Source organism: Burkholderia sp. Nafp2/4-1b (assembly GCF_003635165.1).
In the GTDB taxonomy this organism is placed as follows: Bacteria; Pseudomonadota; Gammaproteobacteria; order Burkholderiales; family Burkholderiaceae; genus Burkholderia.
Genome location: NZ_ML058605.1, coordinates 113,911 through 169,841 on the forward strand (window position 1 = coordinate 113,911; position 55,931 = coordinate 169,841).

Sequence of the window (55,931 nt, forward strand, 5' to 3'; positions counted from 1 at the left end):
GCGCGTGAGCGGACGTTTCACCAGCGTGTTGCTGCCGATGTGCTGCGACAGCAGCAGGCCGACGTCGAAGCCTTCCGACACGAGGTCGACGTGGCGGTCGACGATCGTGACTTCCGGCACGATGGCCGGATGCAGCGCCTTGAACGCATCGATCGCGGGGGCCAGCACGTGCATGCCGAACATCACCGGCGCGGCGATCTTCAGCGATCCGATCGGTTCGTGATGCATCGACGCGATCGTCTCCTCGACGCGGTCGATTTCCTCGATCACGTGACGGATCTGCGCGAGATACAGATGACCGGCGTCGGTCAGCGACAGGCTGCGCGTCGTGCGGTTCAGCAGGCGTGCGCCGAGCCGGTCCTCGATGCCCATCACGAGGCGCGTGGCCGACGAGTTGGAAATGTTCAGTTCGGTCGCCGCGCGTGCGAAGCTGCGCAGTTCGGCCACCTTCACGAATAACCGCATGGGTAGGAGTTCGTCCATTTTTTTATCGATAACAGAAAGGGTTGATTAAATTCTATCTATCGATTTATTGAATTTGAACGACTCGTTTCGGCGAATGATTATTATGAAATGGCGTGTTGATCGATGCCGTAGGCAGTTTCAGAATAATGGGTCCCGCGGCGAATCGAGCGCCGGCTCTCCGATCGGCTTGGCTTTGGTGAGAATTATATATATTTAGTAATTGTACGAAAGTATTGGGTAATTTCAGGATAAAAGTATTGGCGATTATCGATCCGATTCGAATCGAATAAGACAAATCTCTATCGCCACGGCGGCTTCGCGGGATCGCGCCGTCGCACGGCCTCGACGCAGCGGATCGGCCGCGCGGTGATATCCTCGCGAAACGCCCGCGACCGACGGGTGGATACCGACTGCCCGCGCACGGCCCGACGCCGTGCTGCGCGGCGTTTCCGAGGGAGAGCCGAAACATGAGCCGCAAATTCATTCTGAAGGGCGACACGACCGACCACGGCGGCATCGTGCTCGACGGGATCGCCAATTCGTCGTTCGACGGGCGCGAGCTCGCCTATCTCGGCGCGCCGGTGTTCTGCGCCGCGTGCAAGACCCAGGGCGTGATCGTGTCCGACGGCGGCGAGCGGACGATGACCGTGATGGGCAAGGTCGTCGCGCTCGAACACGACCTGTGCCAGTGCCTGTGCACGCCGCAGCCGAAGCTGATCCCGTCGCAGGGCACCGGCACCATCTCGGGCTGACGCGGGGCGAATCCGTGCGCCGCGCTACCGGTGCTCAGGCGCTGCCTTCACGCTCGATCACGAGGATGCGCGCTTCGCCGAACGGGTGGGCGACATGTTCGGTGCCGACCGTCGCATGGAATATGTCTCCGGTTTCGAGCACCGTCGCGTGCTCGATGCCCGCTTCGCGGTAGCGCATCTCGACCCGGCCGTCGAGCACCGCGAAGACTTCCTCGCCGTCGTTCACGTGCCACCGGTACGGCTGATCGGTCCAGTGCAGGCGGACCGTGATGCCGTCCAGGTTCGCGATGTCGAGCGCGCCCCATGCGCGCTGCGCGGCGAATGCAGTGCTGCGGATGATGTTCATCGATCGATCCAGGAAGACGAATGGTGCGCGGGCCGGGCAGGCTGCGCGGCCGTGCCGCGTGCCCGCCACCCGGTTGTTCGTGGGCGCGTGATCAGCGCGACGCCGCGCGCAATGCCGCGTCGACGATCTGCCTGCGCTTCTCCAGCCCGGCTGCCGAACGCTCGGTCACGCGCTTCAGCACCGCCGCCGGCGCGGTATCCGGCGAGCCTGAATCGAACGGCGGCGCGGGTGCGTATTCGAGCTGGAGTTGAATCGCCTGCGCCTCTTCGTCGCCGGCGAGCTCCGCGGCGATCGTCAATGCGAAATCGATGCCGGCCGTCACGCCGCCGCCGGTGATCAGGTTGCCGTCGCGCACCACGCGCTCGCGCACGGGCACCGCACCGAGCGGCGCGAGCAGCGAATGAAATGCCCAGTGCGTCGTCGCGCGGCGCCCGCGCAGCAGGCCGGCCACGCCGAGCAGCAACGCGCCCGTGCAGGCCGACGTCACATAGCGCGCGGTGGCCGCGCGCTGCTGCACGAACGCGATCGTTTCGGCGTCGAGCAGCAGGTCGTTGATCCCGATGCCGCCCGGCACGCAGATCACGTCGAGCGGCGGGCAATCGTCGAACGTGCAGGTCGGTGAGAGCGCGAGGCCGCTGCTCGATGCGACAGTGTCGCGCGATTTCCAGACCAGATGAACCGCCGCGTCGGGCAGCGACGCGAGCACGTCGTGCGGGCCGGTGAGATCGAGTTGCTGGACGCCCGGAAACACGAGCAGGCCGATATGCAGGGTCATGCGAACACTCCGAAGGGAAGGGGAGGCGCCGCGGTCGGCGCACGATGGACAGATCGATTCTAGGCGCGTAGTGTTTGGCGAAATCGCCATATCGCCCACGTTTTCAGCCAATCGCCATGTCCGCCGCCCCGCGCTCGATCCTGATCCTTGCGTTCCCCCGTGCGCAGTTGCTCGACGTGACCGGGCCGCTGCAGGTGTTCGCGTCCGTCAACGAACTCGCGCAGGAGCGCGGGCAACCCGCGCCGTATGCGCCGCGCGTCGTCGCGGCCGAAGCCGGGCCGGTCGAGACGTCGTCCGGTCTCGTCGTGATGGCCGATTCGCTGCGCTCGGCCGGGCGGCCGGATACGGTCATCGTCGCCGGCGGCAAGGGCGTGCAGGCCGCGTCGCAGGATGCGCGGATGGTGCGCTGGGTGCGGCAGCAGGCGCAGCGCGCGCGACGGGTCGCGTCGGTCTGCACCGGCGCGTTCCTGCTCGCCGAGGCCGGCCTGCTCGACGGGCGGCGCGCCGTCACGCACTGGGCGCGCTGCGACGAATTCGCCGCGCGCTATCCGAACGTGCGCGTCGAGCCCGATCCGATCTTCATCCGCGAAGGTCCGTTGTGGACCTCGGCCGGCGTGACGGCCGGCATCGATCTCGCGCTGGCGCTCGTCGAGGAGGATCTCGGGCGTGCGATCGCGCTCGACGCCGCGCGCGAACTCGTCGTGTTCCTGAAGCGGCCGGGCGGCCAGGCGCAGTTCAGCGCCATGCTGTCGATGCAGCGCACCGACGACCGCTTCGGCGAACTGCATGCGTGGATCGCCGAGCACCTGGGCGCCGATCTGTCGGTGCCCGCGCTCGCCGAACGCGTCAGCATGAGCGAGCGCAGCTTCGTGCGGCACTATCGCGCGGGCACGGGCCGCACGCCGGCGCGCGCGGTCGAACAGATTCGGGTGGAGGCCGCGCAGCGCTTGCTCGGCGAAACCGCGTGGTCCGTCAAGCGGATCGCCACGCGGTGCGGCTTCGGTTCGGAAGAGACGCTGCGGCGCAGCTTCGTGCGGGTGCTCGGCGTGTCGCCGCAGGGCTATCGCGAGCGGTTCGTGCGGTAACGCGCGGGTGTGAGGTTTGCGGTGAGCGGGGAGGGCACCGTCGTCGCTTCGAACTGCGCGAAAGCCGATCACTTTCGAGTCCGAAACGCTGCAACTATTCAGAAGCGGAGAACAATAGGCGGGGGCTTGTGCCGGGGCCGCCGCGCGCTCTATTCTGTTCCGTTGGCGATTCGAAGGGGGCGCAGTATGGACCGCATTCAGGCAATGGAAGTTTTCACCCGCGTGGTCGACGCGAACAGCTTCACGCGCGCGGCCGACACGCTGTCGATGCCGCGCGCGTCGGTGACGACCATCATCCAGAATCTCGAGGCGCTGCTCGGCGTGCGCCTGATGCATCGGACGACGCGCCGGCTGTCGCTGACGCCCGAAGGCGCCGCGTACTACGAGCATTGCATGAAGATCATTTCGGAGATCGCGGAAGCCGACGCGAGTTTCCAGTCCGGCAACCGCAAGCCGAGCGGCGTGCTGCGCGTTCACATGCCCAATTCGCTCGGGCGGCGCGTCGTGTTGCCGGCGCTGTCGGCCTTCCGGCAGCGCTTTCCGGACATCATGCTCGATCTCGGCTTGTCGGACCGCTACGTCGATCCGGTCGAGGAAGGCATCGACTGCATGATCCGGGTCGGGCCGCTCGAGGATTCGTCGATGGTCGCGCGGCGGATCGGGATGCTCAAGCGCGTGACGTGCGCGTCGCCGGACTACCTGGCACGTCACGGCGAGCCGCAGGAGATCGCCGACCTGGCCGATCATCACGCGGTGAATTTCCGTGCGAGCCACGGCGCGCGGACGATTCCGTGGGTATTCATGATCGACGGCAAGCCGGTCGAGGTGCGGATGAGCGGCAGCGTGACCGTCAACGAGTCGGATGCGTACGTGACCTGCGGGCTCGAAGGGTTCGGAATGATCCAGCCGACGCTGTTCATGGTGCTGTCGAACCTGCGCGACGGCTCGCTGGTCGAGGTGCTGCCCGACTGCAATCCGAAGCCCAAGCCGATCTCGATCGTGTATCCGCACAACCGGCATCTGTCGCAGAAGGTGCGCGTGTTCGCGGACTGGATCGCGGAGCTGTTCGAAGCAACGCCGGCGCTGGAGGGCGGCGAGAACTGGCGCGGGAAGGTGCGGGCGGAGGTGGTGGAGGAGCGGGGCTCGGTGGTGGCGTAGCGAGCGGGGCGTGCGTGCCTGCGGGGCAGGCGCCGCGCGAATCCGTACGTCGCGCCGGATGAAGCAATGAAAAAAGCCGCTGATCCTTGCGGAACAGCGGCTTTTCGCATTTGGTGGCGAATCAGGGATTCGAACCCCGGACCTGCGGATTATGATTCCGTCGCTCTAACCGACTGAGCTAATTCGCCGAAGAATTGAATTATGCCGACACCCCGTTCGGCTGTCAACACCTTTTTCCATCTTCCCTGAAAAAAGTTGCCGACGGCCCCGTTCGGAGGACCCGGCTAGCGAGCAGGGTGCTGCCCGCTAGCCGACCTGAACGACCTCAATCCTGCGCGTAGATATCGGAGTTCTTCGTCTCCTTGACGAACAGCAGACCGATCACGAAGGTTGCCAGCGCGATCACGATCGGATACCAGAGCCCCGAATAGATGTTGCCCTTCGCCGCGACGATCGCGAACGCGGTCGCCGGCAGGAAGCCGCCGAACCAGCCGTTGCCGATGTGATACGGCAGCGACATCGACGTATAGCGGATCCGCGTCGGGAACATCTCGACCAGCATCGCGGCGATCGGGCCGTACACCATCGTCACGTAGATCACGAGGATCGTCAGGATCACGATCGTCATCGGCCAGTTGAGCTGCGCCGGGTCGGCCTTGGCGGGATAGCCTGCCGCCTTCAGCGTCGACGCGAGCGTCTTGTCGAACGCCGCGCCCCGCACCTTCGCATCGGCCGCCTTGCCGTCATAGGCCGGGATCACCGCGTCGCCCACCTTGATCTCGGCGTTCGAGCCGGCCGGTGCCGCGACGTTCTCGTAGTTCAGGCCGGCCTTGGCCAGCGCGCTCTTCACGATGTCGCACGAGCTCGTGAACTTCGACGTGCCCACCGGGTTGAACTGGAACGAGCAGGTGGCCGGATCGGCGATGACCGAGATCGGGGCCTTCTGCGTCGCGAGTTCGAGCTGCGGGTTCGCGTAGTGCGTGAGCGCCTTGAACAGCGGGAAGTAGGTGAGCGCCGCGATCAGGCAGCCGGCGAGAATGATCGGCTTGCGGCCGATGCGGTCCGACAGCGAGCCGAAGAACAGGAAGAACGGCGTGCCGATCAGCAGCGCGATCGCGATCAGGATGTTCGCGCTGGCACCGTCGACCTTCAGCGTCTGCGTGAGGAAGAACAGCGCGTAGAACTGGCCCGTGTACCACACGACGGCCTGGCCGGCGGTCAGGCCGACGAGCGCGAGGATCACGATCTTCAGGTTCTTCCACTGGCCGAACGCTTCGGTCAGCGGCGCCTTCGACGTCTTGCCTTCCGCCTTGATGCGCAGGAACACCGGCGATTCGTTCAGCTGCAGCCGGATCCACACCGACACCGCGAGCAGCAGGATCGACGCGACGAACGGCACGCGCCAGCCCCAGCTGCCGAACGCTTCCTCGCCGATGAACGTGCGCACGCCGAGGATCACCAGCAGCGACAGGAACAGCCCGAGCGTCGCGGTCGTCTGGATCCACGCGGTGTAGAAGCCGCGCCGGTTCGCCGGCGCATGCTCGGCGACGTAGGTTGCCGCGCCGCCGTACTCGCCGCCGAGCGCGAGGCCCTGCAGCAGCCGCATCGCGATGAAGATCACCGGCGCGGCGATGCCGATCGACGCGTAGCCGGGCAGGAAGCCGACCACGAAGGTCGAGAGGCCCATGATCACGATCGTGATGAGGAAGGTGTGCTTGCGGCCGACGAGGTCGCCGAGCCGGCCGAACACGATCGCGCCGAACGGACGCACGGCGAACCCGGCCGCGAAGCCGAGCAGCGTGAAGATGAACGCGGCGGTCGGATTGACCCCGGAGAAGAAGCTCTTGCTGATGTAGGCCGCGAGTGAGCCGGCCAGGTAAAAGTCGTACCACTCGAACACGGTGCCGAGCGACGACGCGAAGATCACCTTCTTTTCTTCGCCCGTCATCGGCGAGTGCGAAATTTGCCCGCCTAACGTTGCCATGAATCGTCTCCAAGTCCCTTGATATAGATATGCGGCCGCCGTGGGTGGGTGGGCGGGCCTGTCGTCGATTATTGGCACGGAAACTTACGGTGCACTGACTCGCGCACACAAAACGACTGCGCGTTAACCCGCGAAGAATCGGCTGCTTCGCGCGCCGATCGTGTCGCAAACGGCCGATAAAACGCCGCTTTCGACGCGATCGCGGTGCGCGTGTCAGGCCGGATCCGGGGTGGTTTCCGACAGCGGCAGGCTGATGCGCACGAGCGTGCCGGCGAGGCGCGGCGTGTGCTGATAGACGTGATCGTCGAGCGTCAGCGTGCCGCCGTGCTGCGCGGCGATCTCGCGCACGATCGCGAGCCCGAGGCCGCTGCCGTCGCCCTCGCGGCCGAGGATCCGGTAGAAGCGCTCGACCACGCGCTCGCGTTCGGCGGCCGGGATGCCGGGTCCGGTGTCCTCGACTTCCAGATGCACGCGCCGCGCCGCGGGCTCGGCCCGTACGCGCACGGTGATGCGGCCGCCTTCGGGCGTGTAGCGGATCGCGTTGTCGACCAGGTTGCCGAGCATCTCGCGCAGCATCACCGGATTGCCGTCGACGTCGAGCGGCGCGTCGTCTTCCGGGCCTTCGTAGCCGAGGTCCATCCGCTTCGCGAGCGCGGCCTGCACCCAGTCGCGCACCGTGCGGCGCGCGAGCGAACCGATCTCGACCGGCTCGAACGTCAACCCGCTCGCGCGGTTCTCGGCGCGCGCGAGCGCGAGCAGTTGCGTGACGAGCCGCGCGGCCTGCTCGGAGCTCGTCGCGATCTGCTCGAGCGAGCGCTGCACGTCGGGCGGCACCGGGTGGCGCAGCGCGAATTCGGCCTGCGTGCGCAGCCCGGCAAGCGGCGTCTTCATCTGGTGCGCGGCGTCGGCGATGAAGCGCTTCTGCAGCGCCATGTTCTGTTCGAGGCGCCCGAGCAGGTCGTTGAACGACGTGACGAGCGGCTCGATCTCGGGCGGCGCGCGCTGGGCCTCGACGGGCGACAGGTCGTCGGGCCGCCGCGCGCGGATGTGCGCCTGCAGCGCGTTGAGTGGCGCGAGCCCGCGCGACAGCCCGAACCACACGAGCAGGATCGCGAGCGGCAGGATCACGAACTGCGGCAGGATCACGCCCTTGATGATGTCGTTCGCGAGCGCGTTGCGCTTGTCGAGCGTCTCGCCGACCTGCACGAGCACGGGCTGCGCGCCGCTCGACTGCGGCAGCTCGACGGTTGTGTACGCAACGCGCACGTCGTTGCCGCGCAACAGGTCGTCGCGGAACACGACGACGCCCGGCGGCGGGCGATCCTCGTCGCGCGGCAGCGGCATGTCGGCCTCGCCGGCAACCAGCTCGCCGCGCGTGCCGAGCACCTGGAAATAAACACTGTCGACGTTGTCCGCGCGCAGGAAGTCGCGCGTCTGCTGCGGCAGCGTCAGCTCGGCGACGCCGTTGACCGGATGGATCTGCCGCGCGAGCACGTATGCGTTGGTCTCGAGCGCGCGGTCGAACGGGCCGTTCGCGATCGTCTTCGCGACGAGATAGGTGACGGCGATGCTCATCGGCCACAGCAGCAGCAGCGGCGCGAGCATCCAGTCGAGGATTTCGCCGAACAGCGAGCGCGGGCGCGCGGCTTCGGGCGTATCGGTTTCGTCGGGCGGCGCGAACGGGTTCTCGTAGCGCGCGTCGCGCGCGGCGTCGGCGGCGGACGGCTGCTCGCCGGTCGGATGGCGGGAATGGGCCGGCGTGGCCATCGCGGCGACGACCGGGCTCAGCGCAGCGGCGTGCTGGCCGCCGTGGGCGGGGGCGCGGCCGGGTCGGCGGGTTCGGCCGGCGCCGCTGCGACTTTCTCGAGGCAGTAGCCGAGGCCGCGCACGGTCGAAATCCGCACGCCGCTCGGCTCGATCTTCTTGCGCAGCCGGTGCACGTACACTTCGATCGCGTTGTTGCTGACTTCCTCGCCCCATTCGCACAAATGGTCGACGAGCTGCTCCTTCGACACGAGCCGGCCGATGCGCTGCAGCAGCACTTCGAGCAGCCCGAGCTCGCGCGCGGACAGATCGAGTACGCGCTCGTTCGCATACGCGATGCGCCCGACCTGGTCGAACGCGAGCGAGCCGTGGCGCACGACGGTCGGGCCGCCGCCCGCGCCGCGCCGGGTCAGCGCACGCACGCGCGCCTCGAGCTCGTTGAGCGCGAACGGCTTGGCCATGTAGTCGTCCGCGCCGAGGTCGAGCCCCTTCACGCGCTCGTCGACGCTGTCGGCGGCGGTCAGGATCAGCACGGGGAGATTGGAATTGCGCGCGCGCAGGCGCTTCAGCACGTCGAGCCCGGACATCTTCGGGAGCCCGAGATCGAGGATCAGCAGGTCGAAAGTCTGCATCGACAGCGCGGTATCGGCTTCGACGCCGCTCTTCACGTGGTCGACGGCATAGCCCGATTGGCGGAGTGACCGAGTGAGGCCGTCCGCGAGTATGCTGTCGTCTTCGGCGATGAGAATTCGCATGTTGCTGACCGATGGCCGGCGGGGCGTGCGCGCCGGCGCGGCTGTCTCCGAAGTTATCCGTGTACAACGCAGCCTGCATTGCGGGCTTGCATAAAACACTGTTTTTTTATACAGTGTCTGCATTCGTGGGCAGCGCTTGAAAGCGGGCGCGCCTCTGACAGACGCTGCTCATCATAGCAAAGGACGATTCATGGAAGATAGCAAGAAGGGCTCCGGGATGACCGCCGAGAAGAGCAAGGCGCTGGCGGCCGCGCTCGCGCAGATCGAGAAGCAGTTCGGCAAAGGGTCGATCATGCGGATGGGCGACGGCGAAGCGGCCGAAGACATCCAGGTCGTCTCCACGGGCTCGCTGGGCCTCGATATCGCGCTGGGCGTCGGCGGCCTGCCGCGCGGCCGGGTGGTCGAGATCTACGGTCCGGAATCGTCGGGTAAAACCACGCTCACGCTGCAGGTCATCGCCGAGCTGCAGAAGCTGGGCGGCACGGCAGCCTTCATCGACGCCGAGCACGCGCTCGACGTCCAGTACGCGTCGAAGCTCGGCGTGAACGTGCCGGAACTGCTGATCTCGCAGCCGGACACCGGCGAGCAGGCGCTCGAAATCACCGATGCGCTGGTGCGCTCGGGCTCGATCGACATGATCGTCATCGACTCGGTCGCGGCGCTCGTGCCGAAGGCCGAAATCGAAGGCGAGATGGGCGATTCGCTGCCGGGCCTGCAGGCTCGCCTGATGTCGCAGGCGCTGCGCAAGCTGACGGGTACGATCAAGCGCACGAACTGCCTCGTGATCTTCATCAACCAGATCCGGATGAAGATCGGCGTGATGTTCGGCAACCCGGAAACCACGACGGGCGGCAACGCGCTGAAATTCTATGCGTCGGTGCGTCTCGATATCCGCCGGATCGGCTCGATCAAGAAGAACGACGAGGTGATCGGCAACGAAACCCGCGTGAAGGTCGTCAAGAACAAGGTGTCGCCGCCGTTCCGCGAAGCGATTTTCGACATCCTGTACGGCGAAGGCATTTCGCGTCAGGGCGAGATCATCGATCTCGGCGTGCAGGCGAAAATCGTCGACAAGGCGGGCGCCTGGTACAGCTACAACGGCGAGAAGATCGGTCAGGGCAAGGACAACGCGCGTGAATTCCTGCGCGAGAATCCGGAAATCGCCCGCGAGATCGAGAACCGCATCCGCGAATCGCTCGGCGTCGTCGCGATGCCCGATGGCGCAGTCGACGAAGCCGAGGCGATGGGCGAAGAAGAGTGATGGTCGGGCGCCGAGGTCAGGCTGGCGAACCGGAACCGAGCGACGTGCCCGACACGGCCGGTCGCTCCGGTCGGCGAGCCGAATCCTCGGGTGCCGACCGGCGGCGCGCGGGCAGTCAGTCCGCGCACCGCACCGCGACGAGGGCATCCGACGATGCCCTCGTTTCGTTTGAGATTACCGCGCCGGACGATCCGTTCGACGACGACGAATCGTTCGACGCGCACGACCGGCCGCGCCGTCGCGTGTTCGGTGTCAGCTTCCCCGGCGAGCGCGCGGCCGATGCCGCGGCGCCGGTCAAGGAAGATGTCTATACGCGCAGCAGCCAGCATCCGCGCCGCACGCGCGGTCCGTCCGCCGGTCCTGCCGGCGCGGCTTCCGGCGACGGTGACGCGCCCGGCTCTCGCGAGCGCAAATCATCGAAGCCGCCCCGTTCGTTGAAGGGCCGCGCGCTCGGCTATCTGTCCCGCCGCGAGCACAGCCGCGCGGAACTCGCGCGCAAGCTCGCGCCGTACGTCGGCGAGGACGAATCCGTCGAGCCGGTGCTCGATGCGCTGGAACAGGAGGGCTGGCTGTCCGACGCACGCTTTGCCGAGAGCCTCGTGCATCGCCGCGCGTCGCGCGTCGGCGTCGCGCGCATCGTCGGCGAACTGAAGCGCCATGCGGTGGGCGACAGTCTCGTCGAGGAAGTGAATGCGCAATTGCGCGAGACCGAGTGGGCACGCGCGCAGGCCGTCTGGCGCAAGAAATTCGGTGCACTGCCGCAAACGCCCGCCGAGCGTGCGAAGCAGGCACGCTTCCTGGCTGCGCGCGGCTTCTCGAGCGCGACCATCGTGAAGCTGCTGAAGGTCGGCGACGATTTCCCGATCGACGATTGACCGATCCGGTCGCGCGCGGCGCGTGATTTTGCTGCAACGCAACCGTTTCCGGACAGGCGGGAATACCCGCCGTCGGGGCCGAATGCCTCGAATACCCAATATGCTAAAATCCGTGGGTTTTCCTCTTCGGCCTCAACCTCCAGCATGCCGCTATCCGAGCCCGTGCCCCGTCAGTTGCGACATCGACGCGCAATCCGAGCGGAAGCCTACGAGCGCGGCGACGGCTTGTGGGACATCGAAGCCTGCCTGACCGACCACAAGCCGCGCGACGTCGCGCTTGCGTCGGGCATCCGGCCGCAGGGCCTGCCGATCCACGAACTCTGGCTGCGCGTGACTATCGATCGTGACCTCAATGTCGTCGACGCCGAAGCGTCTTCGGAATGGGTTCCCTATCCCGGTCACTGTGAATCCGCCCCTCCTGCTTATCGGGCCCTCATCGGGCTCAATCTCTTCCGCAATTTCCGCCGCAACGCGAACCGGCTGCTCGCCGGCGTCGCAGGCTGCTCCCATCTCACCGAACTGTGCGCCGTGCTGCCGACCGCAGCGATCCAGGCGTTCGCCGGTGACGTATGGAACGTGCGCGAGGAGGGCGGCGAAGGGCCGGACCATGACGGCGTGCAGGCCGAACCGCCGTTCCAGCTCGGCCGCTGCCGGGCGTTGCGGTTCGACGGCGAGGTCGTGCGGCAGTACTACCCGCGGTGGTATGGCCCGCTCCGGCCGGATCTGCCCGGTGAAGGCAGCACGAAGGAATGAACGGAAATCATTCGAAGAAGCGTCTTAAGCGACATTTCATCCAACTCTCAGACTGAAGGGAATCACGCATGAAGATTCACGAGTACCAGGGTAAGGAAATCCTGCGGAAATTCGGAGTCGCGGTACCGCGCGGCAAGCCGGCGTTCTCGGTTGACGAGGCCGTCAAGGTGGCAGAAGAGCTCGGCGGCCCGGTATGGGTCGTGAAGGCTCAGATTCACGCGGGTGGCCGTGGCAAGGGCGGCGGCGTGAAGGTGGCGAAGTCGCTGGAGCAGGTGCGCGAATACGCGAACCAGATCCTCGGCATGCAGCTCGTCACGCACCAGACGGGCCCGGAAGGCCAGAAGGTCAACCGTCTGATGGTCGAAGAAGGCGCCGACATCAAGCAGGAACTGTATGTCAGCCTCGTCGTCGATCGCATCACGCAAAAGATCGTGCTGATGGGTTCGAGCGAAGGCGGCATGGACATCGAAGAAGTCGCCGAAAAGCACCCGGAACTGATCCACAAGGTCATCGTCGAGCCGTCGACGGGCCTGCTCGACGCGCAGGCAGACGACCTCGCCGCGAAGATCGGCGTGCCGGCTGCTTCGATTCCGCAAGCACGCGCGATCCTGCAAGGCCTGTACAAGGCATTCTGGGAAACCGACGCATCGCTGGCTGAAATCAACCCGCTGAACGTCGCCGGCGACGGCAAGGTCATCGCACTCGACGCGAAGTTCAACTTCGACTCGAACGCGCTGTTCCGCCACCCGGAAATCGTCGCGTACCGCGATCTGGACGAAGAAGATCCGGCTGAAATCGAAGCATCGAAGTTCGACCTCGCGTACATCTCGCTCGACGGCAACATCGGCTGCCTCGTGAACGGCGCAGGCCTCGCGATGGCGACGATGGACACCATCAAGCTGTTCGGCGGCGAACCGGCGAACTTCCTGGACGTCGGCGGTGGCGCGACGACCGAGAAGGTCACGGAAGCGTTCAAGCTGATGCTGAAGAACCCGGACCTGAAGGCGATCCTCGTGAACATCTTCGGCGGCATCATGCGCTGCGACGTGATCGCGGAAGGCGTGATCGCCGGTTCGAAGGCCGTGAACCTGAACGTGCCGCTCGTCGTGCGCATGAAGGGCACGAACGAGGACCTCGGCAAGAAGATGCTGGCCGATTCGGGCCTGCCGATCATCTCGGCTGACAGCATGGAAGAAGCTGCGCAGAAGGTCGTCGCGGCTGCCGCAGGCAAGTAAGCGCGCGCTAATGAACACGCATGGCGGCGCGGCTTGCACGCGACGCCAATCGAACAGAGGTCAAAATACATGTCGATTCTGATCAACAAGGACACGAAGGTCATCACGCAGGGCATTACCGGCAAAACCGGTCAGTTCCATACGCGCGCCTGCCGTGAATACGCAAACGGCCGCGAAGCATTCGTCGCGGGCGTGAACCCGAAGAAGGCCGGCGAAGATTTCGAAGGCATTCCGATCTACGCGAGCGTCAAGGAAGCGAAGGCCGAAACCGGCGCGACCGTGTCGGTCATCTACGTTCCGCCGGCAGGCGCTGCTGCCGCGATCTGGGAAGCGGTCGAAGCCGACCTCGATCTCGCGATCTGCATCACGGAAGGCATCCCCGTGCGTGACATGATCGAAGTGAAGGACCGCATGCGTCGCGAAGGCCGCAAGACGCTGCTGCTCGGGCCGAACTGCCCGGGCACGATCACGCCGGACGAACTGAAGATCGGCATCATGCCGGGTCACATCCACCGCAAGGGCCGCATCGGCGTCGTGTCGCGTTCGGGCACGCTGACGTATGAAGCCGTTGCTCAGCTGACGGCACTGGGCCTCGGCCAGTCGTCGGCAGTCGGTATCGGCGGCGACCCGATCAACGGTCTGAAGCACATCGACGTGATGAAGATGTTCAACGACGATCCGGATACGGATGCAGTCGTGATGATCGGCGAAATCGGCGGTCCGGACGAAGCCAATGCCGCCGAGTGGATCAAGGACAACATGAAGAAGCCGGTCGTCGGCTTCATCGCTGGCGTCACGGCGCCTCCGGGCAAGCGCATGGGCCACGCCGGCGCGCTGATCTCGGGCGGTGCGGATACGGCCGAAGCGAAGCTGGAAATCATGGAAGCGTGCGGCATCACCGTCACGCGCAACCCGTCGGAAATGGGCCGTCTGCTGAAGAAGGCGCTGTAATTTCCACGTGGTTCGTCCTGCAAAAAACGCCGGCTTTGCCGGCGTTTTTTGTTATGCTCGCGCAATCAATTTGTAAGCACCGGGCATGCGCGATGCGTGTTCGGCCTTCTACCGGGCTCCCTGTCCGGCAACCATTGCCCTGCATTCGACACCGCTCATGCTTGAATTCCTGACGTCGCTCCACTGGGGCGCCGTGTTCCAGATCGTCATCATCGACATCCTCCTCGGCGGCGACAACGCGGTCGTGATCGCGCTCGCGTGCCGCAACCTGCCGGCCAGCCAGCGGCTGCGCGGCGTCGTGTGGGGCACCGCCGGCGCGATCCTGCTGCGGGTCGCGCTGATCGCGTTCGCGGTGGTGTTGCTCGACGTGCCGTTCCTGAAATTCGGCGGCGGTCTGCTGCTGCTGTGGATCGGCGTCAAGCTGATGGCGCCGGACGCCGATGCGCACGACAACGTCAAGCCGGCCGACCGGCTGTGGGACGCGGTGAAGACGATCGTGATCGCCGACGCGGTGATGAGCCTCGACAACGTGATCGCGATCGCCGGCGCGGCCGAACAGGCCGATCCGTCGCACCGGCTCGCGCTGGTGATCTTCGGGCTCGTCGTCAGCGTGCCGATCATCGTGTGGGGCAGCACGCTGGTGCTGAAGCTGCTCGACCGCTTCCCGGTCGTCGTCGCGCTCGGCGCCGGGCTGCTCGGCTGGATCGCCGGCGGGCTGATGGTGCACGACCCGGTCGGCGATCGCTGGCCGGTGCTCGACACGCCGGCCGCGATCTACGGCGCGAGCATTGCCGGCGCGCTGTTCGTGATTGCTGCCGGTTACGCGCTGCGGCGCCGCCGCGGCGTGCCGCACGCGCACTGACGTTGGCCGTCCGGCTGACTGCCGGGGCCGCGACCCGCTGGCTACGATCGAAACGCCTGCCTGATTCGGCAGGCGTTTTTCGTTTCCGGAGCCAGTCATGTTCGAAGCCTTTTCCGTTTCCCTGTTCCGTCGCGTCGCCGCCGATCTGCGGCGCGCACGTCGCCCGGCGCCGCGCTGGCGGCCTGCCGGCTTCACGCTGATCGAGCTGATGATCGTGCTTGCGATCGTCGGCGTGATCGCGGCCTATGCGATTCCCGCGTACCAGGATTATCTCGCGCGCTCGCGCGTCGGCGAGGGGCTCGCGCTCGCGTCGTCCGCGCGGCTCGCGGTCGCCGACAACGCCGCGAGCGGCGCGGGCCTCGACGGCGGCTACAGCCCGCCGGCCGCCACCCGCAACGTCGAATCCGTCGTCATCGACGGCGACACGGGCCAGATCACGGTGACATTCACCAGCCGCGTCGCGGCGGCCGGCGCGAATACGCTCGTGTTGGTGCCGTCCGCGCCGGACAAGGCCGACACGCCTACCGCCCGCGTGGCGCTTAAAAAGGGCGTGATGCAGGCCGGTGCGATCGCGTGGGAGTGCTTTGCCGCCGGCAAGACTGCTTCGTCGCTGCCGGCGCCGGGTGCGGGCCCGTTGCCGGCGGACGCGGCGACGCTGCCCGCGAAATATGCACCGGCGGAATGCCGCGCGTAGCGAAGGTGAGGTGAAAGCCGGCGCGGGGCGGCGTGCACGGCGCCCCGCTGGCCGGTCGCGCCGGTCCTGCCGCATCGGGTAACGGCGCGACAGGCCCGCACAGAGCGGGGAAAGTTTTGTATAGTGCGCCGGTTGCTGACATCCGGTTCGCTCATGCCTTCTACTTTTACCCGTTCGTTGCCGCTCGTTGCGCTGGCTGTCGCCCTGATCGTGCCGTACGCGATCACGAATCACACGTATCCGATCCCAACCTTCTATTCCGAGTTCGCCGCGCTGGTGCTGTATCTGCTGGTGGGCATCTCCGTCGTGCTGCTCGCGCGCACGGGCCGCCCGGCCGAGCCGTTTGCCGCGCCTGCGGCGTTCGTCGCGCCGCTCGGGTTCGCGGCGGTGCTGATCGCGCAGGTCGCGCTGCTGCCGCTCAAGGTGCCGTCGATGAACTGGCTGGCGGTCGGCTATCTCGCCGCCGCGCTGGTCGCGATGCAGGCCGGCTATACGCTCGCACGGGAAGGGCTCGTCGAGGCCACCGTGCGCATGATGTCCGGCGCGCTGATCGTGGGCGGGCTGTTCGCGGTCGCGAGCCAGGTCGTGCAGCTGTTCCATCTCGAGTCGGCGATGTCGCCGTTCGTCGTGGTGTACAACATCGCGGTCGATCGCCGCCCGTACGGCAACATGGCGCAGGCGAACCATCTGGCGACCTACATCGCGTTCGCGCTCGCGGGCGCGCTGTATCTGGTGCAGACGCGCCGGCTCGCGGTGTGGGCGTGGCTCGCGCTGTCGATCGTGCTGTCGGTCGGCCTCGCGCTGACGGTGTCGCGCGGGCCGTGGCTGCAGGTCGCGGTGATGGTCGTCGCGGGCTTCTGGATGGCATGGCTCGAATCGCGCCGTGCGCCGGGCAACCGCCGCGCATGGCTGATGCCGGCCGTGCTGGCGGTGGCGTTCGTCGCGGTGAACGTCGCGGTGCGCTGGGCCAACCTGCATTTCCACCTGGGGCTCGCCGAGTCGGCAGCCGAACGGATGCGCGACGCGGGGCAGATCGCGCCGCGTCTCGCGCTGTGGAAATACGGGCTCGCGATGTTCCGCGAGAATCCGGTGCTGGGTGTCGGCTGGGGCGAGTTTCCGTCGCACCAGTTCGCGCTCGTGCGCACGCTCGGCGGTGTCGAGATCGCGAACAACTCGCACGACATCTTCATCGACCTGCTCGCGAAGTCCGGCCTCGTCGGCCTCGGCGTGCTCGTTATCGCGCTCGTGACGTGGTTCGTGCGCGCGGCGCGCGCGCCGCAGTCGAGCACGCGCGTGTTCGGCCTCGCGCTGATCGGCATCCTGCTGATGCACGCTCTCGTCGAATATCCGCAGCAGTACATGTTCTTCCTGCTGCCCGCGATGTTCGTGATCGGCCTGCTCGACGTGAAGCCGCTGCGCATCCTGCCGGGTCGCGCGGCGTTCGGGCTGTTCGCGGTGCTGTCGGTCGGCGGTCTGCTCGCGACGGTGCCGGTGCTGCGCGACTACCAGCGCGCGGAAGTGCTGTACTACGGCAGCAGTCCGGCTGCGCAGTACCGCGATGCGCCGTCGCAGCTGTTTGGCGCGTGGGGCGATTACGGGGCGGCCACGCTGCTGACGATTTCGCCGGACAACCTGCCGCTCAAGCTCGTCGCGCACGAGCGCGCGATCGCGCTGCTGCCGGGCGAGACGGTGCTGCGCCGCTATGCGGCGCTGCAGGCGCTGGCCGGCCGCGAAGCCGATGCGCTCGATACGGTCGCGCGCCTGCACGTGTTCGCGAAGGAGTTGAAGGACTGGCCGCAGCAGCTCGCGTCGCTGTACAAGCTGTGCGACCAGCAGCCGGAGTTGAAGGCGTTCAAGGCCACCCTCGTCGCGAAGTACGGGGAAGTGCCGGCCGACGCGGACGACGACGACTCGGAAGACGATTCGGAGTAATGCCGCACAGCGCCGGGCGGGGACTCCCGGCGCGGGCTCGATTGCGGTGACGCGGCGCAGCGGTGGCCGCCGTGACGGCGCGGCGATTGCTTCCCGCCGGGAAGGGATGCCGGTCGAATCCGGTGCGATTCGCGTCAATCATTGTCAAATCGCCGCCACGGAAAAGGCGGCGCGTGCACAATGCGCGAAAGCGTCCGCTTGCCTGACGGCCCGCTGCGGGCCGCCGACGCGAACGCAGCGCCCGGAGATCCGGGTACCCGCCAAGCAGGATCGCGACCGGAGCGCCATCGGTCGCGCGGCCGTAACGGGGCGCCGGTCCGATGGCCGCGGCGCGGGGCGATGCACGCGATGCGGCCGGGCGATGCCGGCCGGCGCGGCGCGCGCCCGGAACAGAACAGTACTGAAGAACGACATTCGACCATGGCTCTTCGCTCGACCCTCCTGATCCTGCCCGCCGTCGCCGTGCTGTTGTCCGGCTGCGCGATGCTGTCGTCGTCGCAGGAAAGCAAGCTCACCTGCCACATTCCGCGTGCCGTCTATCCGGACGGTGCGAAACCGCTCACGCGCCCGGTCACGGTGCTCGTGCGCGCGCTGATGACGACCTCGGGCGAAGCGCAGAACGTCACCGTGACGACCAGCAGCCGCAATGCGGCGGCAGACCGCGCGGCCGTCGACGCGATGACGCACGCGACCTGCGCGCAGACCGGCGCGACCGCGAATCCGTTCCTGCTCACGCAACCGTTCGTGTTCGAGCCGCGGCGCGCCGAATGATGCGCGGCCGGTGCGCGCGATCGTGCTGACGCACCAGCCGCTGATCATCGTTGCCCGTCCGGCGCGATTGCACCGCTGCGCCGCGCGGCCGACGTTCAGCGCCGCGGCATCAGATCCGCGCCGCGACACGCGGGCTCGGGCGCGTTGCGCAGCCCGAGCAGCGTGAAGCCGTTGCGCTCCTGACGGATCACCGCGTAGCGACGCGCGACCGTTTCTCCCGCCTTGCCCGTCAGATCCAGTTCGACCTGGTAGCGATCCTTGCTGTCGGAACAGCCGCGTACCGGGCCGTATGCGAAGCCGATATCGGGCGCCTTGCTTTCCGCGTTGAATGCCTGCCGGGCTTTCAGTGCTGCCGCGGCGGCCGCCGGTTCGCTCCACGCGCGCGCGAGCGCGTCGTCCACCTTCAGCCATTCGTCGACGAAATCGCGGCCGTTCGCCGCCGCCGGCTGCACGCGTTGCACGGTGTCGCCGTCGACGCGATAGCGGAAGATGCCCGGCCGCGTCATCACGTCGCCGTCGAGTGAGCCGACCGTCGTGCGCAGCTCGAAGCCGTCGGCGCGCACCTTGAAGCGGATCGCATCGTCGTCGATCACGTAACCGTGTGCGGTGTGGAACAGCGTGCGCTGCGCGGCCGTGCCGTTGGCCGGCGCGACCACGTCCGCGCCGAAGCGGCTCCAGCGCGACGAGCACCACGGCGTGCCGTGGACGACCGCCACCTGTCCGCCGGGCAACGCGCCGAACCAGAAGCCGCCGCCGTATGCGCCGCCGATGTCCTGGTAGTCGTCGGCCTGCCAGCGCAGCACGCGCCGCCAGCCGCCGTTTTCCCACGCGTAGGCAGTGAGCAGGTTGTCGTCGCCGCACGCGATGTCGAAGCTGGCGCGCACGAAGAGTAGCGGGCGGGACGTGCCGTCGCGCGCGACGTCGACGTCCGGGTTGCGACCGAACGCCGATTCGCCGTTTTTCGGCTGGGCCGGTTGCGCCGGTACGCCGAGCGTTGCGGCCAGCGTACGTTTCAGTGCGGCCGGCTCGACGTGTTCGTCGCTGCACGCGAGCCGCGCGTCGATCGCGCCGACGAGCGCCTGCTTGTACGCACGAATCGCGTCGCGCAAAGGCGGCGAAACGTCGACGGTGCCGCCGCCGTCGTTTTCCGGGTTGGGGGCGCGTTGCACGCGGTGCTGCGCGTCGAGCGCCGCGCGTGCGGCGGCGTCGGCGGCGGGGCAGGGGCTGGCGGCGAAGCTCGCGGCCGGCAGCATGACAAGTGCGCACAGCACCGGCGCGGCGTACTTCAGCGTCTTCTTCATTGATGACGTGTTGTTCTGGTTTTCCATCGTTTGAGTCGGGGAATCGTTACGGCCGACGATTCATTCCGAACGAGCCCGGTACGCGTGCTTCAACCCGCCGCATCCTCCGCCTTCCAGTCCCCCGACTTCCCGCCGCGCTTCTCCCTGACGCTCACCTCGGTGATCACCATCCCGCGATCGACGGCCTTGCACATGTCGTACACGGTCAGCAGCCCGACCTGCACGGCGGTCAGCGCTTCCATCTCGACGCCGGTCCGCCCGAACGTCTCGACCTGCGCGACGCAGTGCACGCCCGGCAGCGCGTCGTCGAGCTCGAAGTCGACGGCCACGCGCGTGAGCGCGAGCGGGTGACACAGCGGAATCAGATCGGCGGTGCGCTTCGCGCCCTGGATCGCGGCGATGCGCGCGACGCCGAGCACGTCGCCTTTCTTCGCCTTGCCGTCGCGGATCAGCGCGAACGTCGCCGGCAGCATCCGGATCGTGCCGCGCGCGACCGCGATGCGCTGGGTTTCCTGCTTGCCGCCGACGTCGACCATGTGCGCGTGGCCCGCGGCGTCGAAATGGGTAAGTCCTGACATGTCTTGCTCCAGTGGAACGGCGTGCGCGCGCGAGCACGTCACCCGATTCTGCTTCGCGATCGGCCGCGGCGCCGACTCCGGCTTCCGCGCGCCAAACGATCCAACGGTTCAACGGGCGCCTATCATAGCAGTGGCCTGCGCGACGCCAGGCGCGCAGATCGCGCGTGCGCCGCACCGAACAGTCGCGATCGCACCGGTACAATGACCCGAATATTCAGACCAAACGCCGCGATGCGCGCCCGGCGCGCGGGACGGCGTCGTTTTCATCCTGCCATGCGTGTCAAACAGTTGCTTGCCGTGTTGCTGTCGACGGCGCTCGTGCTGCCGCCGAGCGGCTACGCACAGCGTGCGTCCGCGCCGCCGCTCGAACCGGCGGCCGACGCATCGCCGTCGCTTTCGATGGTGCCGGCCGGCATCGCGACCGGCGTATTCGGCACCTACGGCGGCGCGGAAAGCCGCTTCTCGGGGAGCGGCGCCGACGGCGGGTCCGCGCCCGTCGCGAGCCTGCGCGCACCGCTGCGCGCACTGGAACTGCCCGATCTCGGCGACGGCTCCGGCGGTTCGCTCACGCCGCAGGCCGAGCGCCGCCTCGGCGAGCGCGTGATGCGCGAAGTGCGGCGCGACCCGGACTATCTCGACGACTGGCTGGTGCGCGACTACCTGAACGGGATTGCGAAGCGGCTCGCAGCCGCGGCGGCCGCGCGCTTCATCGGCGGCTATACGCCGGACTTCGAGCTGTTCCCGGTGCGCGATGCGCAGATCAACGCGTTCTCGATGCCGGGCGGCTTCATCGGGATCAACAGCGGGCTGGTCGTCACGACGCAGACGGAGTCCGAGCTCGCGTCGGTGGTCGGCCACGAGATGGGTCACGTGCTGCAGCGGCACATCGCGCGGATGATCGGCGCAAACGAGAAGACCGGCTACACCGCGCTCGCGACGATGCTGCTCGGCGTGCTGGCGGGCGTGCTCGCACGCAGCGGCGATCTCGGCAGCGCGATCGCGATGGGCGGGCAGGCATACGCGGTCGACAACCAGCTGCGCTTCTCGCGCTCGGCCGAGCGCGAGGCCGATCGCGTCGGGTTCCAGCTGCTAGCCGGTGCGGGCTACGATCCGTACGGCATGCCGGGCTTCTTCGAGCGGCTCGAACGCGCGTCGATGGGCGACGCGGGCGTGCCGGCCTATGCGCGCACGCACCCCCTGACGGGCGAGCGGATCGCCGACATGGAGGATCGCGCGCGTCGCGCGCCGTACCGGCAGCCGCGCCAGTCGGCCGAGTACGGCTTCGTGCGTGCGCGGCTGCGGATCCTGCAGAACCGTGCGCCGAACGACATCGCGGCCGAGGCGCGCCGGATGCAGCTCGAACTCGACGATCGTACCGCGCCGAACGTCGCGGCGAACGAATACGGAATCGCGCTCGCGAACACGCTGCTCGGCCAGTACGATGCGGCCGACAAGGCGCTCGCGGCGGCGCGCACCGCGTTCGAAGCACGCGAGCGGCACGCGAACGACCCGGCGACGAGTTCGCCGAGCCTCGACGTGCTCGCCGCCGACATCGCCCGCCGCGCGGGCCGGACCGACGATGCGGTGCGGCTCGCGGCACTTGCGCAGCGGCGCTGGCCGGCGTCGCACGCGGCGATCGTTGCGCACCTGCAGGCGCTGATCGCCGCGCGCCGCTTCGCCGACGCGCAGGCGCTCGCGCGCACGCAGGCGCAAGCGGACCCCGAGCAGCCGGACTGGTGGGACTACCTCGCGAAGGCGAGCGACGGCCGCGGCGACGTACTTGCGCGGCGCCGCGCGCTCGCGGAAAAGCTGGCGCTCGACGGCGCGTGGCCGTCGGCGATCCGCCAGTTGAAGGAGGCGCGCGATGCGAAGGACGTGTCGTTCTACGACCAGTCGATGATCGGCGCGCGGCTGCTGGAATTCGAGGCGCGCTACAAGGAAGAGCGCGACGATGAGAAGAACGGCCGCGGATGACGGCCGCCGGGCAACGCAACGGCGGCGGCTGCGCGCTCAGCTTTCGACGTTACCGTTGCCGACGACCAGCGACGCGTCTTCACACGCCCGCTGCGCAGGGCTCGGCACGAATCCGAACGTCGTCGGCACGTCCGCGCAGGCGACGTTGCCGAGCGGCAGCGTGTGCCCGTCGCGCCAGCGCAGCACGGGCGGCGTCGCGTCGAAGTCCGCATGATCGGCGAACAGGCCGAGATCGTGGTCGTGCAGCGCCGCGATGCGCGGCGGCGTGCCGGCCGCGCCGAACAGCACGCCGCCCGCATCGTCGAGCCACGCGGCGTCCGGTTCGAACGGCGCGCCGGTCTGGTCGGCGAGCGTGAGCTGCCCGTCGCGCTCGGCGAGGCGCACGACCCACGGCGTATAGGCGAGCTCGACATACACGCGCTGCGGCCCGTTCTGGAAGAACCACTGGCCGTGCGCGTCGCAATCGTAGTTGCGCCCGATGAACGCGTTCAGCGCCGCGTGCCGGACCGGCGAGCCGAGTTCGCCGGCGGCCTGCGCGGCGTCGTCGCGCAGCCGCCACTCGCCGCGCCGGTCGAGCAGCAGCCAGCCGGTGCAGTGCGGTACGTTCGGCCACTTGGCGAGGGCCTGCTTGACGATGTCATCCATGGTCGACGAATTTTGAGCAATAGCCGAACACCCGCGCCGACAGCCAGTCGAGACGGCCGGGGAACGGCCCGGTCATGAATCCCGCATGGCCGCCGTGCGCGGGCTGGTCGAGCTCGACGGCCGGCGAAACGTCGGCGGCGCTCGGCAGCGCCGATTCGGGCAGGAACGGATCGTTGCGCGCGTTGAGGATCAGCGTGGGCACGTCGATTGCGGGCAGCAGCGGGCGCGTGGTGGCCTGCGTCCAGTAGTCGTCGGCGTTGGCGAAGCCGTGCAGCGGCGCGGTCACGACTTCGTCGAAGTCGCGCATCGTCACGGCCGCCAGCATCGCGTCGCGATCGAACAACCCTGGATACTGGTCGAGCTTCGCGAGCGCCTTGCGCTTCAGCGTCTTCAGGAAGCTGCGCGTATAGACCATCGCGAAGCCCTGCGACAGCGCGCGGCCGCCGGCGTGCACGTCGATCGGCGTCGAGATCGCGGCGGCCGCGTGCACGATCGACGTGTCGCTGCGATGCTCGCCGAGCCAGCGCAGCAGCACGTTGCCGCCGAGCGACACGCCGGCCGCGACGATCGGCCCGCGATGCTGCGCGGCGAGCCGGCGCAGGATCCAGTCGACTTCGGCGCTGTCGGCGAGATGGTAGAAGCGCGGCTGCCGGTTGAGCTCGCCGCTGCAACTGCGAAAGTGCGGGACGACCGCGTGCCAGCCCTGCGCGCGCGCGGCGGCCATCATCGCCAGCGCGTAGTGCGAGCCGGAACTGCCTTCGAGGCCGTGGAACAGCACGAACAGCGGCGCGTCGGGCGGCGGCGCCGCGCTGTCGAGATGCGCGACCCAGTCGAGATCGATGAAGTCGTGGTCGGGGGTTTCCCATCGCTCTCGTCGGTACGCGACAACCGGACGCCGCGCGAACAGCGCGGGCACGATGGTTTGCACATGGCTGTTCGGCAGCCAGCGCGGTGCGCGATAGCGCAATGAATCGTCGTCGGGGGCCGGGGCCCCGGTCAGCGGCGAGGTGGGCGGAGAAGCCGTACTCATGATCGCCCCGCTAATGCGTTGCTTCGTATTTCGTCAGTGCAGCGGACCCTGCCCGTGACGGATCTTCGCGGCGAATTGTCCGGCCGCTTGTTCAGGAATCAGGCTCGCGTGGATATGCGCGATGCGCCACTCGCCGCGTTCGTGGATCATCACGTACGTGGCGAAAACCATGTCGGGTTCGGCCGTCAGGTCGGCCTGCTGATGTGCCTCGGCGATCGTGTAGACGACGGTGCCGAGACTGTCGTACACGCGAATGTCGAGCGGCTCGATCGTGACCGGGCGCGTCGCGAGCCGGTTGGCCAGCCCGCTGCGGATCTGATCGAGCCCGTGCAGATGCTCGCCGTCGGCCCACACGCAGCTGGCGAAGTCCTCGTCGATCCACAACCCCAGCAGCGCGTCGAGATTGGCATCGGCGACGGCCTGGTAGTAGGCGTTCAGCGTATCGGCAGCGGCTTCGAAAAGGCGGGCAAAACGTGGCATCGGGATTATCTCTCGCGCGCGTCGCGCGCCGTATTCAGCACGGCGGCCCGGATGGGGCCGCCATACACCGGTGAATCGGATTGCCCGGCGCGCCGTGCGACGCTGCCGGTCAGGGTCAGCGCTGCCCGACGAGCATGCCGCGCAAATCGCCGAATACCTGCTCGGGACCGAGTTCGCGCAGGCAGTTCAGATGGCCGAGCGGGCACTCGCGTTCGAAGCAGGGACTGCATTCGAGATGTAACCATTGTACCTTCGCCAGCTCGGACAGCGGAGGGGTGTGGCGCGGATCCGTCGACCCGTACAGCGCGACGAGCGGCCGGCGCAGCGCGGCGGCCACGTGCATCAGCCCGGAATCGTTGGTCACGACCGCGTTCGCGCGCGCGATCAGCGCGCATGCCTCGGACAGCGACGTCTGCCCGCACAGATTGCGCACGTTCGGTGCGTGGTCGGCGATCGCCTGCGCGGCCGCCGCATCCTTCTGCGAGCCGAGCGCGACGATCTGCGTGTACGGGAACGACTGGTGGACGATCGTCGCGAGCGTCGCGAAGTGCTCGGGCGGCCAGCGCTTGGCCGGGCCGTATTCGGCACCCGGGCAGAACACGACGAGCGGCTTGCGCGTATCGAGGTTGAAACGCGCGGACACGCGCGCCGTCTCGTTCAGGTCGGCATCGAGGCGCGGCGCGGGCAGCGTCTTCATCGATTCGGGCAGCTTCGCGCCCGGCGCGTACGCGAGCGCCGCGTAGTGCGTCGTCATCGGCGGCCGCTCGGCCGACTTGTCGGGGTTCGCGTGCCGCACGTTGAGCAGCCCGTAGCGGTGCTCGCCCGTGTAGCCGATCCGCAGCGGGATGTTCGCGAGCCACGGGATCACCGCGGACTTCAGCGAATTCGGCAGCACGTACGCCGCGTCGTAGCCGACGTCGCGCAGGTCGCTCGCGAGCTGCCAGCGGCGCAGCAGCTGCAGCTTGCCGTGCGCGAGGTCGGTCGCGTAGACATCGTGGATCTCGGGCATCCGCTCGAGCACGGGCGCGACCCAGGTGGGCGCGACGGCATCGATCGCGATGCGGGGATGGAGTTTCTTCAGCAGCGCAAAAAGCGGCTGCGCCATCAATGCGTCACCGATCCAGTTCGGTGCGATAACCAGCGCTCGACGCATCAGGTCGACTTCCGATGTCGTAATGAAGCACGGCGCAGGTGCACCGCGTTCGGGTTGTCAGAACAGGAAAAGGGCGGCGCGCCGGGGTTCCGGCTACGCCGCCTCGCGTGCGGCGGGCCCGCGGGCCCGGCTGGCGGGCTCAGTGGCCCTTGACCACCTCGCCGTCGCGCAGCTTGTAGCGCGTGCCGCAGTACGGGCAGCGCGCCTCGCCGTGCGACACGTCGATGAACACGCGCGGATGCGCGCTCCAGCGCGCCATCGCCGGGTTCGGGCAGTAGGCGGGGAGATCCTTGGCCGTCAGCTCGACCAGCGGCATTTCCTTGATTTCACTCATGAGACTTTCTCTTATCACTCTTTGGTGGGGCGGTCGGTGGCGCGGCGCGCTCAGACCTTCGTCAGCCAGTGCGCGTACTTCGCGTTCTTGCCCGACACGATATCGAAAAACGCCGACTGGAGCTTTTCCGTGACGGGGCCGCGCGCGCCGCTGCCGATCGTGCGGTTGTCGAGTTCGCGGATCGGCGTGACTTCGGCGGCCGTGCCGGTGAAGAACGCTTCGTCCGACGTGTAGACCTCGTCGCGCGTGATGCGCTTCTCGATCACCTCGATGCCGGCGTCCTTCGCGAGCGTGATGATCGTGTCGCGCGTGATACCGTCGAGGCACGACGACAGGTCGGGCGTGTACAGCTTGCCGTTGTTGACCAGGAAGAAGTTCTCGCCGGAGCCTTCCGACACGTAGCCGTCGACGTCGAGCAGCAGCGCTTCGTCGTAGCCGTCGGCGGTGGCTTCCTGGTTCGCGAGGATCGAGTTGACGTACCAGCCGGACGCCTTCGCGCGCACCATCGACACGTTCACGTGGTGGCGCGTGAACGACGACGTCTTCACGCGGATGCCCTTCGCGAGGCCGTCCTCGCCGAGGTACGCGCCCCACGGCCACGCGGCGATCGCGACGTGGATCGTGTTGCCCTTGGCCGACACACCGAGCTTTTCCGGGCCGACCCAGATGATCGGGCGCAGGTAGCACGACTCGAGCTTGTTTTCGCGCACGACTTCGAGCTGCGCGGCTTCGAGGGTTTCCCGGTCGAACGGCACGTCCATCTGGAAGATCTTCGCCGAATTCTGCAGACGCTTGGTGTGCTCGGGCAGGCGGAAGATCGCGGTGCTGCCGTCGGCCGTCTTGTACGCGCGCACGCCCTCGAAGACGCCCATGCCGTAGTGCAGCGTATGGGTCAGGACGTGGATCTTGGCGTCGCGCCAGTCGATCAGCTTGCCGTCCATCCAGATCTTGCCGTCGCGGTCGGCCATTGACATAGGATTCTCCTGGAAGCAGTGAGGTGCTGCGGGTTGTGTGCAGCGTTGAGCTGCAAAGACGCTTATTTTAGCGTCATTTGGCGTCGATCCGGTCGGTCGGCACAGGGCCGGCGCTATAATCGACCGGTACCGATTCCAATAACGACGGGCCATGCCGGCAGGAGACGCCGGCGCCCGGACGAACCGCCCGCTGCGGCCCGCTTTCCCATGCTCGCTCGATTGTCCGCCACCGACCGCTTCGCGCTGATCCAAGGCGCGCGCGACTATTCCCCGACACTGATGGCGATCCTCTCCTGGGGGCTCGTCACCGGCATCGCGATGAGCAAGTCGGTGATGACGCTCGGGCAGGCGAGTGCGATGTCGATCCTCGTGTACGCGGGCTCGTCGCAGCTCGCGGTGCTGCCGCTCCTCGTCGCGAAGCTGCCGGTCTGGACGATCCTGCTCACGGCCGCGATGGTCAACATGCGTTTCGTGATCTTCAGCGCCGGGCTTGCGCCCCATTTTTCCTACCTGCCGCTTTGGCGGCGCCTCGCGATCGGCTATTTCAACGGCGACGTGATCTACCTGCTGTTCCAGAAACAGGGCTTCGCGTACGGCCACGTGCCCGGCAAGGAAGCGTACTTCTGGGGGATGGCGCTTGCGAGCTGGCTGTCGTGGCAGGTGTCGTCGCTCGCCGGCATCCTGCTCGCGAGCTTCTTTCCCGCGAGCTGGGGGCTGGAGCTGGCCGGCACGCTCGCACTGATCCCGATCATGGTGTCGGCGGTCGCGAACCGCTCGACGCTCGCGGCCGTCGCGGTCGCGGGCATCGTGTCGCTGATCGCGTTCGACCTGCCGTACCGGCTCGCGCTGCCGATCGCGGTGCTGGCCGCGCTGGCGGCCGGCTGCACGGCCGATTTCTTCGTCGAACGCGCCGACTGGCGCCGCATCCGCACCGAAACCGTGCACGAAAAGGAAATCGATTGAGCGCGACCGAAATCTGGATCGTCATCGTCGGGATGACCATAGTCACGGCCGTCACGCGCGCGCTGTTCCTGCTCGGCGGCGAACGCACCGTGCTGCCCGAGCGCGCGCAGCGCGCGTTGCGCTACGCGCCGGCCGCCGCGCTCGTCGCCGTCGTGCTGCCGGACGTGCTCGAAACGCCGGCCGGGCTGTCGTTCGCGCTGTCCAACCATCCGTTCTATGCGGCGCTCGCGGGCCTCGGCTGGTTTTTGTGGCGGCGCAGCATGCTCGGCACGATCATCATCGGGATGCTCGTCTTTACCGTACTGCGCCTGATCTTCTGACGCAGCCCCGCGCCGCGCCGGCCGGACCTCCGCTGCGCGCGCACGCGCATTGTTGCATTGCGGCAATGGGCCGGCGGCCGCGTGCGATCCCAAATAGGCGGAATTCGCCGCCGCACGGGTCAGTCTGCCGGGTGGATCGGCTAGAATGCCCGTTCGAGATTTTTACCCGTGCGCGTCATGCGAACCGCCAGCCACGGCCGCATCCGGCGCCCTTTCGCGGCAGCCCGCGCACGTCCAGTGTGAACCCCCTTTCCCCATCCACTACTTCAATCTGTTCAACATGAGCCAAGTCAAGCGTCTTACCGACCTGATCGCCGCCGGCCAGCTCGCCGGCAAGCGGGTGTTCATCCGCGCCGACCTGAACGTCCCGCAGGACGATCACGGCAACATCACCGAAGACACGCGCGTGCGTGCGTCCGTGCCGGCCATCCAGGCCGCGCTCGACGCGGGCGCGGCCGTGATGGTCACGTCGCACCTCGGTCGTCCGACCGAAGGCGAATTCAAGCCGGAAGACTCGCTCGCGCCGGTCGCGAAGCGTCTCGGCGAACTGCTCGGCCGCGATGTGCCGCTCGTCGCGAACTGGGTCGAGAACGGCGTGAACGTCGCGCCGGGCCAGGTCGTGCTGCTCGAGAACTGCCGCGTGAACAAGGGCGAGAAGAAGAATTCGGACGAGCTCGCGCAGAAGATGGCGAAGCTCTGCGACGTGTACGTGAACGACGCGTTCGGCACCGCGCACCGCGCGGAAGCGACCACCCACGGGATCGCGAAGTACGCGCCGGTCGCGTGCGCGGGCCCGCTGCTGGCCGCCGAACTCGACGCGCTCGGCAAGGCGCTCGGCAACCCGGCGCGTCCGCTCGTCGCGATCGTCGCCGGCTCGAAGGTGTCGACCAAGCTGACCATCCTGAAGTCGCTGGCCGGCAAGGTCGACCAGCTGATCGTCGGCGGCGGCATCGCGAACACGTTCATGCTCGCGGCCGGCCTGTCGATCGGCAAGTCGCTCGCGGAAGCCGATCTCGTCGCGGAAGCGAAGGCGATCATCGACGAAGCGCGCGAGCGCGGCGCGTCGGTGCCGATCCCGACCGACGTCGTCACCGCCAAGGAATTCTCGCCGACGGCCGCGGCCACGGTGAAGCAGGTCGCCGACATCGAAGCGGACGACATGATCCTCGACATCGGCCCCGATACGGCCAAGGCACTCGCGAGCCAGCTCGAGAAGGCCGGCACGATCGTGTGGAACGGCCCGGTCGGCGTGTTCGAGTTCGACCAGTTCGGCAACGGCACCAAGACGCTCGCAGAAGCCATCGCCAAATCGTCCGCGTTCTCGATCGCGGGCGGCGGCGACACGCTCGCGGCCATCGCGAAGTACGGCATCCACGACCAGGTCAGCTACATCTCGACGGGCGGCGGCGCCTTCCTCGAGTTCCTCGAGGGGAAGAAGCTGCCGGCGGTGGAAGTGCTCGAAACGCGGGCGGCCTGAGCGTGGCGGCGCGCGCAGGGGTGACGAAGGCCGCGCGCTCCGCGAAAGCGGAGCAGCCGGCCGGCGCGGGCAAGCGCAAACGCGCGCCCGCGCGGGCGAACACCGCCCCGCGCGCACTAGCGGCCGCCGGCGACGCGGCCGTGCAGCACCACGAGATTCAGAACAAAGCGATGCCGGGCGCAAGCACCGGCACGCCCCCCGGAACGGCCGCCGCTGGGCCCGCCGATTCCGGCTCTCGCAGCGTTTCACCCAGCGCATCCACCTTGATCCAGATGAGGAGTTTCATGCAGCGCGCCACCAAGATAGTCGCCACGATCGGCCCGGCTTCCAGTTCGCCGGAGATTCTGCTGCAGATGATGCAGGCGGGCCTCGACGTCGTGCGGCTCAATTTTTCGCACGGCACGGCCGACGATCACCGCCAGCGCGCCGAGATGGTGCGCGAGGCTGCCCGCAAGGTCGGCCGCGAGATCGCGATCATGGCCGACCTCCAGGGCCCGAAGATCCGCGTCGGCAAGTTCGAGAACGGCAAGACCACGCTGACGCCGGGCCAGGCCTTCATCCTCGACGCGGGCTGCGAGCTCGGCAACGACGAGCGGGTCGGCCTCGACTACAAGGAACTGCCGCGCGACCTGAAGCCGGGCGACCTGCTGCTGCTGAACGACGGCCTGATCGTGCTGACCGTCGAGCGCGTGCTCGGCGACGAGATCCATACGACCGTCAAGGTGGGCGGCGAGCTGTCGAACAACAAGGGCATCAATCGCCAGGGCGGCGGCCTGTCGGCGCCCGCGCTGACCGCGAAGGACATGGAGGACATCCGCACGGCGATGTCGCTCGGCGCGGATCTCGTCGCGGTGTCGTTCCCGAAGAACGCGACCGACATGGAAATGGCGCGCCAGCTCGCGAACATCGCGGGCGCGCCGTACGGCATCAAGCCGAAGATGATCGCGAAGATCGAGCGCGCCGAAGCGATTCCGGCGCTGCAGAGCATCCTCGACGCATCCGACGGCATCATGGTCGCGCGTGGCGACCTCGCGGTGGAAGTCGGCAACGCGGCCGTGCCGGCGCTGCAGAAGCGGATGATCCGGATGGCGCGCGAGTCGAACAAGCTCGTGATCACCGCGACGCAGATGATGGAATCGATGATCCACGCGCCCGTGCCGACCCGCGCGGAAGTGTCGGACGTCGCGAACGCGGTGCTCGACGGCACCGACGCCGTGATGCTGTCGGCCGAGACGGCCGCCGGCAAGTACCCGGTCGTCACCATCGAGACGATGGCGGCCGTGTGCGTCGAAGCGGAAAAGTCCGAGCACGTCGAGCTGGACAAGGATTTCCTCGACCGCACGTTTACGCGGATCGACCAGTCGATCGCGATGGGCGCACTGTTTACCGCGTACCACCTCGGTGCGAAGGCCATCATCGCGCTGACCGAATCGGGCGCGACCGCGCTGTGGATGTCGCGTCACTACACGCACGTGCCGATCTTCGCGCTGACGCCGCGCGTCGGCAGCGAGCGCACGATGGCGCTGTACCGTAACGTGACGCCGCTGCACGTCGACTTCAACAGCGACCGCGACTCGGCGCTGCAGGCGGCCCTCGAGATCGTCGTCAAGCAGGGCTACGTGCAGCACGGCGACATGGTCGTGCTGACCGTCGGCGAGCCGATGGGGCAGGCGGGCGGCACCAACACGCTGAAGATCGTGCGGGTCGGCGAGCATTATTGAGCGACCGGGCGATTGCAGGCCGGCATGCGCCGGCCGCCCGAGCTGATCGGGCGCCATTTTTAGATGAAAGCCGCGCGGGGGCCGGATGCCTCGCGCGGCTTTTTTTCTGTTTTTTGGGCCGATTGTGCCGTGCGAAGGTAACAAATTGCGAGTACGCGCCACCGGGCGGTCGGAATCGGAGGCGCTTCGCGATAAAATGCGGCTATTCGACGCTCAGCCGCGCCGTGCCGTCCCGGTCCAGACGGGAGCGAGCGCCGCGCCGGCGTCAGGGCGCACCGGTTTTCATTCCAAGGAGTTCCACAATGCCTCTCGTATCAATGCGTCAATTGCTGGACCACGCGGCAGAGCACGGTTACGGCCTGCCGGCCTTCAATGTGAACAACCTGGAGCAGATCCAGGCGATCATGGCGGCGGCGGATCAGGTCGGCGCGCCCGTGATCATGCAGGCATCGGCCGGCGCGCGTAAGTACGCGGGCGAGCCGTTCCTGCGCCACCTGATCGAAGCGGCGGTCGAGTCGTATCCGCACATCCCGGTCGTGATGCACCAGGATCACGGCCAGTCGCCGGCAGTCTGCACGGCCGCGATCCGCAGCGGCTTCACGAGCGTGATGATGGACGGTTCGCTCGAAGCCGACGGCAAGACGGTCGCCTCGTACGAGTACAACGTCGACGTGTCGCGCAAGGTCGTCGAGATGGCGCACTCGATCGGCGTGACGGTCGAAGCCGAACTCGGCGTGCTCGGCTCGCTCGAGACGATGAAGGGCGACAAGGAAGACGGCCACGGCGCGGAAGGCACGATGACCCGCGAGCAGCTGCTGACCGATCCGGAGCAGGCCGCCGACTTCGTGAAGCTCACGCAGTGTGACGCGCTGGCCATCGCGATCGGCACGTCGCACGGCGCGTACAAGTTCTCGAAGAAGCCGACGGGCGACATCCTGTCGATCCAGCGCATCAAGGAAATCCACGCGCGCATCCCGAACACGCACCTCGTGATGCACGGTTCGTCGTCGGTGCCGCAGGAACTGCTGGCCGAGATCCGCGAATTCGGCGGCGACATGAAGGAAACCTACGGCGTGCCGGTCGAGGAAATCCAGGAAGGCATCAAGCACGGCGTGCGCAAGATCAACATCGACACCGACCTGCGTCTCGCGATCACCGGCGCGATCCGCCGCTACCTGTTCGAGAACCCGGGCAAGTTCGATCCGCGCGACTACCTGAAGCCCGCGCGCGAAGCGGCGAAGAAGGTGTGCGTCGACCGCTACCTCGCGTTCGGCTGCGAAGGCCAGGCCGCGAAGATCAAGCCGGTGTCGCTCGACAAGATCGCCGAACAGTACAAGTCCGGCGCGCTCGCGCAGGTCGTGCGCTGAGACTGTAGTACGATTGCCCCGCCCGGTTTCGCCGCCGGGCCGGGGTTGGCTGCCCGGGCGGCGGATTCGATCCGGCCCTGACAGCCATTCCGTCCGGCCGAACAAGGGCCGGCCGGCAGCCGCGGGCGCGATCGCCCGCCGGTTCGCCGACGCATTGCAAGACCGCCGTTCCCGCCTGCCGCGGGGAACGGCGTTTCCCTTTTTGTTTGGCTCCTTATCTGCGAAAAGACGATGTCTACCCTTTACGAATCCACGCTCCGCTCGCTGCCGCTTCTCGGTCGCGGCAAGGTCCGCGACAACTACGCGGTCGGCAACGACAAGCTCCTGATCGTCACGACCGATCGCCTGTCGGCATTCGACGTGATCATGGGCGAGCCGATTCCGAACAAGGGCCGCGTGCTGAACCAGATGGCGAACTTCTGGTTCGACAAGCTCGCGCACATCGTGCCGAACCACCTGACCGGCGACGCGCCGGAATCGGTCGTCGCGGCCGACGAAGTCGAGCAGGTCAAGGGCCGCGCGGCGGTCGTCAAGCGCCTGGAGCCGATCATGATCGAAGCGGTCGTGCGCGGCTACCTGGCCGGCAGCGGCTGGAAGGAATACCAGGCGTCGGGCGCGGTGTGCGGCGTGCAGCTGCCGGAAGGCCTGCAGAACGCGCAGAAGCTGCCGGAGCCGATCTTCACGCCGGCCGCGAAGGCCGAGCTCGGCGAGCACGACGAGAACATCACGTTCGAGGAAACCGAGCGCCGCATCGGCACCGAGCTGGCCGCGACGATCCGCGACATCTCGATCAAGCTGTACAAGGAAGCGGCCGACTACGCGGCGACGCGCGGCATCATCATCGCCGACACGAAGTTCGAATTCGGTCTCGACAACCACGGCAAGCTGTACCTGATGGACGAAGTGCTGACGGCCGATTCGTCGCGCTTCTGGCCGGCCGACCAGTACCAGGTCGGCACCAACCCGCCGTCGTTCGACAAGCAGTTCGTGCGCGACTGGCTCGAGACGCAGCCGTGGGGCAAGACCGCGCCGGCGCCGGCGCTGCCGGCCGACGTCGTCGAGAAGACGGCCGCGAAGTACCAGGAAGCGCTCGAGCGCATCACCGGCCAGCCGCTCGCGTGAGCCAAGGAACCCACGAAATGAGTGAAGTCCAGACTGCCCACACGCACAGCGCGCCGCTCGTCGGCGTGCTGATGGGTTCCAGTTCCGACTGGGACGTGATGAAGAACGCGGTCGCGATCCTGCAGGAATTCGGCGTGCCGTACGAAGCGAAGGTCGTGTCCGCGCACCGGATGCCCGACGAGATGTTCGACTATGCGGAGAAGGCGCGCGAGCGCGGGTTGCGCGCGATCATCGCGGGTGCCGGCGGCGCCGCGCACCTGCCCGGCATGCTGGCCGCAAAAACGACCGTGCCGGTGCTCGGCGTGCCGGTCGCGAGCAAGTACCTGAAGGGCGTCGATTCGCTGCACTCGATCGTGCAGATGCCCAAGGGCGTGCCGGTCGCGACGTTCGCGATCGGCGAGGCCGGTGCCGCGAATGCCGCGTTGTTCGCGGTGTCGATCCTGTCCGGCACGTCGGCCGACTACGCGAACCGGCTCGCCGCGTTCCGGGTGCGCCAGAACGAAGCCGCGCACGCAATGGTGTTGCCGCCGCTGGCATGACGGCGCACCGGCGGCCGCTCCGACATTCCAGCGGCCGCCTGACCTACCCACTGCGGCGGGCAGCGCCCGTCGCGACCGATCACTGACATGACCGCAACTCCTGATTCCGTTTCCCCGATCCTGCCCGGCGCGTGGCTGGGCATGGTCGGCGGTGGCCAGCTCGGCCGCATGTTCTGCTTTGCCGCCCAGTCGATGGGCTATCGCGTCGCCGTGCTCGATCCCGACCCGACGAGCCCGGCCGGCACGGTCGCCGACCGCCATCTGCGCGCGGCTTATGACGACGAAGCCGCGCTCGCCGAACTGGCCGAACTGTGCGACGCCGTGTCGACGGAATTCGAGAACGTGCCGGCCGCGAGCCTCGATTTCCTCGCGCGCACCACGTTCGTCGCGCCGGCCGGCCGCTGCGTCGCGGTCGCGCAGGACCGGATCGCGGAGAAGCGGTTCATCGAAGCGTCGGGCGTGCCGGTCGCACCGCACGTCGTGATCGAATCGACGGCGGCACTCGCCGCGCTCGACGATGCCGCGCTCGACGCGGTGCTGCCGGGCATCCTGAAGACGGCGCGCCTCGGCTACGACGGTAAGGGCCAGGTGCGCGTAAGCACGGCGCAGGAAGCGCGCGATGCGCATGCGGCGCTCGGCGGCGTGCCGTGCGTGCTCGAGAAGCGCCTGCCGCTGAAATACGAAGTGTCCGCGCTGATCGCGCGCGGCGCGGACGGCCGTTCGGCCGCGTTCCCGCTCGCGCAGAACGTGCATCACAACGGCATCCTCGCGCTGACCGTGGTGCCGGCGCCGGCCGCCGATGCGGCACGCGTCGAAGAGGCGCAGCAGGCGGCCATCCGGATCGCCGACACGCTCGGCTACGTCGGCGTGCTGTGCGTCGAATTCTTCGTGCTGGAAGACGGCTCGTTCGTCGCGAACGAAATGGCGCCGCGCCCGCACAACTCCGGCCACTACACGGTCGATGCGTGCGCAACGAGCCAGTTCGAGCAGCAGGTGCGCGCGATGACGCGCATGCCGCTCGGCAACCCGCGCCAGCATTCGCCGGCCGCGATGCTGAACATCCTCGGCGACGTGTGGTTCCCCAACGGTGCGGCGGCCGACGCTGTCACGCCGCCGTGGGACACGGTCGCCGCGATGCCGGCCGCGCACCTGCATCTGTACGGCAAGGAAGAAGCGCGCGTCGGCCGCAAGATGGGCCACGTGAACTTCACGGCGGAGACGCGCGACGCCGCCGTCGCCGCCGCCAACGCGTGCGCGCAGCTGCTGCGCGTACCGCTCGACTGAGGCGCCAGCCGATGTCCACCGATCTCCCGAACGCCGTGACGCCCGCGCAGATCGACGCGGCCGCCGCGCTGCTCGATGCCGGGCAACTCGTCGCGTTCCCGACCGAAACCGTGTACGGGCTCGGCGGCGACGCGGCGAACCCCGAGGCCGTCGCGCGCATCTACGCGGCGAAAGGGCGGCCGGCGAACCATCCGGTAATCGTGCATCTGCCGCCCGGCGGCGACCCCGGCTACTGGGCCGCTGACCTGCCGGCCGATGCGCAGGCGCTGATCGACGCATTCTGGCCCGGTCCGCTCACGCTGATCCTGAAGCGCCATGCGCGCATCCCGGACGCCGTGAGCGGCGGCCAGGATTCGGTCGGCCTGCGCTGCCCGTCGCATCCGGTCGCGCAGGCGCTGCTGGCCGCGTTCAGCGCGCGCCGAGGCGGCCACGGCGGCGTCGCCGCGCCGTCCGCGAACCGCTTCGGCCACGTGAGCCCGACCACCGCGCAGCACGTGCGCGACGAATTCGGCGACACGGTGCACGTGCTCGATGGCGGCGCGTCCGAAGTCGGCATCGAATCGACGATCCTCGACCTGTCGCGCGGTTTCCCCGCGCTTTTGCGCCCGGGCCACGTGACGCCGCGGCAGATCGCCGACGTGCTCGGGCGCGCGCCGCGTCTGCCCGACGGCAGCGACGCGACCGCACCGCGCGCGTCCGGCACGCTGAAGGCGCATTACGCGCCGCGCACGCCGCTCGCGCTGTTGCCGTTCGACGCGCTCGAAGCGCTGCTGGCGGCCGCCCAGACCGACGGCGAACGCGTCGCGCTCGTCGCGCGCGCATCGCGTGCGGGACGCTGGGCGCAGGCCGACGGCGTGCACTTCATCGCGGCGCCGGAAGATCCGCAGGCGTATGCGCGCGAGCTCTACGGGATGCTGCGTGCGCTCGATCGTGCGCAGGTCGCACGCATCCTCGTCGAGAAGCTTCCCGAGACCGTCGAGTGGATCGCGGTCAACGATCGTCTTGGTCGTGCGGCCGCGGCGTTCGAAGCACGCGACTGACGCAATCGTCGCGTTCCGCTCCCGAAATGAAAAAACGCCTGACCGGCGCGAACCGGTCAGGCGTTTTCGTTTGGGCGCGTGGCCGGCGGCTTACTTGCCGACGCCCGACTTCGCGATCTGCTGTTCGACGTACTGCGCGAACAGCGCATGCAGGTGCGTGGTCGGGTGGACCAGATCGGCGAACATGTAGGTCTGGTCGGCGTTGGCGGTCGTGTAGGTCTGCGGCGAGCAGAACAGCGACGAGCCGAAGGCCGTCGCGTCAGCCACGCCGTATTGCGTCGCCGCTGCGACCATCGCCTTCAGGTTGCAACCCGTGTCGGTGTTCGACACGCTGAAGCCGTTCGCCTGGTAGTTGGCCGCGATGCCGTCCTGCCACGTGAACGAATCGACCACCGCGTACTTCGTCGGGTCGACCTTCAGTGCGGCGAGCGTGCCGACCAGCGTCTGGTTGAACAGGCCCGACAGTTGCGTGAACGCGGCCTGCGTGCCGCCCTGCAGCGCGAGCGGCGTGCCGCCGATGTCCGGCACGTTCGCGACGAACACGTGCGTCGCACCGGCCGCGACGATCTGCTGGACGATGCCGCCGAGCTGCTGCGCGGCGAGGCCGATCGCCTGTGCGGCCGCAAGCTGGGCTGCCGGCGTGTTGCCTTGCGCCTGCGCGACCTGCGCCTGATAGAAGATGTCGTTCGCGCCGCCGTTGATCAGCACGATCTGGCCGGCGTTGAAGCTGCCGTGCTGCGCGACGTACTGCTTGACCTGGTCGGCGATCGGCGTCGTGGTGGCCTGCGCGTAGTCGGCGTTCGGCACGCTCGACGCTGCGTGGCCGATGCCCGGCTGCAGCGTCACGCGCGAGCCGCCCTGTGCGTAGCCGAGGCCGCCTGTGGCCTGCAGCGGAATGCCGAAGCCGCCCTGGTTCGCGGGCTGCAGCGTGTCGCCGTAGTACTGCGCGACGTCCTGCGTCCACACCTGGCCCGGGTTGGTCGTGAAGCGGCCGCCGCCGAAGCCGAGCTTGATCTGCGAGTAGGTGCCGACGTCCGACAGGCTGTCGCCGAACGACACGATCTGCATTTTCACGCCCGACGGCGGCGTGTTCGACGCGCTGCTGCTGTTGTTATCGTCGCCGCCGCCGCACGCGGCCAGCAGCGCGAGCGCGGCGCCCGCGATCGCGACCTGCGCGGTGCGCAGCAGGCGTTGACGGTTGCGCGACGGAGTAGGTTGTTGTGACTGCATCGATGTATCTCCTCGTAGATATGGCCTTGGTGCATCTGCCGCGTGCCCGCTCAGGTTCGGGCTGCGCGGCGGCCGTTGGCTGAAGTGGCTTATCGGTCGCGCACGGCCGCAAGCGGCGTCGTGCGCGGATCGTGGTTGGCGGCCTCGGCGATCTGCGCATGATAAGCGCTCGCCCATTCAGGCGGGCCGAACATCGCGCGCAGCTTGTTGCGCCATCCGGCGACGCGCAACGCGTCGGCCGCCATCGACACCCACTCGTGAAACGTCGCGACGAGCGGGTTGTTCGAGCCGAGCGGCTCGACGATTCCGTATTGCGGCGGATCGTCGGGCGACTCGTCGACGTAGCTGCCGAACAGGCGGTCCCAGATCACGAGCACACCGGCGTAATTGCGGTCGATGTAGCGCGGGTTGCGCGCATGGTGCGCGCGATGGATCGACGGCGTGTTGAGCACGTATTCGAGCCAGCCGAGCCTGCCGATCGCCTGCGTGTGCACGAAGAACTGGAACGCGAGGTTAATCAGCACGATGCCGACGATCTGCTGCGGCGGAAAGCCCAGGAACGCGAGCGGCAGCCAGAACGCCCACATGCCCGCGACGGGATACATCAGGCTCTGCCGGAATGCGGTCGAGAAATTCATCCGCTCGGACGAGTGGTGCACGACGTGCGCCGCCCACAGCCAGCGCACGCGGTGGCTCGCGCGGTGGAACACGTAGTAGAGGAAATCCTGGCCGACGAACAGCACGGCGAACGACAGCCAGCCGTCGCGCCACGTGAACAACCGGAAATGTGCGTAGCAGTACGCATAAACGGGGATCACGAACAGCCACGCGAGCTTGTCGGCGCCCTGGTGCATCAGCGCGAGTGCCGCATTGCACAGCGTGTCGCGCCACGCATAGACGTGATCCTGTGCGCGAGTGCGCGCGAGGTGCCAGGCTTCCCACGCGATGCAGAGCAGGAAGACGGGCGCCAGCGCGAGCAGAAGCAATTCGACGTCGAATCGCATGGGCGTGTCTCCTCCGTTCCCCTGCAAGCCGTGAGGCCGGGCGCATGGCCCGTTGTAGATATCGGTCAGGCCAACAGCCTACGCAATCGCCACGCGCTAGGCGAGGGGGCAGCGTAGAGGGTTCCCTCTGAGGACAGGGTTTCTACCGAAGCCATGCGCAACGGGGCCGCGCGGTGCGGCCCCGTTTTATCGGCGTGGCTGGCCGGCGGTGTGCGGTGTGCGGGCGGCCGACGCCGTTTCAAACGGGCGGCGCAGTCGGAGGACCGGCGCTCCGCTGGCCGGTGCCGCGCCGCGCCGCACTCGCCACGAGCCGATCGCGACAGCCGGTCAACGGCCACGCGGCGCGCGCGCCGTCAATGCGCGCCCGCGTAGATCCATTCGAGCAGCGTGTCGTGCGCGGCGCGCGCGCCTTCCGCGTGATCGTTGTTGATGAAACTGACGACGATGTAGCTCTGCCCGTCGGCGCCCGCGACGTAGCCGGCGATCGCGCGCACGTCGCGCAGCGTGCCGGTCTTGATGTGCGCGTTGCCGAGCACGCCGGCGTTGGTCAGGCGGTTCTTCATCGTGCCGTCGATGCCGGCGATCGGCAGCGAGTCGATGAACGCCTGCGCGACCGGGCTCGCGTTCGCGGCCTGCAGCAGCGCGGCGAGCGACAGCGCGCTCACGTGTTCGTCGCGCGACAGGCCCGAGCCGTTCTCGACCTCGAGGTCGGGCATCGCGATCCCGCTCTTCTGCAGGAATGCATGGATCGCGCGGCTCGACTGCTCGGGTGTCGCGGGCGGCTTGCCTGCGACCGCGCCGATCGTCAGGAACAGGTTGCGCGCCATCACGTTGTTGCTGAACTTGTTGATGTCGTAGACGATGCTGCCGAGCACGGGGCTGTGATGGACCGCGAGCGGTCGCGCGGCGCTCGGCACCTTGCCTTCGCTGACCGGCCCCGCGATCGTGCCGCCGTCCTGCTGCCACAGCGCGAGGAAGCCGCGCGCGAAGAAGGTCGTGTGATCGAGGATCGCGAGATTGGTCGTGTGCGCGCCGCAGCGCAGCGGATAGTCGCCGGCGAACGATGCGGTCATGAGCCCGGTGCCGCCGGCCGACAGCGTCGGACGCGCGGCCGCGGCCGCCGCGCTGCACGAGCCCGAGCCTTCGACCAGCTGGTTGTCGATCGACAGGTTCGCGAGCGGCGGCAGCACGTCGACGGCGACCTTGCCGTCGTCGCCCGGCGTGACCGTGAACGACACGGCCTTGAACGCGTACAGCAGCGGATCGGGGCCGACGTTGTACGGCGCGCTCACGTCGTCGTCGAACGACGGCAGGTCGCGCGTCGACGCGGCGAAGTAGCTCTTGTCGAGCACGAGGCCGCCGGCCACGCGCTTGATGCCGGCCTTGCGGATCTTGTCGACGAGGTCGATCAGCTCCTCGGGCACGAGCTTCGGATCGCCGGTGCCCTTGATGTACAGGTTGCCCTGCAGCGTGCCGTCCGGGTCGACCGGGCCGTCCGCATACGCGGTGGTGCGCCAGCGGAAGTCGGGGCCGAGGATCGACAGGCCGGAGAAGGTCGTGACGAGCTTCATCGTCGAGGCCGGCAGCATCGGCCGGTCGGCGTTCCACGCAATCAGCGGCTCCGGATCGCCGACGCGCTCGACCACGACGCTCATCGCCGACGCCGGCACCTTCGCGCGCTGCAGCGCGACGAGCACCGACGCCGGCAGGCCGGCCGCGCGCGCGGCGGGCGACACGACTGCAGTCTTGCGTGCTTCCTTGTGGGATTTCTTGCGGGCCTGCGCGGGCGGCGCGAACGCAAGGGCCGTGCAGGTGGCGACGACGACGGCCGCGCGCAGGCAGACGCGGGCCTGGGGAGCGAACCGGGCGGAGAGAGCGGAAATCGGCATGGGCGAATACGGGAAAAGCACGGGGTTCGGGCAGGGCGCGCGCGGCGCCGGAGCGCACATTGTAGAGACAAGTCCGCGAGCGTCCCTTGCAAACCGCCTTTCTGTTGCATTGCAGCCGGCACCGGCGATTCGCGGCGCTACAATGGTCGCCATGTTTCACTCGCCCCATGGGTTCCGGTTCCGATGCGGATTCTGCTTGTTGAAGACGATCGAATGATCGCCGAAGGCGTACGCAAGGCGTTGCGCGCCGACGGCTTCGCGGTCGACTGGGTGCAGGACGGCGACGCGGCGCTCACGGCGCTCGGCGGCGAAGCGTACGACCTGCTGCTGCTCGATCTCGGCCTGCCGAAGCGCGACGGCATCGACGTGCTGCGCACGCTGCGCGCGCGCGGGCTGGCGCTGCCGGTGCTGATCGTCACCGCGCGCGATGCGATCGCTGACCGCGTGAAGGGCCTCGACGCGGGCGCCGACGACTACCTCGTCAAGCCGTTCGACCTCGACGAACTGGGTGCGCGCATGCGCGCGCTGATCCGCCGCCAGGCGGGGCGCAGCGAATCGCTGATCCGCCACGGCGCGCTGACGCTCGACCCCGCGGCGCATCAGGTGACGCTCGACGGCGCGCCCGTCGCGCTGTCCGCACGCGAGTTCGCGCTGCTCGAGGCGCTGCTCGCGCGGCCCGGCGCGGTGCTGTCCAAGAGCCAGCTCGAGGAGAAGATGTACGGCTGGGGCGAGGAGATCGGCAGCAACACGGTCGAGGTCTACATCCACGCGCTGCGCAAGAAGCTCGGCTCGGACCTGATCCGCAACGTGCGCGGGCTCGGCTACATGGTCGTCAAGGAAAGCTGACGCGTGAGGTCGATTCGTCATCAATTGCTGATCTGGCTGCTCGCGATCGTGGTCGCCGGCGTGGGCATCGCGGGCTGGCTGATCTACCGGCAGGCGCTCGCCGAAGCGAACGAACTGTTCGACTACCAGCTGCAGGAAATCGCCGCGGCGCTGCCGTCGGAGCCGTTCTCGCAGGTGTTCGGTTCGCGCACCAACGGCGACGAAGGCATCGTGATCCAGATATGGAACCGCAACGGCGTGCTGATGTACTTCTCGCATCCGCGCGCGCCGATCGCGCCGCGGGCGGAACTCGGCTTCTCGACCGAGCGCACCGATCGCGGCGAATGGCGCGTGTACGGCGCGATCGTCGGCGACAACGTCGTGCAGCTCGCGCAGCCGTTGTCGGTGCGCAACCGCCTCGCGGCGAACGTCGCGCTGCGCACGCTGTGGCCGCTGATCGTGCTGCTGCCGTTCCTCGGCGCCGCGGTCTGGGTGATCGTCGGGCGCGGGCTCGCGCCGCTTGCCCGTGTGACGCGCGCGGTCGAGGCGCGCCGGCCGGAAGCGCTCGATCCGCTGCCCGACGCTCGGCTGCCGTTCGAGGTGCAGCCGCTCGTGCACGCGCTGAACGGGCTGCTCGCGCGGCTGTCGGCGGCGCTCGATACGCAGAAGGCGTTCGTCGCCGATGCCGCGCACGAGTTGCGCACGCCGCTCGCTGCCGTGCAGATCCAGGCGCAGCTCGTCGCCCGCGCGAAGGACGACACGTCGCGCCGCGAAGCGGTCGCCGACCTGCAGGACGGCATCACGCGCGCGACGCGCCTCACGGAACAACTGCTCGCGCTCGCCCGGGCGGAGCCCGACGGTGCGACGATGCGCGAGCCGGTCGACCTGCAGGCGCTGCTCGTCGAATGCGTGGCCGCGCACGCGCCGCTCGCGCAGCGGCACCACATCGATCTCGGCTTCGAGGAGACGTGCGCGGCGAGCGTCGTCGCTGACATCGGCGCGCTGCGCGTGATGTTCGGCAACCTGCTCGACAACGCGGTGAAGTACACGCCCGATGGCGGCCGCATCGACGTATCGCTCACGCGCGACGCGGCCGGCCGCGCGTGCGTGCAGATCGGCGACAGCGGGCCCGGCATCCCGGCCGACGAGCGCGAACGCGTGTTCGACCGCTTCTACCGCGACAGCACCGCGCGGGCGCGCACCGACGTGTCGGGCAGCGGGCTCGGGCTCGCGATCGTGAAGCGCGTCGCGGCACAGCAGGGCGCGACGGTGACGCTCGGCGACGCGGCCGCGGGCGGCCTGCTCGTGAGCGTCGTGTTCCGCGACGCCGAGCTGACGGAGCCCGCGCCGCACGCGTCGGAATCCGTATGACGAACCGGCTGGCGCGGGCCGCGGCGGCGGCCTAAGCCCCGTTTAAGGTCGATTAAGCCTCCTTTAAGTCAGGGTCGTTACGCTGCGACCTAACAACGAGGAGGTCCTACGATGAACACCCGATTCCTTGCGCGCGGCGCCGTCGCAGTCGCCGTGGCGGCCGCCCTGTCCGCAGGCTATGTCGCAGGCACCCGCCGCGCCGATCCGCAGATCATCACGCCCGCGCAGGCCGCAGCGCTGATGCCGGCCGAAGCCGCGGCGAAAACCGGCATTCCCGATTTCTCCGGGCTGGTCGAAACCTATGGCCCGGCGGTCGTCAACATCAGTGCGAAGCACGTCGTGAAGCAGGTGTCGCGGCGCGTGCAGCAGCCGCAGCTGCCGATCGATCCGAGCGACCCGTTCTACCAGTTCTTCAAGCACTTCTACGGCCAAGTGCCGGGCATGGGCGGCGACGCGCAGCCGGACGACCAGCCGAGCGCGAGCCTCGGTTCGGGGTTCGTCATCAGCTCCGACGGGTACATCCTCACCAATGCGCACGTGATCGACGGCGCGAACGTCGTCACGGTCAAGCTGACCGACAAGCGCGAGTACAAGGCGAAGGTCATCGGCGCCGACAAGCAGTCCGACGTCGCGGTGCTGAAGATCGACGCGAGCGGCCTGCCGACCGTGAAGATCGGCGATCCATCGCAGAGCAAGGTCGGCCAGTGGGTCGTCGCGATCGGTTCGCCGTACGGCTTCGACAACACGGTCACGTCCGGCATCATCAGCGCGAAATCGCGCGCGCTGCCCGACGAGAACTACACGCCGTTCATCCAGACCGACGTGCCGGTGAACCCGGGCAACTCGGGCGGCCCGCTGTTCAACCTGCAGGGCGAGGTGATCGGCATCAACTCGATGATCTACTCGCAGACGGGCGGCTTCCAGGGCCTGTCGTTCGCGATCCCGATCAACGAGGCGATCAAGGTCAAGGACGAACTCGTTAAGACGGGCCACGTGAGCCGCGGCCGGCTGGGCGTCGCCGTGCAGGGGCTGAACCAGACGCTCGCGAGCTCGTTCGGGCTGCAGAAGCCGGACGGCGCGCTCGTCAGCTCGGTCGATCCGAACGGCCCGGCCGCGAAGGCCGGCCTGCAGCCGGGCGACGTGATCCTGGCGGTCAACGGCTCGCCGGTCGCCGATTCCACGTCGCTGCCCGCGCAGATCGCGAACCTGAAGCCGGGCTCGAAGGCCGACCTGCAGGTGTGGCGCGACAAGTCGAAGAAGTCGATCAGCGTGACGCTCGGCGCGATGACCGACGCGAAGCAGGCGTCGAACGACGGCGGTCCGGTCGAGCAGGGGCGCCTCGGCGTCGCGGTGCGTCCGCTCTCGCCGCAGGAGCGCAGCGCCGCCAACCTGTCGCACGGGCTGATCGTGCAGCAGGCCGGCGGCCCGGCAGCCAGCGCGGGCATCCAGCCCGGCGACGTGATCCTCGCGGTCAACGGCCGCCCTGTCACCAGCCCCGAGCAGCTGCGCGAGGCGGTCAAGGGAGCGGGCAACAGTCTTGCTCTCTTGATTCAGCGCGATAATGCACAGATCTTCGTGCCGGTCGACCTGAGCTGACCGGCGGTCGTTGCGGGCCGGCCATGCCGGCCCCAAGCGGGCGTCGCCGGCGTTCGGCCCCGTGGTGCTGTGTTCCGACCCGAAAGGAGAGAGCCATGCAATATCTACGCAACGTGTCCCGATTTGCCGCCGCCGCGGCGCTGGCTGCCGGCTGCGTCGTTGCCGCGCCCGGCGCGTACGCCCAATCGGACGGCTTGCCCGCGGCGAGCCAGCAGGGCGATATCAGCTATGTGTCAGGCGGCATCGGCAAGGATCAATCGACGGCATTCGAGAGCAACGAGGCGGCGTGGCCGCTGGCGCTGCGCTTCACCGGCAAGGGTGGCGAATACTTGGCCGACGTCCACGTGCGGATCGTCGACGGCAAGGGCGCCGAGCTGCTGGCGACGGACGCGCGCGGCCCGTACATGCTCGTGAAGTTGCCGCCGGGGCGCTACACCGTCCATGCGTCATACCAGGGCAGCGACGAATCGCGCGCGGTCACGGTCGGTGCGAAGGGCGGCGCGAAGGCCGCGTTCCAGTGGAGTGCGCAGTAGCGCATCGCGCGCGGGCCGGCGCCCCGAGTCGCGCAATCGGATGAAGTTTCGCCCATAATGAAAGCCACGGCACTTGTGCCGTGGCTTTTTCGTTTCCTGCGTCCGCTTGCCCGCCGGGGCCGCCCCCGAAGGAGAAACGATGTCCGATGCCGCCGCCCCTCGCCTCGAAATCGTGCCGAACCGCCATCGCGTGCGCGTGATTCATCGCGGCATTACCTATGCCGATTCGCACGGCGCGCTGACCGTGCGGGAAGCGGGCCTGCCGGACATCCATTACCTGCCGCGCGGCGACGTCAACATGCGCAGGCTCGTGAAGTCGAGCGTCACGACGGTGTGCCCGCTGAGGGGGCAGGCCGTGTATTTCGATTTGCAGACCGAAGACGGCGTGATCGAGAACGCCGCATGGAGTTACGAAGCACCGGGGGCGACCGCGTCCGTGCTTGCGCACTACGTCGCCTTCGATGTCGCCCGGGTCGACAGTCTCGTCGAGACGTCCTGATGCGGCGCGGGTTCATCGGGGAGGCCTCATGGAACTGAACGACACGTTACGCGTACCGCTCGCGCCCGCTGTCGTGCGGGACGCGCTCGAGGATCTCGCGCTGCTGCGGGCGAGTTTCGACCATTGCGAATCGTTTGCGAAACTCGCGCACGGCGAGTTCGCGCTGACGATCACGGTGCCGCTCGGCCCGCTGCGTGCGCGCTACGACGTGCGCGCGCACTCCGCGAGCGAACAGGGCGACGCGGAAGGGCAGCCGCGTCGCGTGCTGAACTTCAAGGCGCGCGCCGACGGGCTCGGCGCATTGCGCGGACAGGTCGAGCTCGTGCTGCTGCCTGACGATGACGATGCGGCCGCGACGCGGATCGACTACGTGGTGTGGACGACGGCGAGCGGCCCGCTCGCCGAACTGCCGGCGCGGCAGATCGAGAACGCGCTGCGCGAGTGGACCGACGATTTCTTCCGTGAATTCTGCGCGGTCGTGCAGGCGAAGCACGGGCTCGTGCCGAACCGCGCACGCTCGAGCCCGCAACGTCGCCAGCATGTGTTCCTGCGGCCGGCGTCGCTGATGGCCGCGGCGAAGCGTCCGCTGTCGCCGCACCTGGGCGGCGCGCTGACCGGCCGCGCCGCGAGCGCCGTTCATCATCGCGAATCCGGCCCGCTGCCCGTCTGGGTGTGGGCGGCGATCATCGCGTTCGTCGCGCTGCTGCTGTATGCGGCGCGCTGGATCAACGGCACCTGAGCGGTTGCCGCGGCTGCGGGCGCGTTGCGCGGCTCCCTGCCGGCGGCGCGCTGCCCGCTGCGGCCATTACCGCAGCGCGTCGGGCCCGGCGCCGCGAAACTCCCTCCGATACGCCGACGGCGACGTGCCGAGCGCGCCCGCGAAATGCTGGCGCAGCGACACGCTCGAACCGTAGCCGGCCGCCTGCGCGATCGCATCGATCGATTGTCCGGTGGTTTCCAGCAGATGCTGCGCGCGCGTGAGCCGTTCGGCCTGCAGCCACGCGGTGACGGTCGTGCCGGTCGCCTGGCGGAAGTGACGCGTGAACGTGCGGCGGCTCATCAGCACGCGCTCGGCGAGCGAATCCACGCTGTGCGCGACGTCGAGATGCGCACGGACCCAGTCGAGCAGGCCCGCGAGCCGTGCGTCGCGCGGATGCGCGGCGACGGGCTGCGGCACGTATTGCGCCTGCCCGCCCTGGCGGTGCGGCGGGATCACGAGACGGCGCGCGATCTGGTTCGCGGCCTCCGAGCCGAAGCGCCGCCGCACGACGTGCAGGCAGCAGTCGAGCCCCGCGGCCGTGCCGGCCGACGTCATCAGGTTGCCGTCGTCGACGTACAGCACGTCGGGGTCGAGCTTCACGCGCGGGAAGCGCTGCGCGAAATCGTCGGCCCACGCCCAATGTGTCGTCGCCGGGCGTCCGTCGAGCAGCCCGGCCGCGGCGAGCACGTACGCGCCGAGACACAGGCCGACGACCTGCGCGCCGCGCGCGGCCGCCGTGCGCACCGCATCGACCATGACCGCCGGCGGCGCTTCGTCGGGATCGCGCCACGCCGGCACGATGACGATGTCGGCATCGTCGAGCGCGTCGAGCCCGTATGGCGCGGTGATCGTGAAGCCGCCGGTGGTCGCCAGCGGGCCGCGCTCGGCCGAGCAGACCCGGAAATCGAATACGGGCGCCGCGCCCGCATCGCGCTCCTTGCCGAACACGACGGACGGCACCGACAGGTGGAACGGGCTGATGCCGTCGTACGCGATCACGGCGACGACGGTCGGGGCAGGCGCAACGGACGACGCAGCGGCGCGCATGGCGGGCTCCGGGAGGACGATGGCCCGATTCTATCGAAGAATGGCTATCGGGCCACTGTCCGCATATGCGAAGCGATCCGACAATGCATCACATCGCGCTGCTGGCTGCTTCGTTCCGGAGCGGGGCGACGCTGCCAAATCCGGAGATCCTGTCATGTCGAACGCCGTGCCGTCTTCCTCTTCGTCTTCCTCGTCGTACGCCTCCCGCCGCGCGTTGATCGTGATCGATGTGCAGAACGAATACGTGACGGGCGACCTGCCGATCGAATATCCGCCCGTCGACGCATCGCTCGCGAACATCGGCCGCGCGATCGACGCCGCGCAGGCGGCCGGCGTGCCCGTGATCGTCGTCCAGCACGTCGCGCCGGCCGGTGCGCCGATCTTCGCGCCGGGCACGGACGGCGTCGCGTTGCATCCGGTCGTCGCCGAGCGCCCGTATGCGCACCTGATCGTGAAGGCGCAGGCCAGCGCGTTCGCCGGCACCGATCTCGCCGCGTGGCTCGACGCGCACGGTATCGACACGCTCGCGGTCGTGGGCTACATGACGCATAACTGCAATGCGTCGACGGTCTATCACGCGGCGCACGCGGGGCTCGCCGTCGAGTACCTGGCGGACGCGACCGGCGCGGTGCCGTACGAGAACGAAGCGGGAGCGGTCAGCGCGGAAGAGATTCACCGCGCGTACACGGTGGTGTTCCAGTCGAATTTCGCGACCGTGATGTCGACCGATGCGTGGATCGCCGGGCTCGGCGGCGCGGCGATGCCGACGCGCGATTCGGTGGCCGCGTCGAACCGGCGGGCCCGCGCGCAACGCGCGAAGGCGGCGTGAGCGACGCACAGCAGAGCACGGAGATTCGGCGGGCAACGCGCGGCGCTTGAGTTGCCGCGCGCGGCCGAAGCGCTCGGCCTATCAGGATGAAACGGCGCGCAACGCGCCGTCGGGGCGATTGATCCGTCAGTCGCCCGTCTTCAGCATCGCCGGGCTGTAACGCATCATGTCGAAGCAGCCGTCGACGAGCTGTTCCGCATGCTGCTCGGCGTCGATCTCGTCGGGCAGCATCAGCATGTCGCGCACAAAACCGCTGACGAGCGTGTGCAGCATCAGCGTCGCGCGCCACGTGTCGAGCCGCTCGGGCAGCAGCTTGAGCCGCACGGCCCCCGCGAGATCGGCGTCGATCGCATGCAGCGCCTCGCTCATCCCGGCGCGATTGCGCTGCAGCAGCGGCTCCATGTCCGCGACGTACTCGCACTTCATGAACAGGATGCTGAACACGCGCCGCAATTGCGGGTCGCGCTGCACGCCGAGCAGGCACCAGATCACGATCTTGCGGATCTTCTCGAGCGGATTGCCGCCCGGCGCGTCGAGCGGCATCCGCTTGAGTTCGTCGATCGGCAGGAACACGCGGTCGAACATCGCGTCGAACAGCTCGCTCTTGTTCGCGAAATGCCAGTAGATCGCGCCGCGCGTCACGCCGGCGTGCTGGGCAATATCGGCGAGCGACGTGTGCGACACGCCCTTCTCGAAGAACACGTGTTCGGCGGCGTCGAGAATGCGGTTACGCGTCTCGAGCGCCTCCTCCTTGGTGCGTCTGACCATGTGCAGGCCTGAATGGATCGATCGTAGGTGAATATAGGGTCCGCAACCCTCGTCGCTGCCGACTGGACCGGCTATGCTTGGCGGCTGGTAACAATTCGTAAGACTGAACAGGGGCTGGGGCCAAACGGGCTTTTTACATACATTCGTGAATGTATATACAATACCACCCTACGATCGAATGACCCAAGTGGCAATCAGTTAATATCCCACTCTGCTGATTCCCGCCCTAGTACCTGTCCGCAGTTCGCGGCGTCTCGTCGGCATGGAGGTTTCGTGCCGACTTGCTGTATCCAGCAGTCCAGTAATTCAGGTGTTCGATCTGCGCCGCGAGGCGCATCCGTGTGGCGCTCCGGTCGGGCGCCGCACTTATTCCAATGGTTATACACAGAGGTCGCTCCATGCGCGTCGAACGGGTTCCATACCGCTTACTCACTGTCGCGACGGCCGCCGTTTTCCTGGCCGCGTGCGGGAAAAAAGAATCGGCACCGCCGCCGCAAACGCCGGAAGTCGGCGTCGTCACCGTCCAGCCGCAAAACGTATCGGTCTTCACCGAACTGCCGGGCCGCACCAGCGCGTTCCTCGTCGCGCAGGTCCGCGCACGGGTGGACGGCATCGTGCTGCGCCGTGAATTCACCGAAGGCAGCGACGTCAAGGCCGGCCAGCGCCTCTACAAGATCGATCCCGCCCCGTACATCGCGCAACTGAACAGCGCGAAGGCGACGCTCGCGAAGGCGCAGGCAAACCTCGTCACGCAGAACGCGCTGGTCGCGCGCTACAAGGTGCTGGTCGCGGCGAACGCGGTCAGCAAGCAGGAATACGACAACGCGGTGGCCACGCAAGGGCAGGCCGCGGCGGACGTCGCGGCCGGCAAGGCAGCGGTCGAGACCGCGCAGATCAATGTCGGCTATACGGACGTCGTGTCGCCGATCACCGGCCGCGTCGGCATTTCGCAAGTGACGCCGGGCGCATACGTGCAGGCGAGCCAGGCGACGCTGATGTCGACGGTGCAGCAGCTCGATCCGGTCTACGTCGACCTCACGCAATCGAGCCTCGACGGGCTGAAGCTGCGCCAGGACGTGCAGAGCGGCCGCCTGAAGACGAGCGGCCCGGGCGCCGCGAAGGTGTCGCTGATCCTCGAAGACGGCAAGACCTATTCGGAAGCCGGCAAGCTGCAGTTCTCGGACGTGACGGTCGACCAGACCACCGGCTCGGTCACCATTCGCGCCGTGTTCCCGAACCCGGGCCGCGTGCTGCTGCCGGGGATGTTCGTGCGCGCACGGATCGAGGAAGGCGTGAACGAGAACGCGTTCCTGGTGCCGCAGATCGGCGTCACGCACGACCAGAAGGGCCAGGCGATCGCGATGGTCGTGAACGCAAGCGACAAGGTCGAGCCGCGTCCGCTGAAGACGACCGGCATGCAGGGTCAGAACTGGGTCGTCGAAGGCGGCCTGCAAGCGGGCGACCGCGTGATCGTGCAGGGCGTCGACAAGGTGCGTCCGGGTGCGACGGTGAAGTCGGTCCCGGCCCAGTTGCCGGCAGCCGCTGCCGCATCGGGCGCGGCCGCCGCATCCGCCGCGCCGGCTGCTGCCGGTTCCGGCGCCGCAGCCGCATCGGGCACCGCCGCATCGGGTGCCGCCGCCTCGGGCGCCGCACCGGCGAGCGCCGCTGCTGCGTCGAGCGCGAAATAACAGGGAGCCTGTTTCATGGCAAAGTTTTTTATCGATCGCCCGATCTTCGCGTGGGTGATCGCCATCATCCTGATGCTGGCCGGGGTTGCGGCGATCTTCACGCTACCGATCGCACAGTATCCGACGATCGCGCCGCCATCGATCCAGATCACCGCGAACTACCCGGGCGCTTCCGCGAAGACGGTGGAAGACACGGTGACGCAGGTGATCGAGCAGCAGATGAGCGGTCTCGACAACTTCCTGTACATGTCGTCGACGAGTGACGACTCGGGCAACGCCACGATCACGCTGACGTTCGCACCGGGCACCAACGCCGACATCGCACAGGTCCAGGTGCAGAACAAGCTGTCGCTCGCGACGCCGGTTCTGCCGCAGGTCGTGCAGCAGCTCGGTCTGTCGGTGACGAAGTCGAGCAGCAGCTTCCTGCTGGTGCTCGCCTTCAACTCCGAAGACGGCAGCATGAACAAGTACGACCTCGCGAACTTCGTGGCGTCGCACGTGAAGGACCCGATCAGCCGGTTGAACGGCGTCGGTACCGTCACGCTGTTCGGCTCGCAGTACGCGATGCGGGTCTGGCTCGACCCGACCCGCCTGACGAACTACGGCCTCACGCCGGTCGACGTGACGACCGCGATCACCGCGCAGAACGTGCAGATCGCGGGCGGCCAGATCGGCGGCACGCCGGCCAAGCCGGGCACGGTGCTGCAGGCGACGATCACCGAATCGACGCTGCTGCAGACGCCCGAGCAGTTCGGCAACATCCTGCTGAAGGTCAACAAGGACGGCTCGCAGGTTCGCCTGAAGGACGTCGCGCAGATCGGCCTCGGCGGCGAAAACTACAACTTCGACACGAAGTACAACGGTCAGCCGACCGCGGCACTCGGCATCCAGCTCGCGACCAACGCGAACGCGCTCGCGACCGCGAAGGCCGTGCGCGCGAAGATCGACGAGCTCGCACCGTTCTTCCCGCACGGCCTCGTCGTGAAGTATCCGTACGACACGACGCCGTTCGTGAAGCTGTCGATCGAGGAAGTGGTCAAGACGCTGCTCGAAGGTATCGTGCTGGTGTTCCTCGTGATGTATCTGTTCCTGCAGAACCTGCGGGCGACGATCATCCCGACGATCGCGGTGCCGGTGGTGCTGCTCGGCACGTTCGCGGTCATGTCGCTGGTGGGCTTCTCGATCAACACGCTGTCGATGTTCGGCCTCGTGCTCGCGATCGGCCTGCTGGTGGACGATGCGATCGTGGTGGTCGAGAACGTCGAGCGCGTGATGGCGGAAGAGGGGCTGTCACCGAAGGAGGCGACCCGCAAGGCGATGGGCCAGATCACCGGTGCGCTGGTCGGCATCGCGCTCGTGCTGTCGGCCGTGTTCGTGCCGGTCGCGTTCTCCGGCGGTTCGGTCGGTGCGATCTATCGGCAGTTCTCGCTGACGATCGTGACGGCGATGATCCTGTCGGTGCTGGTCGCGTTGATTCTGACGCCGGCACTGTGCGCGACGATCCTCAAGCCGATCCCGCAGGGCCATCACGAAGAAAAGAAGGGCTTCTTCGGCTGGTTCAACCGCACGTTCAACAACAGCCGCGACAAGTACCACGTCGGCGTGCACCACGTGATCAAGCGCTCGGGCCGCTGGCTCATCATCTATCTGGTCGTGATCGTCGCGGTCGGGCTGCTGTTCGTGCGCCTGCCGAAGTCGTTCCTGCCCGATGAAGACCAGGGCCTGATGTTCGTGATCGTGCAGACGCCGTCGGGTTCGACGCAGGAAACGACCGCCAAGACGCTCGCGAACATTTCCGACTACCTGCTGAAGGACGAGAAGGAAATCGTCGAGTCGGCGTTCACGGTCAACGGCTTCAGCTTCGCCGGCCGCGGCCAGAACTCGGGTCTCGTGTTCGTGCGCCTGAAGGACTACTCGCAGCGTCAGCACGCGAACCAGAAGGTCCAGGCGCTGATCGGCCGGATGTTCGGCCGCTACGGCAGCTATAAGGACGCGATCGTGATCCCGTTCAACCCGCCGTCGATTCCGGAACTCGGCACGGCCGCCGGCTTCGACTTCGAGCTGACGGACAACGCCGGTCTCGGCCACGACGCGCTGATGGCCGCGCGTAACCAGCTGCTCGGGATGGCTTCGAAGGATCCGACGCTGCAGGGCGTGCGTCCGAACGGGCTGAACGATACGCCGCAGTACAAGGTCGACATCGATCGCGAAAAGGCGAACGCACTCGGCGTGACGGCGGATGCGATCGACCAGACCTTCTCGATCGCGTGGGCGTCGAAGTACGTGAACAACTTCCTCGACACCGACGGCCGGATCAAGAAGGTGTACGTGCAGGCGGACGCGCCGTTCCGGATGACGCCGGAGGACATGAACGTCTGGTACGTGCGCAACGGCTCGGGCGGGATGGTGCCGTTCGGCGCGTTCGCGACCGGTCACTGGACGTACGGTTCGCCGAAGCTCGAGCGCTACAACGGCGTGTCCGCGATGGAAATCCAGGGGCAGGCCGCGCCGGGCAAGTCGACCGGTCAGGCGATGACCGCGATGGAAGGGCTCGCGAAGAAGCTGCCGGTCGGTATCGGCTATTCGTGGACCGGCCTGTCGTTCCAGGAAATCCAGTCGGGCTCGCAGGCGCCGATCCTGTACGCGATCTCGATCCTGGTCGTGTTCCTGTGTCTCGCGGCACTGTATGAAAGCTGGTCGATCCCGTTCTCGGTCATCATGGTGGTGCCGCTCGGCGTGGTCGGCGCACTGCTCGCGGCGACGATGCGCGGCCTCGAAAACGACGTGTACTTCCAGGTCGGCCTGTTGACTACGGTGGGCTTGTCGGCGAAGAACGCGATCCTGATCGTCGAATTCGCGCGCGAGTTGCAGGTGACCGAGAAGATGGGGCCGGTCGAGGCCGCGCTGGAAGCGGCGCGCCAGCGGCTGCGCCCGATCCTGATGACGTCGCTCGCGTTCATTCTCGGCGTGATGCCGCTCGCGATCAGCAATGGCGCGGGGTCGGCGAGCCAGCACGCGATCGGCACGGGCGTGATCGGCGGGATGCTCACGGCGACGTTCCTCGCGATCTTCCTGATCCCGATGTTCTTCGTGAAGATCCGCGCGATCTTCAGCGGCGAGCGGGAAGATGCCGACGAGGCATTGCGTCTGGCTCAGGAGCACGCGAAGCACGAAGAGAAGCCGGGCAACGGCGACGAAGGCAACAAGGGACAGTGATGATGCAAAAACACGCTTTGACTGCAATCGCGGTCGCGCTGGCCGCCGCGCTCCTTGCCACGGGCTGCACGATGGCGCCGCATTACAAGCGGCCCGATGCGCCCGTCGCGCAGGCGTACCCGGCCGGCGGCGTCTATGCGACGCAGCCGGGTGCTGCCGGTGCGCGCAGCGCGAACGGCCAGGCGGCGACCGCCATCGGCTGGCGCGAATTCTTCGTCGATCCGCGCCTGCAGCGGCTGATCGAGATCGCGCTGAAGAACAACCGCGACCTGCGGGTCGCGGTGCTGAACATCGAGGCGTCGCGCGCGCAGTACCAGATCACGCGCGCCGGCCTGTTCCCGACGCTCGACGGCACCGGTACGGGCAACATCCAGCGCGTGCCGCGCGGTGTGTCGCAGACGGGGCAGCCGTACATCTCGCGCACCTACAACGTCGGCGCGTCCGCGTCGTGGGAGCTCGACCTGTTCGGCCGCGTGCAGAGCCTGAAGGACCAGGCGCTCGCGCAGTACCTGGCGACCTCGTACGCACGGCAGGCCACCGAGATCTCGCTCGTATCGCAAGTCGCGGATCAGTACCTGACGCTGCTGTCGACCGACGACCTGCTGCAGGTCACGGAGAACACGCTGAAGTCCGCGCAGGCATCGTACGACCTGACGAAGCTGCAGTTCGACAACGGCACGGGCTCCGAGCTCGAGTTGCGTCAGGCGCAGACGGTCGTCGAGCAGGCGCTGTCGAACCAGCAGGCGCAGGCACGGGCACGCGCACAGGCGCTGAACGCGCTGGTGCTGCTGATCGGCGAGCCGCTGCCGGACGATCTGCCGGCGGGCATGCCGCTCGACGCGCAGAACCTGCTGACGGATGTGCCGGCCGGTCTGCCGTCCGACCTGCTGACGCGTCGTCCGGACGTGATGCAGGCCGAGCAGACGCTCCTGGCCGCGAACGCGAACATCGGCGCGGCGCGCGCGGCGTTCTTCCCGAAGATCTCGCTGACGGGCGCGTTCGGCACCGCGAGCCCGACGCTCGGCGGCCTCTTCAAGGCCGGCACGGCGGCGTGGTCGTTCGCGCCGCAGATCACGATGCCGATCTTCGAAGGCGGGCAGAACATCGCGAACCTGAACCTCGCGCACGTGCAGAAGCGCATCGAGATCGCCAACTACGAGAAGGCGATCCAGTCGGCGTTCCGCGAAGTGTCCGACGGGCTGGCGGCACGCGGCACGTACGACCAGCAGATCGCCGCGCTCGAGCGCAACGAGCACGCGCAGCAGCGCCGCTTCGACCTGTCGGACCTGCGCTACAAGAACGGCGTCGACAGCTACCTGTCGGTGCTGACCGCGCAGACCGATCTGTACTCGGCGCAGCAGACGCTGATCAGCGCGCGTCTGGCACGCTGGACGAACCTGGTCGATCTGTATCGCGCACTGGGTGGCGGCTGGATCCAGCACGCGGGCGAGACGCCGCGCGCGCCGGACCAGACGGTCGACTCCGACAAGGCGGCCGCACCGGCGCCTGCGTCGGCAGCGGCGACCAACGGGTAAGCACGACGGCGGGCAGGGGCGGGCGACCGCCCCGGTTCGCTGAAGTCGCGGTCTCCGGAATGCGACAACGCCACGGACGAAAGTCCGTGGCGTTTCTTTTTGTGCGGCCGGTGGGGGCGAGCGGTTTGCAGCGACGGCGAATCGTCATCGCACGCATCGCCGGCCTCATCTCTACCGTCGCGTGTTCGCCGCCGCAAAGCAAAACGCCACGGCAGGCCGTGGCGTTTTTCCTTCACCGCAGCGTTCAGCCGCGTCCGATGCAGGCCGATCAGTGATGCACGTCGGCCGGGCGCCCGTCGAAGTCGTGGCCCGCGCGGCGGATTTCGCACCGTGCGTCCTTCTCGCCCTTCACGCCGTTGAACACGATGTTCAGGATCACGGCCGTGGCCGACGCGAGCAGGATGCCGCTGTGCAGGATCGG

At 67.9% G+C, this 55,931-nt stretch carries 54 protein-coding genes and 1 tRNA gene (2 of these 55 only partly in view); 33 read left to right on the forward strand and 22 right to left on the reverse strand.

From position 1 onward, the window contains the following. Positions 1–483, reverse strand: the 5' portion of a protein-coding gene (locus C7H84_RS14540) for a LysR family transcriptional regulator (protein ID WP_121859440.1). 405 nt of this gene lie to the left of the window's left edge; the window shows 483 of its 888 coding nt (coding positions 1–483); it begins with the start codon at positions 481–483; the stop codon falls past the left edge of the window. Between the two features lie 449 nt (positions 484–932). On the opposite strand from C7H84_RS14540, the gene C7H84_RS14545 reads away from it, so the two are divergent. Continuing rightward, a complete protein-coding gene (locus C7H84_RS14545; RefSeq protein ID WP_121859441.1) occupies positions 933–1,217 on the forward strand; it encodes a PAAR domain-containing protein in 285 nt (94 codons plus the stop codon). Between the two features lie 34 nt (positions 1,218–1,251). Here the strand turns inward: C7H84_RS14545 and C7H84_RS14550 are convergent, their stop codons facing one another. Beyond that, positions 1,252–1,563, reverse strand: coding sequence for a cupin (locus C7H84_RS14550; protein WP_121859442.1), 312 nt, complete (start codon positions 1,561–1,563; stop codon positions 1,252–1,254). Positions 1,564–1,654: 91 nt separating this feature from the next. Next, positions 1,655–2,338, reverse strand: a complete 684-nt coding sequence (locus C7H84_RS14555) for a DJ-1/PfpI family protein (RefSeq protein ID WP_121859443.1) — start codon at positions 2,336–2,338, stop codon at positions 1,655–1,657. Positions 2,339–2,454: 116 nt separating this feature from the next. Here C7H84_RS14555 and C7H84_RS14560 point away from each other — a divergent pair, with 116 nt between their 5' ends. Both C7H84_RS14560 and C7H84_RS14565 read left to right on the forward strand, forming a co-directional pair. Further along, positions 2,455–3,423 carry a GlxA family transcriptional regulator gene (locus C7H84_RS14560; protein ID WP_121859444.1) on the forward strand — a complete coding sequence of 323 codons (969 nt, stop codon included), beginning with the start codon at positions 2,455–2,457 and terminating at the stop codon, positions 3,421–3,423. Positions 3,424–3,609: 186 nt separating this feature from the next. Beyond that, complete coding sequence (locus C7H84_RS14565) at positions 3,610–4,581, forward strand: LysR family transcriptional regulator (protein ID WP_121859445.1); 972 nt, start codon at positions 3,610–3,612, stop codon at positions 4,579–4,581. Positions 4,582–4,692: 111 nt separating this feature from the next. On the opposite strand, the gene C7H84_RS14570 is transcribed toward C7H84_RS14565, so the two are convergent. From C7H84_RS14570 to C7H84_RS14585, 4 genes are all read right to left on the reverse strand, one after another. Beyond that, a tRNA-Met gene (locus C7H84_RS14570) sits at positions 4,693–4,769 on the reverse strand. A 137-nt stretch (positions 4,770–4,906) separates the two neighbouring features. Then, on the reverse strand, positions 4,907–6,565 hold the full coding sequence (locus C7H84_RS14575) for an MFS transporter (protein WP_121859446.1): 1,659 nt from the start codon (positions 6,563–6,565) through the stop codon (positions 4,907–4,909). A 213-nt stretch (positions 6,566–6,778) separates the two neighbouring features. Beyond that, the gene (locus C7H84_RS14580; RefSeq protein WP_121859447.1) at positions 6,779–8,332 is read right to left on the reverse strand and encodes a sensor histidine kinase; all 1,554 of its coding nucleotides are present in this window, start codon (positions 8,330–8,332) and stop codon (positions 6,779–6,781) included. A 17-nt stretch (positions 8,333–8,349) separates the two neighbouring features. Next, entirely contained in the window at positions 8,350–9,084 is a 735-nt protein-coding gene (locus tag C7H84_RS14585; RefSeq protein WP_121859448.1) for a response regulator transcription factor, read from the reverse strand. A gap of 190 nt (positions 9,085–9,274) precedes the next feature. Between C7H84_RS14585 and recA the strand changes: the two genes are divergently transcribed. The 9 genes from recA (at position 9,275) to C7H84_RS14630 (ending at position 18,418) form a co-directional block, all read left to right on the forward strand. Beyond that, positions 9,275–10,345 (forward strand): recombinase RecA, encoded by a 1,071-nt coding sequence (recA, locus tag C7H84_RS14590; protein WP_121859449.1) that lies wholly within the window; start codon positions 9,275–9,277, stop codon positions 10,343–10,345. Then, the gene (gene recX, locus C7H84_RS14595; protein WP_121859450.1) at positions 10,345–11,220 is read left to right on the forward strand and encodes a recombination regulator RecX; all 876 of its coding nucleotides are present in this window, start codon (positions 10,345–10,347) and stop codon (positions 11,218–11,220) included. Before recA ends, recX begins: the two co-directional genes overlap by 1 nt. A 144-nt stretch (positions 11,221–11,364) precedes the next feature. Then, complete coding sequence (locus C7H84_RS14600) at positions 11,365–11,973, forward strand: DUF2889 domain-containing protein (protein WP_121859451.1); 609 nt, start codon at positions 11,365–11,367, stop codon at positions 11,971–11,973. A 68-nt stretch (positions 11,974–12,041) separates the two neighbouring features. Further along, positions 12,042–13,208 (forward strand): ADP-forming succinate--CoA ligase subunit beta, encoded by a 1,167-nt coding sequence (gene sucC, locus C7H84_RS14605; protein ID WP_121859452.1) that lies wholly within the window; start codon positions 12,042–12,044, stop codon positions 13,206–13,208. 69 nt (positions 13,209–13,277) lie between these two features. Continuing rightward, positions 13,278–14,159 (forward strand): succinate--CoA ligase subunit alpha, encoded by an 882-nt coding sequence (gene sucD / locus C7H84_RS14610; RefSeq protein WP_006477916.1) that lies wholly within the window; start codon positions 13,278–13,280, stop codon positions 14,157–14,159. A gap of 157 nt (positions 14,160–14,316) precedes the next feature. Further along, on the forward strand, positions 14,317–15,021 hold the full coding sequence (locus tag C7H84_RS14615; RefSeq protein ID WP_121859453.1) for a TerC family protein: 705 nt from the start codon (positions 14,317–14,319) through the stop codon (positions 15,019–15,021). A gap of 97 nt (positions 15,022–15,118) precedes the next feature. Next, a complete protein-coding gene (locus C7H84_RS14620; protein ID WP_121859454.1) occupies positions 15,119–15,715 on the forward strand; it encodes a pilin in 597 nt (198 codons plus the stop codon). 153 nt (positions 15,716–15,868) lie between these two features. Then, positions 15,869–17,647, forward strand: a complete 1,779-nt coding sequence (locus C7H84_RS14625) for a Wzy polymerase domain-containing protein (RefSeq protein ID WP_121859667.1) — start codon at positions 15,869–15,871, stop codon at positions 17,645–17,647. A gap of 420 nt (positions 17,648–18,067) precedes the next feature. After that, positions 18,068–18,418 (forward strand): TonB family protein, encoded by a 351-nt coding sequence (locus C7H84_RS14630; protein ID WP_121859668.1) that lies wholly within the window; start codon positions 18,068–18,070, stop codon positions 18,416–18,418. Between the two features lie 95 nt (positions 18,419–18,513). Here the strand turns inward: C7H84_RS14630 and C7H84_RS14635 are convergent, their stop codons facing one another. Continuing rightward, positions 18,514–19,719 carry a hypothetical protein gene (locus C7H84_RS14635; RefSeq protein WP_121859669.1) on the reverse strand — a complete coding sequence of 402 codons (1,206 nt, stop codon included), beginning with the start codon at positions 19,717–19,719 and terminating at the stop codon, positions 18,514–18,516. Between the two features lie 89 nt (positions 19,720–19,808). Further along, positions 19,809–20,297 carry a cyclic pyranopterin monophosphate synthase MoaC gene (gene moaC, locus C7H84_RS14640; protein WP_121859455.1) on the reverse strand — a complete coding sequence of 163 codons (489 nt, stop codon included), beginning with the start codon at positions 20,295–20,297 and terminating at the stop codon, positions 19,809–19,811. A gap of 273 nt (positions 20,298–20,570) precedes the next feature. Between moaC and C7H84_RS14645 the strand changes: the two genes are divergently transcribed. After that, positions 20,571–22,271, forward strand: a complete 1,701-nt coding sequence (locus C7H84_RS14645; protein ID WP_121859456.1) for a M48 family metalloprotease — start codon at positions 20,571–20,573, stop codon at positions 22,269–22,271. Between the two features lie 36 nt (positions 22,272–22,307). Here the strand turns inward: C7H84_RS14645 and C7H84_RS14650 are convergent, their stop codons facing one another. The 6 genes from C7H84_RS14650 to C7H84_RS14675 form a co-directional block, all read right to left on the reverse strand. Beyond that, on the reverse strand, positions 22,308–22,916 hold the full coding sequence (locus C7H84_RS14650) for a DUF2946 family protein (protein ID WP_121859457.1): 609 nt from the start codon (positions 22,914–22,916) through the stop codon (positions 22,308–22,310). Continuing rightward, on the reverse strand, positions 22,909–23,946 hold the full coding sequence (locus C7H84_RS14655) for a hydrolase (RefSeq protein WP_121859458.1): 1,038 nt from the start codon (positions 23,944–23,946) through the stop codon (positions 22,909–22,911). Before C7H84_RS14655 ends, C7H84_RS14650 begins: the two co-directional genes overlap by 8 nt. Before the next feature lie 33 nt (positions 23,947–23,979). Further along, positions 23,980–24,426 carry a nuclear transport factor 2 family protein gene (locus C7H84_RS14660; RefSeq protein WP_014896161.1) on the reverse strand — a complete coding sequence of 149 codons (447 nt, stop codon included), beginning with the start codon at positions 24,424–24,426 and terminating at the stop codon, positions 23,980–23,982. A gap of 115 nt (positions 24,427–24,541) precedes the next feature. Next, a complete protein-coding gene (gene waaF, locus C7H84_RS14665) occupies positions 24,542–25,579 on the reverse strand; it encodes a lipopolysaccharide heptosyltransferase II (protein ID WP_121859459.1) in 1,038 nt (345 codons plus the stop codon). Between the two features lie 139 nt (positions 25,580–25,718). Next, entirely contained in the window at positions 25,719–25,913 is a 195-nt protein-coding gene (locus tag C7H84_RS14670) for a zinc-finger domain-containing protein (protein ID WP_006749970.1), read from the reverse strand. A gap of 50 nt (positions 25,914–25,963) precedes the next feature. Next, positions 25,964–26,887: a branched-chain amino acid transaminase gene (locus tag C7H84_RS14675; RefSeq protein WP_121859460.1), complete on the reverse strand. Its 924-nt coding sequence runs from the start codon at positions 26,885–26,887 to the stop codon at positions 25,964–25,966. 207 nt (positions 26,888–27,094) lie between these two features. Between C7H84_RS14675 and C7H84_RS14680 the strand changes: the two genes are divergently transcribed. From C7H84_RS14680 to C7H84_RS14690, 3 genes are all read left to right on the forward strand, one after another. Then, positions 27,095–27,850, forward strand: a complete 756-nt coding sequence (locus C7H84_RS14680) for an AzlC family ABC transporter permease (protein ID WP_121859461.1) — start codon at positions 27,095–27,097, stop codon at positions 27,848–27,850. After that, positions 27,847–28,170: an AzlD domain-containing protein gene (locus C7H84_RS14685; RefSeq protein ID WP_121859462.1), complete on the forward strand. Its 324-nt coding sequence runs from the start codon at positions 27,847–27,849 to the stop codon at positions 28,168–28,170. The genes C7H84_RS14680 and C7H84_RS14685 overlap by 4 nt, the downstream gene beginning before the upstream one ends. A gap of 280 nt (positions 28,171–28,450) precedes the next feature. Then, positions 28,451–29,647 carry a phosphoglycerate kinase gene (locus C7H84_RS14690; RefSeq protein ID WP_121859463.1) on the forward strand — a complete coding sequence of 399 codons (1,197 nt, stop codon included), beginning with the start codon at positions 28,451–28,453 and terminating at the stop codon, positions 29,645–29,647. Between the two features lie 157 nt (positions 29,648–29,804). On the opposite strand, the gene C7H84_RS37575 is transcribed toward C7H84_RS14690, so the two are convergent. Further along, complete coding sequence (locus C7H84_RS37575) at positions 29,805–29,933, reverse strand: hypothetical protein (RefSeq protein WP_256097633.1); 129 nt, start codon at positions 29,931–29,933, stop codon at positions 29,805–29,807. Between C7H84_RS37575 and pyk the strand changes: the two genes are divergently transcribed. The 6 genes from pyk (at position 29,932) to C7H84_RS14720 (ending at position 36,720) form a co-directional block, all read left to right on the forward strand. After that, positions 29,932–31,368 carry a pyruvate kinase gene (gene pyk, locus C7H84_RS14695; protein WP_121859670.1) on the forward strand — a complete coding sequence of 479 codons (1,437 nt, stop codon included), beginning with the start codon at positions 29,932–29,934 and terminating at the stop codon, positions 31,366–31,368. The genes C7H84_RS37575 and pyk overlap by 2 nt on opposite strands. A gap of 302 nt (positions 31,369–31,670) precedes the next feature. Beyond that, entirely contained in the window at positions 31,671–32,735 is a 1,065-nt protein-coding gene (gene fba, locus C7H84_RS14700) for a class II fructose-bisphosphate aldolase (RefSeq protein WP_121859464.1), read from the forward strand. Between the two features lie 231 nt (positions 32,736–32,966). Then, complete coding sequence (locus C7H84_RS14705) at positions 32,967–33,857, forward strand: phosphoribosylaminoimidazolesuccinocarboxamide synthase (RefSeq protein ID WP_121859465.1); 891 nt, start codon at positions 32,967–32,969, stop codon at positions 33,855–33,857. 17 nt (positions 33,858–33,874) lie between these two features. Next, entirely contained in the window at positions 33,875–34,396 is a 522-nt protein-coding gene (gene purE, locus C7H84_RS14710; protein ID WP_121859466.1) for a 5-(carboxyamino)imidazole ribonucleotide mutase, read from the forward strand. A gap of 87 nt (positions 34,397–34,483) precedes the next feature. Next, the gene (locus tag C7H84_RS14715) at positions 34,484–35,680 is read left to right on the forward strand and encodes a 5-(carboxyamino)imidazole ribonucleotide synthase (protein ID WP_121859467.1); all 1,197 of its coding nucleotides are present in this window, start codon (positions 34,484–34,486) and stop codon (positions 35,678–35,680) included. Between the two features lie 11 nt (positions 35,681–35,691). After that, complete coding sequence (locus tag C7H84_RS14720) at positions 35,692–36,720, forward strand: L-threonylcarbamoyladenylate synthase (protein WP_121859468.1); 1,029 nt, start codon at positions 35,692–35,694, stop codon at positions 36,718–36,720. 90 nt (positions 36,721–36,810) lie between these two features. On the opposite strand, the gene C7H84_RS14725 is transcribed toward C7H84_RS14720, so the two are convergent. The 3 genes from C7H84_RS14725 to dacB form a co-directional block, all read right to left on the reverse strand. Beyond that, positions 36,811–37,950, reverse strand: a complete 1,140-nt coding sequence (locus tag C7H84_RS14725; protein ID WP_121859469.1) for an SGNH/GDSL hydrolase family protein — start codon at positions 37,948–37,950, stop codon at positions 36,811–36,813. A gap of 89 nt (positions 37,951–38,039) precedes the next feature. Continuing rightward, complete coding sequence (locus C7H84_RS14730; RefSeq protein WP_121859470.1) at positions 38,040–38,954, reverse strand: sterol desaturase family protein; 915 nt, start codon at positions 38,952–38,954, stop codon at positions 38,040–38,042. Positions 38,955–39,307: 353 nt separating this feature from the next. Further along, positions 39,308–40,843: a D-alanyl-D-alanine carboxypeptidase/D-alanyl-D-alanine-endopeptidase gene (gene dacB / locus C7H84_RS14735; RefSeq protein ID WP_121859471.1), complete on the reverse strand. Its 1,536-nt coding sequence runs from the start codon at positions 40,841–40,843 to the stop codon at positions 39,308–39,310. 183 nt (positions 40,844–41,026) lie between these two features. On the opposite strand from dacB, the gene C7H84_RS14740 reads away from it, so the two are divergent. The 6 genes from C7H84_RS14740 to C7H84_RS14765 all read left to right on the forward strand — a co-directional run bounded on the left by C7H84_RS14740 (position 41,027) and on the right by C7H84_RS14765 (position 46,406). Next, positions 41,027–41,689, forward strand: coding sequence for a response regulator (locus C7H84_RS14740; protein ID WP_121859472.1), 663 nt, complete (start codon positions 41,027–41,029; stop codon positions 41,687–41,689). Positions 41,690–41,692: 3 nt separating this feature from the next. Further along, complete coding sequence (locus C7H84_RS14745) at positions 41,693–43,039, forward strand: ATP-binding protein (RefSeq protein WP_121859473.1); 1,347 nt, start codon at positions 41,693–41,695, stop codon at positions 43,037–43,039. A 111-nt stretch (positions 43,040–43,150) separates the two neighbouring features. Then, entirely contained in the window at positions 43,151–44,635 is a 1,485-nt protein-coding gene (locus tag C7H84_RS14750; protein WP_121859474.1) for a DegQ family serine endoprotease, read from the forward strand. 95 nt (positions 44,636–44,730) lie between these two features. Next, positions 44,731–45,168 (forward strand): carboxypeptidase-like regulatory domain-containing protein, encoded by a 438-nt coding sequence (locus C7H84_RS14755; RefSeq protein ID WP_121859475.1) that lies wholly within the window; start codon positions 44,731–44,733, stop codon positions 45,166–45,168. Between the two features lie 139 nt (positions 45,169–45,307). Continuing rightward, positions 45,308–45,667 (forward strand): DUF427 domain-containing protein, encoded by a 360-nt coding sequence (locus tag C7H84_RS14760; RefSeq protein ID WP_121859476.1) that lies wholly within the window; start codon positions 45,308–45,310, stop codon positions 45,665–45,667. 28 nt (positions 45,668–45,695) lie between these two features. Beyond that, a complete protein-coding gene (locus C7H84_RS14765) occupies positions 45,696–46,406 on the forward strand; it encodes an SRPBCC domain-containing protein (RefSeq protein ID WP_121859477.1) in 711 nt (236 codons plus the stop codon). A 66-nt stretch (positions 46,407–46,472) separates the two neighbouring features. Here the strand turns inward: C7H84_RS14765 and C7H84_RS14770 are convergent, their stop codons facing one another. Next, positions 46,473–47,474 carry a helix-turn-helix domain-containing protein gene (locus tag C7H84_RS14770; protein ID WP_121859478.1) on the reverse strand — a complete coding sequence of 334 codons (1,002 nt, stop codon included), beginning with the start codon at positions 47,472–47,474 and terminating at the stop codon, positions 46,473–46,475. Positions 47,475–47,628: 154 nt separating this feature from the next. Between C7H84_RS14770 and C7H84_RS14775 the strand changes: the two genes are divergently transcribed. Next, entirely contained in the window at positions 47,629–48,303 is a 675-nt protein-coding gene (locus C7H84_RS14775; protein ID WP_121859479.1) for a cysteine hydrolase family protein, read from the forward strand. Positions 48,304–48,429: 126 nt separating this feature from the next. On the opposite strand, the gene C7H84_RS14780 is transcribed toward C7H84_RS14775, so the two are convergent. Next, on the reverse strand, positions 48,430–49,071 hold the full coding sequence (locus C7H84_RS14780; protein ID WP_121859480.1) for a TetR family transcriptional regulator: 642 nt from the start codon (positions 49,069–49,071) through the stop codon (positions 48,430–48,432). Between the two features lie 398 nt (positions 49,072–49,469). Between C7H84_RS14780 and C7H84_RS14785 the strand changes: the two genes are divergently transcribed. From C7H84_RS14785 to C7H84_RS36355, 4 genes are all read left to right on the forward strand, one after another. Next, on the forward strand, positions 49,470–50,759 hold the full coding sequence (locus tag C7H84_RS14785; RefSeq protein WP_121859481.1) for an efflux RND transporter periplasmic adaptor subunit: 1,290 nt from the start codon (positions 49,470–49,472) through the stop codon (positions 50,757–50,759). Positions 50,760–50,774: 15 nt separating this feature from the next. Next, positions 50,775–53,975, forward strand: coding sequence for an efflux RND transporter permease subunit (locus tag C7H84_RS14790; protein ID WP_121859482.1), 3,201 nt, complete (start codon positions 50,775–50,777; stop codon positions 53,973–53,975). Then, the gene (locus C7H84_RS14795; RefSeq protein ID WP_121859483.1) at positions 53,975–55,510 is read left to right on the forward strand and encodes an efflux transporter outer membrane subunit; all 1,536 of its coding nucleotides are present in this window, start codon (positions 53,975–53,977) and stop codon (positions 55,508–55,510) included. The genes C7H84_RS14790 and C7H84_RS14795 overlap by 1 nt, the downstream gene beginning before the upstream one ends. An 86-nt stretch (positions 55,511–55,596) precedes the next feature. Further along, on the forward strand, positions 55,597–55,785 hold the full coding sequence (locus C7H84_RS36355; RefSeq protein ID WP_162999283.1) for a hypothetical protein: 189 nt from the start codon (positions 55,597–55,599) through the stop codon (positions 55,783–55,785). Here the strand turns inward: C7H84_RS36355 and C7H84_RS14800 are convergent. Continuing rightward, positions 55,779–55,931: the 3' end of a nucleobase:cation symporter-2 family protein gene (locus tag C7H84_RS14800; RefSeq protein ID WP_162999284.1), read on the reverse strand. Its footprint extends 1,224 nt past the window's final position; the window shows 153 of its 1,377 coding nt (coding positions 1,225–1,377); its start codon lies beyond the right edge, outside the window; it ends in the stop codon at positions 55,779–55,781. The genes C7H84_RS36355 and C7H84_RS14800 overlap by 7 nt on opposite strands.

Coding starts and splice junctions, on each gene's coding strand:
- C7H84_RS14670 (WP_006749970.1), bottom strand. CDS start 25,913: ATGAGTGAAATCAAGGAAATGCCGCTGGTCGAGCTGACGGCCAAGGAT.
- pyk (WP_121859670.1), top strand. CDS start 29,932: ATGCAGCGCGCCACCAAGATAGTCGCCACGATCGGCCCGGCTTCCAGT.
- C7H84_RS14690 (WP_121859463.1), top strand. CDS start 28,451: ATGAGCCAAGTCAAGCGTCTTACCGACCTGATCGCCGCCGGCCAGCTC.
- C7H84_RS14645 (WP_121859456.1), top strand. CDS start 20,571: ATGCGTGTCAAACAGTTGCTTGCCGTGTTGCTGTCGACGGCGCTCGTG.
- C7H84_RS14620 (WP_121859454.1), top strand. CDS start 15,119: ATGTTCGAAGCCTTTTCCGTTTCCCTGTTCCGTCGCGTCGCCGCCGAT.
- C7H84_RS14790 (WP_121859482.1), top strand. CDS start 50,775: ATGGCAAAGTTTTTTATCGATCGCCCGATCTTCGCGTGGGTGATCGCC.
- fba (WP_121859464.1), top strand. CDS start 31,671: ATGCCTCTCGTATCAATGCGTCAATTGCTGGACCACGCGGCAGAGCAC.
- C7H84_RS14705 (WP_121859465.1), top strand. CDS start 32,967: ATGTCTACCCTTTACGAATCCACGCTCCGCTCGCTGCCGCTTCTCGGT.
- C7H84_RS14575 (WP_121859446.1), bottom strand. CDS start 6,565: ATGGCAACGTTAGGCGGGCAAATTTCGCACTCGCCGATGACGGGCGAA.
- C7H84_RS14725 (WP_121859469.1), bottom strand. CDS start 37,950: ATGCAGTCACAACAACCTACTCCGTCGCGCAACCGTCAACGCCTGCTG.
- waaF (WP_121859459.1), bottom strand. CDS start 25,579: ATGCGTCGAGCGCTGGTTATCGCACCGAACTGGATCGGTGACGCATTG.
- C7H84_RS14630 (WP_121859668.1), top strand. CDS start 18,068: ATGGCTCTTCGCTCGACCCTCCTGATCCTGCCCGCCGTCGCCGTGCTG.
- C7H84_RS14785 (WP_121859481.1), top strand. CDS start 49,470: ATGCGCGTCGAACGGGTTCCATACCGCTTACTCACTGTCGCGACGGCC.
- C7H84_RS14775 (WP_121859479.1), top strand. CDS start 47,629: ATGTCGAACGCCGTGCCGTCTTCCTCTTCGTCTTCCTCGTCGTACGCC.
- C7H84_RS14755 (WP_121859475.1), top strand. CDS start 44,731: ATGCAATATCTACGCAACGTGTCCCGATTTGCCGCCGCCGCGGCGCTG.
- sucD (WP_006477916.1), top strand. CDS start 13,278: ATGTCGATTCTGATCAACAAGGACACGAAGGTCATCACGCAGGGCATT.
- C7H84_RS14550 (WP_121859442.1), bottom strand. CDS start 1,563: ATGAACATCATCCGCAGCACTGCATTCGCCGCGCAGCGCGCATGGGGC.
- C7H84_RS14655 (WP_121859458.1), bottom strand. CDS start 23,946: ATGAGTACGGCTTCTCCGCCCACCTCGCCGCTGACCGGGGCCCCGGCC.
- C7H84_RS14625 (WP_121859667.1), top strand. CDS start 15,869: ATGCCTTCTACTTTTACCCGTTCGTTGCCGCTCGTTGCGCTGGCTGTC.
- C7H84_RS14730 (WP_121859470.1), bottom strand. CDS start 38,954: ATGCGATTCGACGTCGAATTGCTTCTGCTCGCGCTGGCGCCCGTCTTC.
- recA (WP_121859449.1), top strand. CDS start 9,275: ATGGAAGATAGCAAGAAGGGCTCCGGGATGACCGCCGAGAAGAGCAAG.
- C7H84_RS14565 (WP_121859445.1), top strand. CDS start 3,610: ATGGACCGCATTCAGGCAATGGAAGTTTTCACCCGCGTGGTCGACGCG.
- sucC (WP_121859452.1), top strand. CDS start 12,042: ATGAAGATTCACGAGTACCAGGGTAAGGAAATCCTGCGGAAATTCGGA.
- C7H84_RS14770 (WP_121859478.1), bottom strand. CDS start 47,474: ATGCGCGCCGCTGCGTCGTCCGTTGCGCCTGCCCCGACCGTCGTCGCC.
- C7H84_RS37575 (WP_256097633.1), bottom strand. CDS start 29,933: ATGAAACTCCTCATCTGGATCAAGGTGGATGCGCTGGGTGAAACGCTG.
- C7H84_RS14715 (WP_121859467.1), top strand. CDS start 34,484: ATGACCGCAACTCCTGATTCCGTTTCCCCGATCCTGCCCGGCGCGTGG.
- recX (WP_121859450.1), top strand. CDS start 10,345: ATGGTCGGGCGCCGAGGTCAGGCTGGCGAACCGGAACCGAGCGACGTG.
- C7H84_RS14660 (WP_014896161.1), bottom strand. CDS start 24,426: ATGCCACGTTTTGCCCGCCTTTTCGAAGCCGCTGCCGATACGCTGAAC.
- C7H84_RS14750 (WP_121859474.1), top strand. CDS start 43,151: ATGAACACCCGATTCCTTGCGCGCGGCGCCGTCGCAGTCGCCGTGGCG.
- C7H84_RS14615 (WP_121859453.1), top strand. CDS start 14,317: ATGCTTGAATTCCTGACGTCGCTCCACTGGGGCGCCGTGTTCCAGATC.
- dacB (WP_121859471.1), bottom strand. CDS start 40,843: ATGCCGATTTCCGCTCTCTCCGCCCGGTTCGCTCCCCAGGCCCGCGTC.
- C7H84_RS14650 (WP_121859457.1), bottom strand. CDS start 22,916: ATGGATGACATCGTCAAGCAGGCCCTCGCCAAGTGGCCGAACGTACCG.
- C7H84_RS14740 (WP_121859472.1), top strand. CDS start 41,027: ATGCGGATTCTGCTTGTTGAAGACGATCGAATGATCGCCGAAGGCGTA.
- C7H84_RS14635 (WP_121859669.1), bottom strand. CDS start 19,719: ATGAAGAAGACGCTGAAGTACGCCGCGCCGGTGCTGTGCGCACTTGTC.
- C7H84_RS14545 (WP_121859441.1), top strand. CDS start 933: ATGAGCCGCAAATTCATTCTGAAGGGCGACACGACCGACCACGGCGGC.
- C7H84_RS14795 (WP_121859483.1), top strand. CDS start 53,975: ATGATGCAAAAACACGCTTTGACTGCAATCGCGGTCGCGCTGGCCGCC.
- purE (WP_121859466.1), top strand. CDS start 33,875: ATGAGTGAAGTCCAGACTGCCCACACGCACAGCGCGCCGCTCGTCGGC.
- C7H84_RS14585 (WP_121859448.1), bottom strand. CDS start 9,084: ATGCGAATTCTCATCGCCGAAGACGACAGCATACTCGCGGACGGCCTC.
- moaC (WP_121859455.1), bottom strand. CDS start 20,297: ATGTCAGGACTTACCCATTTCGACGCCGCGGGCCACGCGCACATGGTC.
- C7H84_RS14760 (WP_121859476.1), top strand. CDS start 45,308: ATGTCCGATGCCGCCGCCCCTCGCCTCGAAATCGTGCCGAACCGCCAT.
- C7H84_RS14560 (WP_121859444.1), top strand. CDS start 2,455: ATGTCCGCCGCCCCGCGCTCGATCCTGATCCTTGCGTTCCCCCGTGCG.
- C7H84_RS14720 (WP_121859468.1), top strand. CDS start 35,692: ATGTCCACCGATCTCCCGAACGCCGTGACGCCCGCGCAGATCGACGCG.
- C7H84_RS14680 (WP_121859461.1), top strand. CDS start 27,095: ATGCTCGCTCGATTGTCCGCCACCGACCGCTTCGCGCTGATCCAAGGC.
- C7H84_RS14580 (WP_121859447.1), bottom strand. CDS start 8,332: ATGGCCACGCCGGCCCATTCCCGCCATCCGACCGGCGAGCAGCCGTCC.
- C7H84_RS14765 (WP_121859477.1), top strand. CDS start 45,696: ATGGAACTGAACGACACGTTACGCGTACCGCTCGCGCCCGCTGTCGTG.
- C7H84_RS14555 (WP_121859443.1), bottom strand. CDS start 2,338: ATGACCCTGCATATCGGCCTGCTCGTGTTTCCGGGCGTCCAGCAACTC.
- C7H84_RS14600 (WP_121859451.1), top strand. CDS start 11,365: ATGCCGCTATCCGAGCCCGTGCCCCGTCAGTTGCGACATCGACGCGCA.
- C7H84_RS14675 (WP_121859460.1), bottom strand. CDS start 26,887: ATGTCAATGGCCGACCGCGACGGCAAGATCTGGATGGACGGCAAGCTG.
- C7H84_RS14780 (WP_121859480.1), bottom strand. CDS start 49,071: ATGGTCAGACGCACCAAGGAGGAGGCGCTCGAGACGCGTAACCGCATT.